Genomic DNA, 54,884 nt, shown 5'->3' on the forward strand with positions numbered 1-54,884 from the left:
TCCCAATGGTCGGAAGCCTGCACCGGACCGGCTTCGTCGATCGGGTTGCCCAGCACGTCCATGATGCGGCCCAGCGTGCCCGCACCGACCGGCACCGAGATGGCCTTGTCGGTGTTCACGGCCACCAGGTTGCGCTTCAGGCCGTCGGTGGAACCGAGGGCGATGGTGCGCACGACGCCGTCGCCGAGCTGCTGTTGCACTTCCAGCGTGATGTCGGTGTTCTGCACCTTCAGCGCGTCGTACACCTTCGGCACTTCGTGGCGCGGGAATTCGACGTCAACCACCGCACCGATGATCTGAACGATCTTGCCCTGACTCATTGCTGCATTCCTCTAGATGAATTCTTGTGACTACGCGCGTCAGACTGCCGCCGCGCCGCCGACGATTTCGGAGATTTCCTGGGTGATCGCCGCCTGGCGGGCCTTGTTGTAGACCAGCTGCAGGGTACCGATGAGCTTGCTGGCGTTGTCGCTGGCGGCCTTCATGGCCACCATGCGCGCCGCATGCTCGGACGCGATGTTCTCCAGCACGGCCTGATACACCAGCGACTCGATGTAACGCGTGATCACGTGGTCGAGCACGGTCGCGGCATCGGGTTCGTAGATGTAGTCCCAGTCGTGGCGGGCGACCTGCGTTTCAGCGGCGGGAAGCGGCAGCAGCTGGTCGAACGCGGCGCGCTGGGTCATGGTGTTGACGAAGTCGTTGTAGACGACGAACACGCGGTCCAGCTTGCCTTCGGTGTAGGCGTCCAGCATCACTTTGATCACGCCGATCAGCTGGTCCAGCTTGGGCGTGTCGCCCAGGTGGGACACGCTGGCCAGCATGTTGACCTTGACCCGGCGGAAGTACACCGAAGCCTTCTGGCCGATGGTGACCACGTCGACCTCGACGCCCTTCTCGTTCCACTGGCGGATCTCGCCCAGCATCTTGCGGAACAGGTTGTTGTTCAGGCCGCCGGCCAGGCCGCGGTCGGACGACACGATGATGAAGCCGACGCGCTTGACGTCCTTGCGATCCACCATGAAGGGATGCTGGTAATCGGTATTGGCCTGGGCCAGGTGGCCGATCACCTGCTTCATCGCGCGCGCGTACGGACGCGAGGTCTTCATGCGGTCCTGCGCCTTGCGGATCTTGGAGGCCGAGACCATCTCGAGCGCGCGCGTCACCTTGCGGGTGTTCTGCACGCTCTTGATCTTGGTTTTGATTTCGCGTCCGCCTGCCATGCTCTGCTCGCTTGATTCGTCTTCGTAGGGCGGGCCTGGCCCGCCGCCTTCACGAATGGTGGGCCGGGGCCCACCCTACGCTTACCAGGTACCGGTCTGCTTGAACTCGGCGATGCCCTTCTTGAAGGCGCCTTCGATCTCGTCGTTCCAGTTGCCGGTGCTGTTGATCGTGTCGACCAGCGCGCCCTGGGTGTTGGTGAAGTGCGCGTGCAGCGCTTCTTCGAACGCCAGGATCTTGCCGACCGGCACGTCGTCCAGGTAGCCCTCGTTGACGGCGTAGATGGACAGCGCCTGCAGGGCGATGGACATCGGCGCGTACTGCTTCTGCTTCATCAGCTCGGTGACGCGTTGGCCGCGCTCCAGCTGCTTGCGGGTGGCTTCGTCCAGGTCCGAGGCGAACTGCGCGAACGCGGCCAGCTCACGGTACTGGGCGAGCGAGATGCGGATGCCGCCCGACAGCTTCTTGATGATCTTGGTCTGGGCGGCGCCACCGACGCGCGACACCGAGATACCGGCGTTCACGGCCGGGCGGATGCCGGCGTTGAACAGGTCGGTTTCCAGGAAGATCTGGCCGTCGGTGATCGAGATCACGTTGGTCGGCACGAACGCGGACACGTCGCCGGCCTGCGTTTCGATGATCGGCAGCGCGGTCAGCGAACCGGTCTTGCCGGTGACCTTGCCTTCGGTGAACTTCTCAACATACTCCTCGGACACGCGGGCGGCGCGCTCGAGCAGGCGGGAGTGCAGGTAGAACACGTCGCCCGGGTAGGCTTCGCGGCCCGGCGGACGCTTCAGCAGCAGCGAGATCTGGCGGTAGGCCACGGCCTGCTTGGACAGGTCGTCGTACACGATCAGGGCGTCCTGGCCGCGGTCCATGAAGTACTCGCCCATGGTGCAGCCGGAGTAGGCACTGATGTACTGCATCGCGGCCGACTCGGAGGCGGTGGCGGCGACGACCACGGTGTGGGCCAGCGCGCCGTTCTCTTCCAGCTTGCGCACGATGTTGGCCACGGTCGAAGCCTTCTGGCCGATCGCGACGTACACGCACTTGATGCCGGTGCCCTTCTGGTTGATCACGGCGTCGATGGCCATCGCGGTCTTGCCGGTCTGGCGGTCGCCGATGATCAGCTCGCGCTGGCCGCGGCCGATCGGGATCATCGCGTCGACCGACTTGTAACCGGTCTGCACCGGCTGGTCGACCGACTTGCGCCAGATCACGCCCGGGGCCACGCGCTCCACCGGCGCGGTCAGCGAGGTGCCCAGCGGGCCCTTGCCGTCGATCGGCTCGCCCAGCGCGTTCACGACGCGGCCGAGCATCTCCGGACCGACCGGCACTTCCAGGATGCGGCCGGTGGTCTTGGCCACGTCGCCTTCGCGCAGGTGCTCGTAGTCGCCCAGGACCACGGCGCCGACCGAGTCGCGCTCCAGGTTCAGCGCCAGCGCGTAGGTGTTGTTCGGCAGCTCGATCATTTCGCCCTGCATGACGTCGGCCAGGCCGAAGATGCGCACGATGCCGTCGGACACGCTGGTGACCGTGCCTTCATTGCGCGACTCCGCGGCCAGCTTGACCTTCTCGATACGGGTCTTGATCAGGTCGCTGATTTCAGAGGGGTTGAGCGTGGTAGCCATGGGTAAGTCCTGTGTGCCGGCTCGCGCGCGGCGGTTCAATGGGAATTCAGTGCGTCAGCGCCGACTGCAGGCGCGCCAGCTTGCCTTTCAGCGAGCCGTCGATCACCACGCTGCCGGCATCGATCACGGCGCCGCCGATCAGCGAGGCGTCGATGGCCGTTTCGACCTCGACCTCGCGACCGAAGCGCTTCTTCAATGCCGCCTTGATCACGTCCAGCTCACCATCCGGCATCGCCGTGGCGGAGGTGACCTTCGCCTTCACGACGTGCTCGGCTTCGGCGCGCAGCTCCTCGAACAGGCCGGCGATTTCCGGCAGCTGCGGCAGGCGGCGCGCATCGGCGAGGATGCCGAGGAAGCGGGTGAACGCCTCGCTGGCGCCTTCCGGCGACAGCAGCGACACCGCATCGGCGGGCAGCAGCTGCGGATTGGGCAGCAGCGCGGCCACGCGCGGGTCCGCCGCGGCGTGCGCGGCGAAACCCAGCGCCTGCGACCAGGCGGCGAAGTTGCCTTCGTCGCGCGCCGTCGCGAAGGCGGCGCGGGCGTAGGGGCGGGCGACGGTCAGGGCCTGGCTCATCGATCAGCTCGTCCGGATCAGATTTCGGCGGCGAGTTCGTCGAGCAGCGCCTTGTGGGCGTTGGCGTCGATCTCGCGCTTGAGCAGCTTCTCGGCACCGCTGACGGCCAGCGCGGACACCTGCTTGCGCAGGTCCTCGCGGGCACGCGTGGCGGCGGCCTCGATCTCGGCCTGGGCCAGTTCCTTCTGGCGGTTGGCTTCGGCGATCGCCTCGTTCTTGGCCGCGTCGACGATCTGGTTGGCGCGCGCGTGGGCCTGGTCGATGATCTCGTTGGCCTTGACGCGGGCTTCCTTCAACGCTTCGTTGACCTTTTCCTGCGCCTGCGCCCGGTCCTTCTGGCTGCGATCGGCCGCGGCCAGGCCTTCGGCGATCTTCTGCTGGCGTTCTTCGATGGCAGCCAGCAGCGGCGGCCAGATTTTGGTCGCAATGATCCAGATCAGGCCGGCGAAGGCCAGCGCCTGGGCGAACAGAGTGAGATTGATATTCATCGTAAACCTGCCGGTGATGAAGGGCCTGCGCACATCGCGCCGGCCCAGCTACGCCTGGTGACTGACCGCGGGCCGGGGCCCGTGGTCAGGCGTGCACGCGACGGATCAGCCCGCCAGCTTGGCCAGCTGCTCGGTGAAGATCGTGATGAACGGGCTGGCGAAGGCGAACAGCAGGCCGACGGCGACCGAGATGATGAACGCGGCGTCGATCAGGCCGGCGGGGATGAACATGCGCACCTGCAGGACCGGGATCAGTTCCGGCTGGCGGGCAGCCGATTCCAGGAACTTGCCGGCCATGATGGCCAGACCCAAACCGGCGCCCAGCGCGGCCAGGCCGATCATGATGCCGATGGCGAGGGCGGTCGAAGCCTGGACCTGGGCGAGGTTGGTGAGGATGCTTTCCATGGTGATCTCCGGAACTAAGTGCTTGAAAGGTGGATGGTACGAAGGGAACGGTGAAGCGGAAACTCAGTGACTGTCTTCCGACAGGCTCAGGTAGACGATCGACAGCATCATGAAGATGAACGCCTGCAGCGGGATGACCAGCAGGTGGAACAGCATCCAGCCCAGGCCGAACGTCGCACCGCCGAGCATGCCGAGGATGCCGGCGCCGCCCAGCACCCAGATCAGCAGGAAGACGATCTCGCCGCCGAACATGTTGCCGAACAGTCGCATCGCCAGGGAGATGGGCTTGCTGACCCACTCGACGATGTTGAGGATCAGGTTGAACGGCATCATCCACTTGCCGAACGGCGCCGTCAGGAACTCGTGGGTGAAGCCGCCCAGGCCCTTGGAGCGCAGCGCGAAGACGATCATCAGGAAGAACACGCTGATCGACATGCCCAGGGTGGCGTTGACGTCGGCGGTGGGCACCGGCTTCCAGTAGTGCACGCCCATCAGTTCGAGCGGCTTGGCGATGAAGTCCGCCGGGATCATCTTCAGCAGGTTCATCATCAGGATCCAGAAGAAGATGGTGATCGCGATGGGCGTCACCAGCTTGCTGGTCCCGTGGTAGGTGTCGCGGGCCTGCTTGTCGACGAATTCCAGCATGATCTCGACGAAGGCCTGCCACTTGCCCGGCACGCCGGCCGTGGCCTTGCGGGTGGCCAGCCAGAACGCGAACACGATCAGCAGCCCCATCAGCACGGCCGTCACGAAGGTGTCGACATTGATCGTCCAGAAGGGACCCTCGCCGCCGACCTGGGCCGTGAGGTTCTTCAGGTGGTGCTGGATGTAGGTGGTGGGAGTAAGCGCCTCGCCCGCCATGTGTCGGAAACCTTTCGTCTAGATTGGGTTTATCGCTGCTTGCCAACCGCAACCAGCATCTGTGCCACCAGTCCGGCGACCACGCCTGCCAGGAGGGACAGCGGGGGCAGCTTGTACAGCCCCGCGCCGATCCCCAGCACGCCGATCACCACGACCCACTTCACCACCACCCGCCGACCAGCCGGAGGACCGCCGAGACGGCCCCCAACACGCCGCCGCCGAAGGCCAGCCAGGCCGCCAGCAGCGCACCGGCCACGATCGCCAGCCCCCCGACGGCCGCCGCCACTGCCTGGGGCACGCCCCGGAGCAGGAACAACAGCGCGACCAGCAGCACCGCTGCCGTCTGCCAGACGGCGGCGCGCAACACCAGCCGCCGGCCCGCAGCGACGGAATTCAGCACACGAAAGCCCTACGGAATTGGCGGGTACAAGGCAGTAAAGCGCCCCGCCGAGCCGCAAAAGTATAGCAGCGGGGCAATTTCAGGGACAACCGCCAAAGGTCGAAGTGCAGGCAGCCGCCCCCGGCCCGCCGGCAAGCCTTGTGCGGCCTGCATGTAACCGTTTCCCCTATTCAGAATTTTCTTCCCGGTTTTCCGGAACTTTGGAAAATCGGGCCTGTCAGTCCCTGTAGGCCTGCTGCTCAACTTCCTCGTCCGATGCTCCGTTGCAGGCCTCTCCGAAGCCCCGGCTGCCCCCGGGGCTTCGCCTTTTCTGCGCCCCCGGGCCGACGCCGGCGTGGTTCAGCCACTTCACCCGCTGTCGACCCGTCTGCCGCCACGGTAACGGCTCCCCCCTGTTTCGCATGGAGCCATGATGACCCCCGCCTTCCCCCGCCGCCGCGCCACCCTCTTCTGCTGCCTGTCGCTGGCGCTCGTCGCCTCCACCGCGCACGCCGCCGACACCGACGACCGCTTCACGCTGCGCCTGGGCGCCATGAATGTCGATGCGCAGGGCGAACTGCGCGGCAGCACGGTCTTCGAGGGCAACGACCTGGCGTTCTCCGAGGATTTCGACTTCGGCAGCAAGGAGTGGGTGCCGCGGGTGGACGGGGTGTTCCGCATGGGCGAGCGCCACCGGCTGATCTTCGATTACTTCCAGTACGACAAGTCGCAGCGCGCCACGCTGAGCGAAGACCTGTCCTACGACAACGTGACCATTCCCGCCGGCAGCTTCGCCAAGGGCGAGGTCGAGTTCCAGCTGGCCAGCCTGATGTACGACTTTGCGGTGGTGGAAACCGAGCGCTCGAGCATCGGCCTGCAACTCGGGGCCGAGTGGGCCAAGCTCAAGGGCAGCGTGTATGCCGAGGCCGGCGAGGACAGCTACCGGGACAGCCGTAGCGAGACCGGTTACGCGCCGGTGGTCGGCGTGCGCTTCACCACCCGCCCGTCGGACAAGTGGCTGCTGAACCTGCAGGGCCAGTACCTGGATGCGGGATGGGGCGATTTCGGCGACTACGACGGCAGCATCACCCGCGCCAACGCCCTGGTGGAATACCGCTTCACCGAGAAGTTCGGCGCGTTCGTGGGCTACGACTGGTTCAAACTGGACGTCGAACAGGCCGGCAGCGACGGCCTGCTGGGCCTGGACCAGCGCTTCAAGGGGCCGGTGGCGGGCGTGACGCTGGCGTTCTGAGCCTCCAATAGACAACAGCTATCGATTCGAACGGATCGTTTCATTGGACGGGGCGCACGCCCACCCCATAATGAGATCAATTCTCATCTGGAGGCCCCGTCGTGAACAAGACCCTGAGCTTCGCGATCCTGCACTTCTCGGTGGCCTTCACCCTGGGCTACCTGTTCACCGGCAGCCTGCTGGTGGGCGGCATGCTGGCGCTGGTCGAACCGGCGACCAATACCGTGGTGTTCCACTTCCACGAGAAGGTGTGGAAGCGGATCGAGGCCAGGCGTGCGGCGCGCGCGACCGCGTTGCCTGCCTGAGCCACGGCCGCGCAAGCAAAAGAAAGGCCACGCATCCGCGTGGCCTTTCGGTTTCCGCCCGTCTGACGGTCGGTTACTTCTTCTTCGGGATGTACAGGTCGGTGATGGTGCCCTCGTACACCTCGGCCGCCATCGCCACCGTTTCGCCGAGCGTCGGGTGCGGGTGGATGGTCGCGCCGATGTCGCCGGCCTCCGCGCCCATCTCGATGGCCAGCGCCAGTTCGCTGATCAGGTCACCGGCATGCACGCCCGCGATGCCTGCACCGATGATGCGGTGGGTGTGCTCGTCGAAGATGAGCTTGGTGAAGCCCTCGCCGCGCCCGATGCCGACGGCGCGCGCCGACGCCACCCACGGGAACTTGCCCACGCCGATCTTCGGACCCTTGGCCTTGGCTTCGGTCTCGGTCACGCCGACCCAGGCGATTTCCGGATCGGTGTAGGCGACGGACGGGATCACCCGCGCCACCCACTCCTTCTTCTCGCCGGCGGCCACTTCCGCCGCCAACTTGCCCTCGTGCGTGGCCTTGTGCGCCAGCATCGGCTGGCCCACCAGGTCGCCGATGGCGAAGATGTGCGGCACGTTGGTGCGCATCTGCGCATCGACCGGGATGAAGCCGCGGTCGGTGACCGTCACGCCGGCCTTGTCGGCATCCAGCTTGCCGCCGTTGGGCGAACGGCCCACCGCGACCAGCACGCGGTCGAACGTGCCCGATTCCAGCTCCGGCTTCTGGCCTTCGGTGGCGCTCTCGAAGTGCACGGTGATGCCCTTCTTCGACGCCTCGACCTTGGCGGCCTTGGTCTTCAGGTGGACGATGACGCCCTGCTTCTTCAGACGGTCGGCCAGCGGCTTCACCAGGTCCTTGTCGGCACCCGGCATCAGCTGGTCCATGAACTCGACAACGGTGACCTCCGCGCCCAGCGCGCGGTACACGGTGGCCATCTCCAGGCCGATGATGCCGCCGCCGACGACGAGCAGCTTCTTGGGCACCTCGGCCAGCTGCAGCGCGTCGGTGGAATCCATCACGCGCGGGTCGTCCCACGGGAAGTTCGGCAGCTTCACCGCCTGTGAACCGGCCGCGATGATGCACTGCTCGAAGCGCAGCAGCTGCGTACTGCCGTCGCTGCCGACGATCTCCAGCTCGTTCGGCGAGACGAACTTCGCCACGCCGGTGACCGTGCGCACCTTGCGCTGCTTGGCCATGCCGGCCAGGCCCTTGGTGAACTGGCCGACCACCTTGTCCTGCTTGAAGCCGCGCAGCTTGTCCAGGTCGATCTTCGGCTTGCCGAAGCTGATGCCGATGTCGTCGGAATGCGCCGCTTCATCGATCAGGGCCGCCGCGTGCAGCAGCGCCTTCGACGGGATGCAGCCCACGTTGAGGCAGACGCCGCCCAGCGTTTCGTAGCGTTCGATGAGGACGGTGTCCAGGCCAAGGTCGGCGGCGCGGAACGCCGCCGTGTAGCCGCCCGGACCGGAGCCGATCACGACGATGCGGCATTCGATATCGGCCGGCTTGCCGGTGCCCAGCGCGGGCTTCGGCGCCGACGTGGCGGGCGCAGCAGGCGCGGCGGGCGAGGGCGTGACCGGTGCGGGCTTGGCGGGCGCGACCGCAGCGCCCTCGCCTTCGATGATCGCCACCAGGCTGCCCTCGGCGAGTTCGTCGCCGAGCTTGACCTTGATCGCCTTGATCACGCCGGCGGCGGGCGACGGGACTTCCATCGTCGCCTTGTCCGATTCCAGCGTGACCAGGCCCTGGTCCTTCTTCACCGTGTCGCCGACCGCGACCAGGATCTCGATGACCGGCACGCCATCGTAGTCGCCGATGTCGGGGACCTTGGCTTCGATCAGGCCACCGCCGCCGACAGCAGCCGGCGCTGCGGCAACAGGCGCGGGTGGAGCGGCGGGCGTCGGCGCAGGCGCGGCGGGAGCAGCAGGCGCGGCCGGTGCCGGCGCGGACACTGCAGCACCTTCGGTTTCCAGCACGGCCACCACACTGCCTTCGGACAGCGTGTCGCCCAGCTTGACCTTGAGTTCCTTCACCACGCCTGCGGCCGAGGACGGCACTTCCAGCGTGGCCTTGTCCGATTCCAGCGTGACCAGGCCCTGGTCTTTCTTCACCGTGTCGCCGACGGCGACCAGGATTTCGATGACCGGCACATCGCTGTAATCGCCGATGTCGGGGACTTTGACTTCGATCGTGTTCGCCATACCACTCTCTTTCGTAGGGTGGGCGTGGGCCCACCGTGGTTTGTTCGGGTCGGTGGGCCGGGGCCCACCCTACGGACTTACAGCAGCACGCGGCGCATGTCGGCCAGCAGCTGGGCGAGATAGGCGGTGAAGCGCGCGGCGGCGGCGCCGTCGATCACGCGGTGGTCGTAGCTCAGCGACAGCGGCAGCATCAGGCGCGGCTGGAACTGCTTGCCGTCCCACACCGGCTGGATCGAGGACTTGGACACGCCGAGGATGGCGACTTCCGGTGCGTTGACGATGGGCGTGAACGCCACGCCGCCGATGCCGCCCAGCGAGGAGATCGAGAAACAGCCGCCGGACATCTCGGCCGGGCCGAGCTTGCCCTCGCGCGCCTTCCTGGCCAGCTCGCCGCTTTCCTGGGCGATCTCGTTGACGCCCTTCTTGTCGACGTCGCGGATCACCGGCACGACCAGACCGTTCGGCGTGTCGGCGGCGAAGCCGATGTGGAAGTACTTCTTCAGCGTGAGGTTCTCGCCGCTGGCGTCGAGCGAGGCGTTGAAGTCGGGGAACTTCTTCAGCGCGGACACGCTAGCCTTCATCAGGAAGGCGAGCATGGTCAGCTTGATGCCGGCCTTTTCGTTTTCCTTGTTCAGCGCCACGCGCAGCGCTTCCAGGTCGGTGATGTCGGCGTGGTCGTGCTGGGTGACGTGCGGGATCATCGCCCAGTTGCGCGCCAGGTTGGCGCCGGAGATCTTCTTGATGCGCGACAGCGCGACGACTTCGGTCTCGCCGAACTTGCTGAAGTCCACCTTCGGCCACGGCAGCAGGTTGAGCCCGCCCCCGGCGGCGACCGGCGCTCCCGCGGCGGCCGGTGCGGCCACGCCACCTGCCAGCGCGCCCTTGACGTACTTCTGCACGTCTTCCTTGCTGATGCGGCCACCGCGCTCGCTGCCGTTGACCTGGTTGAGGTCCACGCCGAGTTCGCGCGCGAACAGGCGCACGGCCGGGCTGGCGTAGGCGACCTTCTCCGGCAGCACGCGATCGGCGTTGAATTCGACCGGCGGCGTGCGCGGCGGCGAAGCTTCGGGATCGATGCCCGGCTTGTCGTCCAGCACGCGCGAGGCCGCGGGCGCGACGGCCGGTGCGGCGCGCTCCTGCGCGATCTCCCGCTGGGCGATCTTGTCGGGGGTCGGCGATACCGCGACCGGTTCGACCTTCGCGCCGGTTTCAGCCGTGGCGGTCGGTGCGGGTGCAGCGGCGGGCTTCGCCTCGGCGGCGCCTTCGCTGACTTCGATCAGCGCCACGACCGCGCCTTCGGCGATCTCGTCGCCCAGCTTGACCTTGATCTCCTTCACCACGCCGGCGAATGCCGACGGGACTTCCATCGTGGCCTTGTCCGATTCCAGCGTGACCAGGCCCTGGTCCTTCTTCACCGTGTCGCCCACGGCCACCAGGATCTCGATCACCGGCACGCCGTCGTAGTCGCCGATATCGGGGACTTTGGCTTCCTTGATGTCGGACATGGCGTTACTCCGGTGCGTGCGTGAAGAGGGAACCCCTATTGTGTCCGCAGCGGCGCCACGCGCCAACCATCCATTGCGGCCGATCGATGTCTCCACCGGGACATCGGGGCCCGCATCGCGCGCAGTGGTATCGCTTTGGTCGGGCCGCCACACGATTCCCATGCGGCAATACGCACCCGCACTGTTCATCCACGACGCCCTGCCGCGCGTATCTGGATGCGGCGTTCACAGGCCCGTGCCTAGGATCGCCCCCCCATCCGCAAGAGGAGATACCCATGCGCTGGCTCGTCCTGCTGTTGTCGCTCGCCATGCCCGTCGTGTCCTGGTTTTCCCAGCAGGGCGTATTCGGGCCGACCAATGGCGCCATCTCGGACCGCTACCCCACGCTCATCGTGGCCGCAGGCTATGCGTTTGCGATCTGGGGCCTGATTTTCCTGTGGGACATGGTGTTCGGTGCGTGGCAGGCGTTCTCGCGACGCGCGGCGACGGACCCACTTGCGGGGATCCGCACCTGGGCGGCGGCGGGGTTCGCGCTGACGGCGATGTGGATGCCGGTGTTCTCGCAGCAGCTGTTCTGGCTGGCGCTGCTCATCATCTGGTCGGCGTTGGCGTGCCTGCTCACCTGCGCGCTCAAGCTGTCGACCGCGCGTATCACCGCACCCGGCCTGACGGCCTGGGCATGGGCACCGCTGTCGCTGCACGCAGGCTGGCTATCGTTGGCCGCCTTCCTCAACACCGCGCAGGTGATCGTGGCATACCGCCTGCTGCCGACCGACGCCATGCTGCCGTGGACGCTGGTGCTGTTCGCCCTGGCGACCGCGCTGCTGCTGTGGGCCAACCACCGCATGCGCGGCAACCTGCCGTTCTTGGCGGCGGCGCTCTGGGCGCTGGCCGCGGTGTACGTGAAGCAGTCCGGTTGGCGCCTCCCCGGCAGCGATACTGCCGCGATCGTGGCGGTCGTGGTAGGGCTCGTGCTGGCGGTGCAGACCGTCTGGCTACGCCTGCGCCCGCAGCCCCGTCCCTGAGCCCTCCCGCCACGGCGCCAGCACGCTCCAGGCCTCCCGCAGCGCCTCCAGCCCCATTGCGGCGTGCGCCGGGCTGGTGGAAGGCAGCGCGATACGCTGCACGGGCTGGCGGAGCTCGGGCAGTTGCGGCTCGACGTAGCGGCGGAACAGCGACGCCGCCGTGGCGCCATTCAACGCGATCACGCGCAGCTGGCCCAACGAGACGATCAAGGGCACGAGCGCATTGGCCCGCTCACTGCCGCGCACGATCGCGCTATCCAGGCTGCCGGCGCGCCGGCATTCGCCGATCACGTCCCACAGGCCGATTCCGGCCCGCTGCAGCGCGACCAGCCGTTCCCCATACGTCGCCTCTTCCGGAACGTCGGCCAGCGCGGCCATCAGCGGCCCGAAGCGGTTGCGCGGATGCGCGTAATAGCGGGCGGCCTGCAACGAGGCCGCACCCGGCATCGACCCCAGTATCAGTACCCGGCAATCGGACGCGACCACCGGCGGGAGACCGGTCAGCACTTCTTCCATGCGTCAGCCGCCCGAGGCCTGCCACGGCTTCACCACCAGCACGGCACCCGCCACCACCAGCAGAAGTCCGACGATGCGGAGCGCATCGACGGGCTGGCGCGTGTGCAGCACGCCGTAATGGTCCAGAACGACCGAGCCCACGAGTTGCCCGGCCACCACCAGGCAGATCAACGAGGCCGCGCCCAGGCGAGGCACCAGCAGGGTGGCCGAGGCGACGAACACCGCGCCGATCACACCCCCCATCCAGGCCCACCACGGCACTTTCGCCAGCGCCGCAGGCACGAACACAGGTCGCGTCAGCAGCCACCACGCCAGCAGCACGCCCGTCCCGACCATGAAGGACGCCAGCGAGGCGAACACGGGACCGAAGGTCTGTTTGCCGAGCGATGCGTTGATCAACGCCTGCAGCGGCAGCAACATGCCGATGAAGAGGGCCAGGGCCACGCCGGTCGCGTTCATGTCGTGTCTCGTGCGGAGGGAGGGCGACACGATACGACAACGCGCAGGCGGGCAACCCTCAGGCAGGGGCCATCGCCCCCTCCCGACGTGACACGGCACGGCGCAGCAAGGCCATCGACACCAGCAGCATCGCCATAGGCGCCAGTAGCAGGTAGAACGCGCGTGATCCGTCGAAATGCGCGAACAGCTGACCGGTCACGTACGAACCGGTCGTGCCACCGAGCGCCGAGAACACCACGATCAGTCCCGTCATCGCGGCATGCCGTGCCTTCGGCAGCGCGCTCAGCACCACCGAATTGATCGCCGGATAGATGGGCGCCATCAGCAGGCCGATCAGCGGGAACACATAGGCGGCCGCGGGCGCATTCCACCAGGTCATGCCCTCGCGCGCCTGCACATTCGCCGCCAGGGGCAGCGCCAGCCGCACCAGCACCGCCATCGCCACCACGCAGGCCGACAGCAACCAGAACCACGGAACGCGCCGCAGCAGCACGCCACCGCCCAGCCGCCCCAGTGCCAGCGAACCGGCGAAGATGCCGGCCGCCTGCACACTGAGCGTGGTGGGCAGGTGCAGGATCTCGCGGTTGAAGGTCGGCAGCCATGTATTGATCGCCTGCTCCATCAGCACGTAGAGGAAGGCGGACACCAGGAACACCGCCACCAGCGGCAGCGCCAGCAGGCGGAACATGTCGGCGAAGGACTCGCCCGCCGCATGGCCATCCTGCGCGGCGCGCTCATCCAGCTCGCAGGTCGCCAGCAGTCCGACCACCGCCACGCACAGCGCCGCCAGCACCCAGTAGACGTCCAGCCAGACCGGATCGCCCGGCGCGTCGGCATTGATGAAGGCGGCGAACAGCCATGCGCTGCCCAGGATGCCGACCATGAACCAGCCCTCGACCGTGCTGGTCAGCGCGGCGTGCGCCTTCGCATCGTCCGTCAACAGGCCGATGCTGGAGTACACCGACACCTTCACCAGCGCGAACGACACGCCGACCGTGGTGAACAGCAGCTTGGTGGCCCAGAACGCTTGCAGCAACGGCATCGCGGCGCAGGCGATGGCGACCAGCGACAGGCCGAGCATCATCGCGCGGCGATAGCCCAGCCGCGGCAGGAACGAGGCCACCAGGAACGACGTGATCGCGATCGGCAGGTCCTTGAACGCTTCCAGCAGGCTCGCATCGGCCTTGCCGATGCCGAAGCCCTGGATGGACTGCAGGATCACCGTGCCCACGGAGTTCAACAGCATGGCGAAGATCATGTAGGTCAGGATCATCGCCAGGATCATGCGGGTGCGCGTCATGGGCGGTACCGGTCGGTGGATGCGCGACGCCGGCGCGGCCCTGCCGCGCGACGCCCAGTGCGAAGAGGATATCCGTCGCCGCGCCGGGGAGAGACGGCGCGACGACGGAAGACGGCCCGCGCGAGCGCAGGCCGCGGTACGTCACCAGCGGTAGGCGACGGATGCCTGGTACGACGTGCCTTCCAGCGGACGGCCCATGAACACGCCGCCACTGGTCGCATTGCCGAGCACGCGGGCATTGCCCTCGGTCAGCGCGATCTCGTCGGTGACGTTGCGGCCCGAGAAGGTGACCTCCCAGTGGTCGCCCACGTGCGCGCTGGCACCGACATCCCACGTGTCGTACTTCGGCAGCACCTGGCCGGTGGCGGGATCCGAGTAGCGATCACCCACGTGGGTGTAGGTGGTGAACACCTTCAGGTCGCCCCACGGCAGCGACCAGTAATAGCTGGGCGTCAAGCGTGCGCGGAACTTCGGCTGGCGCACCACCTGGTTGCCGTCGTAGGTCGCGAAGTCGCCGTACTTGGCCCGCAGCCAGGTCGCGTTCCAGGCCAGCTCGAAACCGCCCATCGGCCGCCACGCCCCCTCGAACTCCAGGCCGCGCGCCTTCGAATCACCGATGATCACGACGTTGTTGCCGTTGTTGTCGAACGCCTGGTACCGCAGGCCGGTGAAGTCGTTGTAGAACGCGGTGAGGTACATCTCGTACGTCTCGCCGCCGGCCTTCAGGCCCAGCTCGTACTGGTCGATCTCGGTCTTGTTGTCGGCGCCGTCGCGCAGGTTGTCGAACTGCGGGAAGGTGAAGCCCGAGTTGACGCGTCCGAACAGGCTGACGCTGTCGTTGAGCGTGTAGTTCAGGCCGGCCGTCCACGACACGTCGCTGTCGTTCTGGTCGATGCTGCGCGGCGTGGTGGAGACCGACGTGGTGTTGTCGTACAACGTATTCGGATCGCCGTCCAGGTCGACCGTGACCGGATCCCACACGGTGCCGTTGACCTCCTGCCGCTCGTAGCGCAGGCCGGCATCCAGGCGGATGCGCTCGTTGACGGTCCATTCGTCGGCGATGAAGAAGGCCGTGTTCTGGCCGTCGTAGTCGCCGCGGATGTTGTAGAACGCCGTGCCGACGAAGCCATCGCGCGTCGCCACGCGACCGTCGGACAGCGCCAGGTTCACCCGGCGCGCGTTGTCCTGCGCGGTGAGCAGCATGTTGTTGCCCAGCCACCAGCGATCCTTGGACGAATAGTCGGCGTAGTACATGCCGAAGGTCAGGGAGTTGCTGTCGGTCAGGTCGACACTGAACCGCAGGTCATTGGTGAACGAGCTGATCTCCTTGTCCACCACCCAGAAGCCTGCCGTCAGTACCTGCTGGTTCGGGTCGACGGCGCCGCCACCGTTGACGAAGGTGCCGGTACCCGTGACGCCCGCGCCATACGTGTCGGTGATGTACGACGACAGCGTCTGCGGGTTGGCGCCGGTGAACAGCGCATAGGTCGGCGCGTCGCCTTTCAGGTAGTTGAACTTGTCGCTGATGGTCCAGTTGCCCACATACCAATCCAGCGAACCGCCGAACACGTCGATGTCCACGCCGCGGCCATCAGCCAGGTCGCGCGTCATCGTCTGATCGCCGGCACCTGTGGGCAACGTCACGCGGCGGAAGTCGTCGCCGACCAGCGTCCCCGTGGTGGCGTCCAGGCCCGGGAAGCTGGAGATGTCCCTGCCGTTGTTGCGCGAGACCAGCGGCACGGCGGTATAGAACGTGTTCTTGTCGTCGGTGTGGCGCGCGTAGACGTTGAATTCGCCCTCGGCCCAGCGCTTGGTCAGCGTCGCGCTGAGCTGGCCGCCCTTCTCCACCGGGAAGCCGGTCTGGCGCACGCCATCCGTCTCGCGGTAGAAGCCACCCACGCTGTAGTACCAGCCGGTGTCGGTGCCCAGCGGGCCACCGCTGTAGAAGTCGACACGGCGCAGACTGTCGGTACCGAGCGTCATGCGCACCAGCCCTTCGGGCGTGTCCTCGCCCTTCTTCTGGATGAAGTTGACGGTGACACCGGGCTGGCCGTTGGAGTAGATCGGGCTGGGGCCGCCGCGCAGGCCTTCGACCCGCGCAATGGTGTCGTCGATGCGGAACAGCGTGGTGTTCTCGAGGAACGACAGCGTCGGCGGCGGGAAGATCGGCGAGCCGTCCAGCTGCAGGGGGAAGAACGGCGCGTCGCCCTCGGAGGGCATGCCGCGCACGAAGACGTTGGCGCCGGTACCGCCGCCGCTGGCCTCGGCCCAGACGCCGGGGACGATCTTCAGCAGGTCGGCCGTGCTGGTCGGCGCAGTTTCCTGGATCTGCTCCGGCGTGGCCGTGCTGATGGAAAAGCTGGCGTCGCGTTTGCGCAGCCCTTTGAATTTGGCGGTGCCGCTGACCACGACGGCATCGAGTGTGGTCGCGTCCTGTTCGGCCGGCGCAGCGGCCGCGGCTTCCTGTGCGCTCGCCAGCGCTGGCGACAGCGCCAGCGCGATGGCGGCCGACAGGGCATAGCGCATCGGGTGCTTGGTGTGTTGCATGGTCTCTCCCTCCACTTGCGTTGTTGTCGTGTTGTTGGCTGGCTGCCCGTCGCGGCTTCTGCGGCCACGTGCGGTCAATTCGAAACGAACGTCCTCAGGTCGAAATCGGCGATGCGGGGAATCACGGCATCGGCATGGCGCAGGGCGCGCGCATCGCCGATGCCGATGGCGGCCATGCCCGCCGCATGAATGGCCTCGATGCCAGCCGCGGCGTCTTCCACGCCGATGCAGCGGTGCGCCGGAACGCCGAGCGCGGCCGCGACATCCAGGAAGATGGCCGGGTCGGGCTTGGCGCGGACGATGCGGCCGGCGTCGGCGATGTAGTCGAAGCAGTCGGCGATGCCGAGCTTCTGCAGCAGCGCCGGCGCGTTGCGGCTGGCGGACGCCAGGCCCAGCTTCAGGCCGGCCGCACGCGCCGCATCGAGCACGTCGCGCACGCCATCGAACAGGTCCTGCGGCCCCACGCTTGCGATCTCCTGCACGTAGTAGCCGTTCTTGGTGTCCGCCAGCGCGCGCTTCTCGTCCGCGGAATAGGAGCGTGATGCACGCTCCAGGATGATCTCCAGCGACGCCATGCGGTCCACGCCCTTCAACCGCTCGTTGACCTGCAGGTCGAACGGCACGCCGATCTCGTCGGCCAGCCGCTTCCAGGCCCGGTAGTGCGTATGCGCGGTGTCGGTCAGTACGCCGTCCAGGTCGAAGATCAGGGCATGACAGGCGCGCGGGAACACCGCTTTCGGTGGCGACGGCACGGCGAGCGGCAGGATGACCTCCCGCCCCGGCCTCAACACCACCTCACTCCCGGCATGCGCAAAGGCGAGCAGCTCGCCCTCGTCCAGTCTGTAGCGCACGCCCCGCGCATCCACGTCCACCCGCAGCGCGCAACCGCGCCAACGCAGGTTGAACCCGTAGCCCTTCCAGGCGTTGGGCAGGGTGGGTGCGAACCGCAGGCGGCCACCGGCGACGCGCAGCCCGCCGAAACCCTGCACCAGCCCCAGCCAGCTGCCGGCCATCGCGGCCATGTGCACGCCATGGTCGGTGTTGCCGTGCAGGTCGTCCAGGTCCACGCGCAGGCTGGCGTCGAAGTAGTGCCACGCCTTCTCGTCCTGACCCACCTCGCTGGCCAGGATGCCGTACACCGGTGCGGACAGCGTGGAATCGTGGGTGGTGACCGCCTCGTAGTAGTCGAAATCGCGGCGCTTGGTGCCCAGGTCGATGCCGTCCCCGGCCAGCACCATCGCCATCACCACGTCGGCCTGCTTGCAGACCTGGTGGCGGTACAGGGTGAGCGGATGGTAGTCGAGCAGCAGCGGGCGGTGCGGCCCTTCGCGTCGGGGGAACGGCCAGCGCGGCTTGGCGAGGAAATCGTCGTCCTGCGGATGGATGCCCAGCGCCTCGCCCACCGGCAGGTACATGGCATCGGCGGCGCGCTCCCACAGCGCGACCTCCTCGTCATCCAGCCCGATGCGTGCCGCCAGCGCGTGCAGGGCGTCGGGGCGATCGGCCGACAACCGCCGCCATGCATCCACCGCACGCTGCAGGTGCCGCTGCGCCATGCGATTGGTGTACCAGTTGTTGTTGACCAGCGTGGTGTATTCGTCGGGCCCGGTCACTTCGTGGATGCAGAACGCGCCGTCGAGCCGCGGATTGAAGTGGCCCGCCTGCGGCCAGATGCGCGCGGTTTCGAAAAGAATCTCGGCGCCAGCCTCGCTGAGGAAGTCGAGATCATCGCTGGCGTCGAGATAAAGCCCGATCCCGTAGGCGATGGCGGCGTTGATGTGGTAAGCCGCCGAGCCGCTGGGATAGTGCGCGGGGCATTCGCGGCCGGCGATGGTGCGCCAGGGGTACAACGCGCCACGCGGGTGGTTCATCGCGCGCGCGGTCTCGCGTGCGCCGTCCAGCGTGCGGTAGCGGTACATCAGCATCGCGCGCGCCACGTCCGGTGCGGTGAACGCCATGACCGGCAATACGAAGGCTTCGGTATCCCAGAAGCAGTGGCCCTCGTAACCTTCGCCGGTGATGCCTTTGGCCGCCGTGCCATTGATGCCGTCGCGACCCGCCGACTGCAGCAGGTGGAACAGGTTGAAGCGCAGCGCCAGTTCCGCCGCCGGATCGCCGTCCACCGACAGGCCGGCGCGTTGCCAGAACGCATGCATCGCGTCGGCATGCGCGTCGGCGATGCCGTCGAATCCGTCACGCAGCGCCCGCGCCAGCACGGCGTCCACGCCATCCGCCGCCTGGCCGTTGCCATCGTCGTAGGCGACGTACTTCTCGATCACGACCGACGCGCCGGGGGTCAGCGTCGCACCGAAGCGTTGCTCCACCCGGCCCTCGCCCGCATGCGCAGCCGTGGGCACCACGCCCGGCGAAAGGCGGTGCCGCTGGGCGCAGATCAGGGCGACGCCGCTGTGATGGGTTCGCTGGGTCAGCCGCGCGCCTTCGGCATCCGCCTGCTCTTCGGCCACCTGCAGTTCCTTGCCGCCATGTACGCCGATGCGCGGGTCGTCGCCCTGCTCCATCGCCTGGCGCCCGGTCTCGATCGACGAGCACAACGTCAGCGGCCCCGTGTAGTCGATGGAGGCGACTTCGAAACGGATCGCCAGCAACGCCCGCTCGGCGAGCGGCACCACGCGGCGCGCACGGATTTCCAGGGTCTGCCCCTGCGCGGTCTTCAGGCGCAGGCGACGCACGAGTGCGCCGGCAGCGAGATCGAGTGTGCGCTCGAAGTCCAGCCATTCGGCCTCGTGCAGGCGCAGCGGCGCATCGCCGAGTCGCAGCCGGATGTGCTTGCCCTCGGCCACCGGCACGCGCGTATCGGTGCTACGGGTGAAGCCGGGAAAGCGCTCGTGATAGTGGATCGGGTTCTGTTCGAACACGCTGGACAGGAAGGTGCCGTCACTTGCGCTGTCGGCTTCTTCCAACGCACCGCGCACGCCCAGGGTGCCGTTGGCGAGGGCGAACAGGGTTTCGTCGCGCGCCGCACGCGCGGGGTCGAACGCCCGCTGGGTCAGCCGCCAGGGATCGGCCAGGCCTGCGCCCGATGCCGCATCCTCGACCGATGTGTCCGTCCGCCTCTGTTCCACCGACATCCTCTCGTCCACCCGTTGCCTGCCGTGGCGACACCACGGCGGGGGCACGCTAGAAGTCGTTGTTATCGATGTCAAGTTATCGATGTCAGCGCCATTGCCGTGCGCCTCCAACGCGCGGCTGACCAGGTTCCTGGGCCAAGAAAAGCCCTTTCAAATCAATTCGTTTAGTTCTTTCTACGCGCGGGGCGATGCACCCGGATGTCCACCGGGTGGACGCTGCAATGCAGCAGCGCGATGCGCTCAGGTCGTGCGAACGACCAGATGGGTCGGCAGGGTCTCCGAGACCGCATCCTCGCCCTCGATCAGGGCACGCACCTTGCGGGCCAGCAGGACGCCGGCATCGATGAAGTTCTGGTGCACCGAGGTCAAGGGCGGCACGTAGGTCGCGCCGAGGGGGGAGTCGTCGTAGCCGATCACCGAGACATCCTCGGGCACCCGTCGGCCGCGCTCGATCAGCGCACGGATCGCGCCGATGGCCAGCAGGTCGCTGGCGGCGAACAATGCATCGACCTGCGGGTGCGCCTGCAGCAGGGCATGCACCGCATCCGCCCCCGCACCGACGGTGAAACTGGAAACGGTCGGCGCGATCGGCGTGATGCCTTGCCGCGCGAGCGCGGTACTGAAGCCCTCCAGGCGCTCGGCGAATTCGCCGTGCGCGGGATCGCCGAGGAAAGCCGGACGGCTCCGGCCCAGCGCGATGAAACGCTCGGCGGCCAGCGCGCCGCCGCGCCGGTTGTCGCTGCCCACCACGATCTGCGATTCATGCCGGCTCACCGCACCCCACACCACCATCGGCCGCCCCCAACGCTGCACTTCGTGCATGGCATCCTCGTGCGCGCCCTGGCCGAGCAGGATCACGCCGTCGGCGGCCCGCACGTTCGGCAACGCACCGCCCTGCAGCGAGGTCAGCAGCACGCTGTAGCCGGTGGAGGTGAGCTCCTGGGTGATGCCACCCAGCAGGTCCAACGGGTATGGCCCGGACATCTGCCGCTCGACGGTGGGCTTCATTTCCACCACTACCGCCACGGTCATGCTGCGGCGGAGCTTGAGGTTGCGCGCACTCACGTTGAAGGCGTAGCCGTACTGCTGCGCCACATCGCGCACGCGGGCGCGGGTTTCCGCGTTTACCAGCGGACTGTCGCGCAGCGCACGGGAGACGGTGATCGCCGATACGCCGGCCACCTTGGCCAGGTCCGCCATCGTCAGGTGGTCGCCCGGCGTGGGCAGGTCGGTCCGGACACGCCCGGTGCGCGACTTTCGTTTTGCGGGGGGCATGCGGGTCACTTCCGTGCGCGGCTGGCTTCGTATTGTGCAATATGCGCGTCCACCGGCGTGGAGGCGATCACGCCGCCGACCACCTCGGGCAGCAGGTCGTCCAGCGCCTTGAAGCGCAGGCAGCTCTTGCCCATGTCCAGCACCTTGCCGGCGTCCGCGTACGCGTTGCGCAGCGCCACGTCCTGGGTGGAGTTGGCGTAGCACGCCATCAGGTACAGCGCGTAGTACTGCTTCTGCGCTGCGAGCGCGACGTACGCCAGGGGCTGCCTGTTGTAGGTGTCCGGATAGCGCGACAGCGGGACTTCCCAGCTGATCATGCCCCAGCTCATCGCCTCGACGTAGCCTGGGGGAAGATGCCGGTTGACCAGGTCGCGTACCGCCGACACCACGGCCCGGCGTTGCTCTGGCAGTTCCGTCAGGTAGTCGTCGACCGTCTTCGCCTTGCTGCTCGCCATGCTGGCCACTCCGTTTGTACGAACAGTAGCGCAGCTGCGGGCCCCGCGTCATGCCGTGCATCGCCGCCTCGGTGCGCTGCGATATCGCATGGATCACTGAACGGACATGCCGCGTGCGCTAAGCGACATGCACGCACCGTGAAATGCAGTCGCAGTAGCAGGATATTTCCGCCGTGTTTGCGAACGGTTCACGTCGCGCAGCAGGAGATGTTCATGCAGCGCTGGTTACGGTGCGCTCGCCCTGACGGCGACGACGCATCACGCATCGCACCGCACGGAAGGGACATAAGAAAACAGAACAGGAGATTCCTGCATGAAATCCATTCGTACCCTCACGATTGCCCTTGCTTCCCTCATTGCCATGCCTGCCCTGGCGCAGGATGCAACCACCGACACGACATCCGATGCCGCCGGCAAGCGCTTCGCCGTGGTCGGCGGCGCCGCCGTCCTCAAGCCCGATCGCGATCCCGCACCCGGCCTCAAGATCGACGGCGACGTCGCGCCGGTGATCAGCGCCAGCTGGTATGCGACCCCGAACATCGCCGTCGAGCTGTGGGGCGCCGCCGACAAGTTCAACCACCGTGTGCGCGCCGATGGCGCGGGCAAGATCGGTACCGTGGACCAGCAGCCCATCGCGCTGAGCGGCCAGTACCACTTCGGCACCGCTGACCAGGTGATGCGCCCGTTCGTGGGCCTGGGCTACTACGAGTCCAACTTCAGCAACGAGACCATCGGCGCCAACGGCGCGCATGTCGGCCTGGAGACCGCCAAGGGCGCCATCGCCACCGCGGGTGTGGACTTCAACATCAACCAGACCTGGTTTGCGCGTGCGGATGCCCGCTACATGAAGGGCGACGCCGGCGTGCGCGTGGCCGGCCAGGGCACCGGCGAAGAACTGACGATCGACCCGTGGGTCGTGGGTGTGGGTATCGGCGCCCGCTTCTGATCCATCGCCCCATCGCGTCGATACGGCGGGGGGCCCCCGGGCCCGCCGCCTTTTCCTGGGGGCGGATGGATCCCCGCATGCCGTGCCCGCGCAGGCGTTGCAGGCGCGCGACCCGCCATTTCACGCCCCAGGCATAGACCAGGTAGTAGCCGAGCAGCAGGCCCGCCACCGCCAGCAGGCTGCCGTGCCCGCTCAGCAGCGCATGGGTCGCCGGCACGCCACCGCTCTGCCAGTACTGCGCCATCTGCACGAACCCCAGTACGATGCGGCCGGCCACGATGGCGACCAGCAACAGGGCCAGCCAGGCATTGGGCTGGTAGAAGACACCTTGCGGCGCGACCTCCCAGCGCGTGAGCCACACGCCCAGCAGGCCCAGCAGGCTTCCTGCAGCCAATCCCAGCCCCGCGCCGGCCAGGCTGTCCGGCCACCAGAACAGGCCGAACGCACTGACCGCCATGAAGATCGCCACCGACACCAGCAGGCTCCATGCGTTGAACGCGAGCAGCCAGCTGCGGGCCATGCGGCGCGCCCGCCCGTAGCGATAGCGCTGCCACAACGAGAGCGGGAGAAGCAGCACCCACAAGGCGAGCAGCAGGAATACGAACAGCAGGACGAGGACGATGGGCATGCGCGCATCATGCCGCATCGCGCGTCAAGGATGTTCGGCCTCCACGTGGACCTTTTCGCGCCGCAACAGATAGAGTCCGCTGGCCACGATGATGCCCGCGCCGATCCAGGTCACGCCATCCGGCAGCACCGACCACAAGGCCACGTCCAGCAGCACGCCCCATACCAGCGCGGTGTATTCCAGTGGCGCGATCAGCGAGGCCTCGCCACGACGGAAGGCCTCGGTCAGCGCCACCTGCGCCAGCGAACCGGAGATGCCGACGCCGGCGATGATCCAGCCGTGCGCGGGCTGCAGCGGCTTCCATGCAGGCAACGCCAGCAGCCACGCGCCCAGCGACAGCAGCACGACGAACCAGAACACCATCGCCTGCGTACTGTCGCGCTGCGCCAGCATGCGCACGGTGACCGCACCCAGCGCATAGCAGATCGCCGCGATGGGGATCGCCAGCCCGCCGCCGGTCAGCATGCCTTCGCCGGTCGGGCGCAGGATCACCAACACACCGACCAGACCGATGACGATCGCGATCCAGCGCCCCGCCCCCACCCGCTCCTTGAGCAATGGGCCCGCCATCGCCGTGACCCGCAGCGGCGCGACGAAGGTAATAGCGTAGGCCGTCGACAAGGGCATCGTGCGCAAGCCGTACACGAACCCGGCCATCATCGCGATGCCCAGCGCGCCGCGCAGCAGGTGCAACGGCCAATGCACGCGCAGCAGCGAGTGGGCCGGCACCGTGGCCAGCACCCACAGCGTCACCAGCGGCAGCGAGGACAACCCGCGCAATGCCGCGACCTGCAGCGGCGGGTACTGCGATGAAAGCAGCTTCAATCCCGCGTCCATCAACGCGAACAGCAGCACGGCGGCCAGCATGAGCAGGACGGCGGACGTGAGCGAGGAACGGGGCGTGGCCATGCGCCATTATCGCCTCCGCTGGACACGTTCCCTCACGCCTGCGCTACCCTGCGCGCAACCACCCGCGCAGGCAGGCCGATGACAGGGATCGCTCCACGCACCAGCGCGTCGCCCCGCTCCCGCATGGCCCTGCACCTGGCCTGGGCCGCGCTGTGGCTGCTGCTCGGCATCGCCAGCCTCGAGTTCCTGCTGGCCGCCTACGGCAAGTACTGGCACCTGGATTCGGCTGCCTACGGCATGTTCATGATGCGGCGCGGCTGGCTGTGGATGCATCTGGCCGGCGGGCTCACCACCGTGCTGCTGGGGCCCGTGCAGTTCTTCACCCAATGGCGCCACCGCTATCCGCGCCCGCACCGCCTGGTGGGCCGCCTTTATCTGTCCGGCCTGCTGGTGGCCGCCACCGGCGCCGTCGGACTGATCGCCAGCTCGCCCGCACCGTTCGCCATCCGCCTGGCGTTCTCCGCGACCGCCCTTGCCTGGTTGACCTCGGCGCTGACCGGCCTGGTGGCGATCAGGCGCGGGGCCGTGGAGCGGCATCGTCGCTGGATGGTCCGCCATTACGCCGTGACGCTGGCGCCGATCCTCTTCCGCCTGTCGTTGCCGCTCGCCATCGCGGGCGGGCTCGCGCCCTCGCCTGCGCTGATCGCCACCCTGTTGTGGTGCAGTTGGGTGGTGCCCCTGCTCGCATGCGAGACCGTCCGCCGGCTGGCCGGGCTGTGGCGCGCCACGCGCGTGCCGCCACCCGGAGCGGTGCCGCTTCCCGGCGCACGGTAGAATTCCGCGTCCGGTACCAGGAATTCCCCCATGCCCTCCTTCGACGTCGTTTCCGAAGTCAACGTCCACGAACTGACCAACGCCGTGGACCAGGCCAACCGCGAACTCTCCACCCGCTTCGACTTCAAGGGCGTGGAAGCGAAATTCGTGCTGGAAGACAAGCTGATCACCCAGTCCGCGCCCAGCGATTTCCAGCTCAAGCAGATGACCGACATCCTGCGCGCGCGCCTGATCGCCCGCCAGATCGACGCCCGCTGCCTGGAGTTCGGCGACGTGGAAACCAACCTGGCCGGCGCCCGCCAGAAAATCACGGTCAAGCAGGGCATCGAGCAGAAGCTGGCGAAGAAGATCGTCGCCACCATCAAGGACGCCAAGCTGAAGGGGGAAGCCCAGATCAACGGCGACAAGCTGCGCGTGACCGGCAAGAAGCGCGACGACCTGCAGGACGTCATCGCGCTGCTGAAGAAGACGGAATTCGAGCTGCCGCTGCAGTTCGACAACTTCCGTGACTGATTCGCCCGCCGCCACCGACGGCGTGCACGATCCCATCGGCGCCACCCGTCGCTGGGTGGAACGTGCCGTCATCGGGCTGAACCTGTGCCCGTTCGCCAAGGCGGTGTACGTGAAGCAGCAGGTGCGCTTCGTGTTGAGCGATGCCAGCACGCCGGAAGCCCTGCTGGAGGAACTGGCCGAGGAACTGGTGCTGCTGCGCGACACCGACCCCGAGCAGGTCGACACCACGCTGATCGTGCACCCGGACGTGCTGACCGACTTCCTCGACTACAACGACTTTCTCGACAACGCCGACGCCGCCGTCGAGGCGCTGGACCTGCAGGGCGTGATCCAGGTTGCCAGCTTCCACCCCGACTACCAGTTCGCCGGCACGATGCCCGACGACATCAGCAACTACACCAACCGCTCGCCCTACCCCACCCTGCATCTACTGCGCGAAGCCAGCATCGACCGCGCGGTGGAGGCCTTCCCCGATGCCGATGTCATCGTCGAGCGCAACGTGAAGACGCTGGATGCACTGGGGCATGCGGGGTGGGCGAAGCTGTTTGCGGACTGATGACGCTTTGTGCTTTCTGTAGGAGCGACGTCAGTCGCGACCGGACGCCATCAGCGCTCAGGATCGGTCTGCAAGGCACTCGTTCCCAAGCCACACGGCATCCCAGTACGGATACTTTCCAATCTCATCGACCAGTCCTGCGCGCAGAGGATTTGCGATCACATAGCGCGCCGCGACCCTGAGGTCGTCGCTGGACCGCAGCGCACGATCATGGAAGCCTGGAGCCCAGACACCGTCATGCTGCCGCCCGACCCGGAAAGATCGGGAGGTATTGGCTTTCAACCGCTGGACACAAACAGGAAGGGTCTCCGTCGCTCCCAGTTCGATCAGTCCATGCCAATGGTCCGGCATCAGCACCCAGGCCATCAGGCGCGAGCGATACCACAGTCGCTTGTCCGTGATCGCACGCGCCATGTCGTGAGCGATGACCGGATCCGAGAACAACGGTCGTCGATCACGGGTGACGAAGGTCACCAGGTAGACGTGCCCGGCAATCGACCTGCGCCCACGACGGAGACCTGCATGACCCTGCGCAGGACGATGGTGTGCGGATTGATCCATGCCTGCGAGCATGGTTTCCTACATCGCCGGCGCGACATCGGGAGATGGCGGGAAAACGGGTCGGATTTTGCCGTGCGGTCGCGACTGACGTCGCTCCTACATCCGCTCACCGGCAAACCGCCGCTCCAGCAGCCGACGCGCATCGTCCAGCGACGGCAGGATGGTGTGGCCGAGCGAACGCACGGCATCGTCCGGCTCCAGCAGGTCGGGAATCTGGATGGGATGCATGCCGGCGGCCAGCGCGGCACGCACGCCGGTAGGCGAATCTTCCAGTACCAGGCACTGCGCCGGGGCGACGCCCAGCGACGCTGCGGCAAGCAGGTAGATGTCCGGCGCGGGCTTGGGATGCTCGACGTCGCTGCTGGTGCATATCGCATCGAACCGGGGGAGCAGGCCCGCGGCCTCCAGCTTCTGCAGGGCCAGCGGGCGGCGCGTCGATGTCGCCACCGCGCGTGGAATCCCGCGCGCCGGCAGGAAATCCAGCATCTCGATGATGCCGGGACGATGCGGCACGCCTGCCGCGGCGACCGCGTCGTACAGCGCATGCGAACGCTGCAGCACCTGCGCGCGTTCCAGCTCGCCCACCGCCTCGTCCAGCAGGTGGCGGCAGACGGCTTCGCTGTGGCCCACCATCGACAGCCACAGCATCTCGGGCAGGTCGTGCCCTCGTTCGCGTGCGGCCTCCGCCAGGCACGCGATGATGGCGCGTTCGCTGTCCAGCATCAGCCCGTCCATGTCGAAGACCACCGCCATGGGCGGGAACGGCAATGCCGCCCGACTCATGCCTCGGCTCCGAACAGCTGGCGGAGATCCCCCTGATCGAGAAGGCGCCCCTGCCCCGGCGCAAGGTCGCCCAGCGTCAGCCCGCCGATGCGGCTGCGATGCAACGCCTGGACATGGTTGCCGACCGCGGCGAACATGCGCCGCACCTGATGGTAGCGACCCTCGGTGAGCGTCAGCTGCGCATGGCGCGCATCGATGACGTGCAGGTGTGCCGGCGCGAGCGGCGTCTGCTCCGACTCCAGCATCAGCGTGCCGCTGGCGAAGATCGTGGCCTCGTCGCCGCGCAGGTCCTGCGCTAACGTCGCGTCGTAGACCTTGGGCAGGTTGGCCTTGGGCGAGATGATCCGGTGCAGCAGGCCACCGTCGTCGGTGAGCAGCAGCAGGCCACTGGTCTCGCGATCCAGCCGGCCCACGGTGGACAGCACCGGCGAACGCTCACGAAATCGCGACGGGAACAGGTCGTAGACAATGCGGCCGGTATCCTTGGTCGAGCAGGTGTAGCCCACCGGTTTGTGCAGCAGGATCGCTACGCCCGGCGCGGGATCCAGCGGCTCGCCATCCACGCGGATGTTGTCGTGGTCGACCGGGTCGTCGGCATACAGCACCTCACCCGCGGCGTCGGTGATCCGCCCCTCGCGGAACATCCACTGCACGTCCTTGCGGCTGCCATAGCCGAGGTTGGCGATGTGCTTGACGATCTTCATGGATTCAACGCCTCGCCTTCACCGCGGCGATGACCTTGAAGCCATCGCGCTCGCCCGCCACGCGCACCTCTCCGAAGCGCTCATTCAAAGTCTGCTCGTACGGCAGATGGCGGTTGGCGACCAGCCACAGGCGGCCGCCCGGCTTCAACGCTTCCGCCGCTGCCGCGATGAAGCGCTGGCCGATGTCGGGGCGATCCGCGCGGCTCTGCGTATGGAAGGGCGGATTGCTGACGATGAAGTCGTAGCGCTGCGGCAATCCGGCGGTGACGTCGTGCCAGTGGAAATCGAGCGTTGCGCTCGCGCCCGCTTCCGTGAGGTTCGCCCTGGCCAGCGACAACGCGCGTGCCTCGGCCTCGTACAGATCAAGCGCGGTGATGCCGGGATTGCGCGCCAGCAGGGACAGCGACAGGAATCCCCATCCCGCGCCCAGGTCGGCGCCGTGCCCGGTGATGTCCGTCGGCAGGCACTCGACCAGCAGCGCGGACGCCGGATCGATCCGGTTCCAGGCGAAGACCCCCGGACGGCTGAGGTAGCGGCCGTTCTCGATCCGGCGCGGCGCATCCAGCGCCGACCATTGCGCGAGCCGCGCGTCGTCGACGCCGTCCGCGCGCTTGCGCGCCCAGAAGGTGCGGCAATGGAACTTGGTCAGCGTGCCCGCCAGGCCCGCGAGTTGCTTCAGGTCGGCTTCGCCCGACTTGGCGCCCTCGTTGTTGGTCATCGCAGCGACGACGACGCCGTCGGGCGCCGCCAGTTGCACGGCGCGCGCGAGCAGTGCGCGCGCCTCTTCGCGCTGGCGCGGCGGCAACAACAGCACCAGGGCATGGCGCGTCTCTTCGGCTGCCGCATCAGCGACGACGCGCAGGCCGGCGCGTTCCAGCAGCTCGGCGTCGGGACGGAAACTCTGTTCGCATACCAGCTGCGACAGCGGGAACGGGCGCAACGCGGCGCCATCGCGCGCGCGCAGGAACAGCACCGGCCCGGACGGCCAGGCGAGCACGCCCTGGGCGAAGGGAAGCATCAGGGCATCGAGAGCGGAATCGGAGAAGGGAGAGGCCACGATGCGGCGCGCAGGCAGGGAATGAGGCGTCATTCTAACGGCAGCCACTCGCGACCGATTCCACCACCGTCGGTCGGGCTTCGAAAATAAAATGAAAAAAGTGTTGCGCATCGCAAACAAGCGGCGTATCGTGCGCGCCCGTCGGCCACGTGGCCGTTTTTTCAGCAACCGAGTTCTTCCCATGAAGCCCGCCTATTCCTTCGACAGCAAGCCCGCCCTGCAGTCCTCGCGCTGCGGCCTGGCGCTGCGTGCGAACGGCAGTGACCTGCGCGGTACCGAACGCGCACGGCACCTGGACTTCTGACATCCGGCTGACTCCCTGGGAGATCGGCCACCCCGATCTCCCGAGGAACGCGAACGCCCTCGGGTCGCCATACCCGGGGGCGTTTTGTTTTCAGCGTTCGCGGAGGATGCGCATGCATCGAGGTTCGCTTCTTTCCACCACGGAAGTTCCTTTCCGCCCTGGGGCATCCGGGTAGCGCGCGTGCGCGCCCCGAGGCAGGGGCGCGGCTGCGACTGGCGCATGTGCGCTGCGTCGTGATGCCCCGACGCGGGCTGCACGTGGAGAGAACACCCACAAGGGCGCGTCGCGCCCGAACGGATTGCCGGTTGACGACAGCCGGCAATGCGGAGCATCGATCGAACACGCAACAGCGGTACGGGTTTGTGTCCCGTCCGGTGCGCGCGGCGCTGCCGTGGCGTATGCCGAAGCGTGGGAGACGGTGTTCCTCGAGGGCGTTAGCTCGAGTTGGATAGAGCAGCGGGCGCCAGCCCGAAGTCGCCGGTTCGATTCCGGCACGCCACCACTGGATAGCTCAGATGGTTAGAGCATCGGACGGTTAATCCGAGTGTCGCGGGTTCGACTCCCGCTCCAACGCCCGCAAGGGCACATGACCTTTCACGTCATGACACCGGGACGCAAGTCCCACCCAGGAAACGCCCCGTGTGGCGTGTCGTCTTTCCGCGATGGAATGCGGGACGACGGCGCAACGCAGCGGGGACGGTGCCGGCACCGCGCCCTCGACGTGGAAGCGCGCAGCGTTCGACGCAGTCCACGGACCGCGCCGTCGCTGCGATGCCTCCGCCGACAGCGCCGGTCGCCCGCATCGCCTCCGTCCAGGGGCGTTTCCACCTTCTTCCGCCGATCGCCCATCGCGATGGGCACCTTTCGTCGCGGGATTCGATCCACCGCGGCGATCCGTTGAATCCGGATCGAACCACCAGAGCCAACAAGGAGAACAACGCCATGTTCTGGACCAAGAGGGTCGTGATCGGTGACGGCGAGCGCGGCCTGGTGTATCGCAACCGTCGGTTCGAGCAGCTGCTCGCGCCCGGCGTGTACCGCTGGCTCGACCCGATGGGTCGGATCGAGGTACGCACCTTCAACATCGCCGCGCCGGAATACGCCGGCCACGACGTCGACGCGCTGATCGCGCGCCTCGGCGAGCGCCTGGGCGAGACCTTCGTCCTCGCCGACATCGGCGTGGACGAGGTGGGCCTGGTGCTGAAGAACGGCAAGCTGGAAGACGTGCTGCCGCCCGGCACGCGGCACCTGTACTGGATCGGCCTGGTAAAGGTCGAGGTGCAGGCGGTGTCGCTCGCCACGCCGGACGTGGAGGTCGCCGTTGCGCGGCGCCTGCGCCAGCTGGGCGTGTTGTCGAAGCTGGCCGTGGTGGCCGATGTGCCGGCGGAATTCGCCGGTCTGGTGTTCATCGACGGCAAGCTCGAGCGCACGCTCGCCACGGGCAGCTACGCCTTCTGGAATTTCCAGAAGAACGTGGTGGTGGACATCGTCGACCTGCGCGTGCAGGCGATCGAGGTCTCGGGCCAGGAGCTCCTGACCCGCGACAAGGTCAGCCTGCGCGTGAACCTGGCCGCCAGCACCCGCGTCACCGACGTGGTGGCGGCGCGCACCAAGGTCGCGAAGGTCGGCGACTTCGTCTACCGCGAGCTGCAGTACGGCCTGCGCAAGGCGGTCTCCGCCAAGACGCTGGACGAGCTGCTGGGCGACAAGGCTTCGCTGGACGCCGACATCTTCGCCTACGTGCGCGGCCAGATGGCCGGGCTCGGCGTCGAGGTGCTGGGCGTGGGCGTGAAGGACGTGATCCTGCCGGGCGAGATGAAGGAGATCCTCAACGGTGTGGTGCAGGCGGAGAAGACGGCGCAAGCCAACGTGATCCGCCGCCGCGAGGAGGCGAACGCCACGCGTTCCCTGCTCAACACCGCGAAGCTGATCGACGAGTCGCCGGTGCTGATGCGCCTGAAGGAGCTCGAGGCCCTGGAGAAGGTCACCGAGAAGATCGACAAGCTCACCGTGTTCGGCGGCCTGGATGGCGTGCTGAAGCAGCTGGTGACATTGAAGTAGTACGGCCCGCGCGGTGGACGGACTCGCCGCGACGGGCTTTCTGTAGGAGCGCCCCATGGGCGCGATGCTTTTCAGGGAAGAAGCGAAAGCAGGAGCATCGCGCCCATGGGGCGCTCCTACAAAGATTAGGACAAGGACATCACATGAACACACAAACACACTTCGAACTACTGCACGCCGAGGGCAGCACCACCCCGATCAAGGGCTGGGTGCGCGGCGTGCCCCTGGACCAGGGCGCCCACGAGCAGCTGCGGAACATCGCGGCGATCCCCTTCGTCGGCCCGTGGGTCGCGGTGATGCCCGACGTGCACCTAGGCAAGGGCGCGACCGTGGGCTCGGTCATCCCGACGCACGGCGCCGTCATTCCGGCGGCGGTCGGCGTGGACATCGGCTGCGGCATGGCCGCGGTGCGGACCACGCTGCGCGCGAAGGATCTGCCGGACAACCTGGCGCAACTGCGTTCGAGCATCGAACGCAGCGTGCCGGTCGGCAACGGGCGCGGCGGGGAGCACTGGAAGCTGCCGGACAGCATCCGCACGCGCATCACCCAGTCGGGACTGGAGCCACGCCTGGAGGCGATCAAGCAGAAGCACCGCAAGATCCGTACCGACAAGCTGGATCGCCAGATCGGCACGCTGGGCGGCGGCAACCACTTCATCGAGATCTGCCTGGACGAGGCCGATGCGGTATGGGTGATGCTGCACAGCGGTTCGCGCGGAACCGGCAACCTGATCGGCAACTACTTCATCGAGCGGGCGCGCGAACAACTGGCTCACCGTGTGCTGGGCTTCCACCTGCCGGACAAGGACCTCGCGTTCTTCATGGAAGGCGAGCCCTTGTTCGACGATTACGTGGAAGCGGTCTCGTGGGCACAGGACTACGCCCGCGAGAACCGCGAGGCGATGATGTCGCGCGTACTGGCGGAGATGCACCACCGCCTGCCGAAGTTCCAGCTGGAGAAGATGGCGGTGAACTGCCACCACAACTACGTGCAGAAGGAAACGCACGGCGGCGTGGACCTGCTGGTGACCCGCAAGGGCGCGGTGAGCGCGCGCGCAGGCGAGCTGGGGATCATCCCCGGCAGCATGGGCGCGAAGAGCTTCATCGTGCGCGGCAAGGGCAACGCGGACAGCTTCCACAGCTGCAGCCACGGGGCCGGCCGCGTGCTGAGCCGTACCGCGGCGCGCCAGCAGATCACCCTGTCGCAGCACCGCGAGGCGACGGCGCACGTCGAATGCCGCAAGGACGCCGGCGTGATCGACGAATCACCGGCGGCGTACAAGGACATCGACGCGGTGATGGCGGCGCAGAGCGACCTGGTGGAGGTCGTCCACACGCTGCGCCAGGTGGTGTGCATCAAGGGGTGAGCTTCGGCTCGCCCCTTTTTTGCTTTTTTTGTGGGAGCGACGTAAGTCGCGATGGGTTAACGGCGGCGCTCCATCGCGACTTACGTCGCTCCCACACCAGCCAGATGCTTCAGCCCTGCAACTCGCGCAGCGTCACCGACGGCGGCGCATCCAGCACCTTGCGCGTGGCGAACAGCCCCGCGCCCAACGCAGCCAGCATGCCCAGCCCGCCGCCGATGGCGGCCAGCTGCCAGTTGGCCTTCCACGGCAGGTCGAACACCTGGGTGGCGACCACGCCGGACAAGACCGAGGCTGCGATGGCGGCGACCAACCCTGCCAACAGCCCGATGGCGGCGAACTCCGAGGCCTGCGCAAGGCGCAGCTGGCGGCGGCTGCCGCCGAGCACGCGCATCACGCCGCCTTCCAGCAGCCGTTCGTCCTGGCTGGCGCTCACTGCGGCCATCAGCACCAGCAGACCGGCCGCCAGCGAGAACCAGAACACCACCTGCACCACCTGCGAGACCTGCTCGGCCGTGCTGCGTACCTGCTTGAGCACCGCCTCCACGTCGATCACCGACAGGTTGGGGAACCGGTTGACCAGTTCGCGGGTGAAGGCGGCGTCGCCAGACGGTACGCTGACGGCGGTGATGTAGCTGGCGGAATATCCATCGAGCGCGCCCGGCGAGGCGACGACGAAGAAGTTGGGGCGGAAGCTCTCCCAGTCCACGCTGCGCAGGCTGGTGATGCGGCCCTCGAACCGCTGGCCGGCGATGTCGAACGCAACGCGGTCGCCGAGCTTCCAGCCCAGATCCCCGGCGAACCCCTCTTCCACCGACAGCTCCGGCGACGACGGGACGCGTCCGGCCCAGAACTCGCCAGCGGTGACCTTGTTGTCGTCGCGCAGGGTCGCGGCCATCGACAGGTTGAACTCGCGGTCCGCGCGACGTTGCGTGCGTTCGTCGGCTTCTTCGTAGTCGGCGCCACGGCTCGGCTTGCCGTTCAGTTCGACCAGGCGGCCGCGGATCCTCGGATACAGGTCCACCGCCGACAGGCCGCGCGCCTGCATGAAGGTCTTCACCGGATCGACCTGGTCCGGCTGCACGTTGATGATGAAGCGGTTGGGCGCATTGGCTGACAACGCGAGCTGCCAGCGATCGAGCAGGTCGGTGCGCACGAAGGTCAGCAGCAACAGCGCCATCAGACCGAGGCCGAGCGCGGATACCTGCGCGATCGACGTGCCCGCGCGGCGACTGACGTTGGCCAGCCCGTAGCGCAGGCTGCCGCGCAGCCGCGAGCGCAGGCGGCGCACCAGCAGGATCAGCAGCCACGCCAGCAGGGCCAGCACGGCGAGCGTGCCGACGATGCCGACCAGCATCGCGGTGCCGAGCGTGGGCGAACCCGCCTTCCACCACAGCAGCGCGCCCAGGCCGACGAAGCCGGTCAGCGCGACCAGCCATGCGCTGGGTTCGGTCCGGTCCAGGTCACGACGCAGCACGCGCAGGGCGGGCACCCGGCGCAGCGCCAGCACCGGCGGCGCACCGAAAGCGAGCAGCACGATCATGCCCACGCCATAGCCCTGCAGCGCCGGCATGAAGCCCGCCGGGGGAATGTCGATCTGAAGCGACTGCTGCAGCCAGCGGCCGATACCCCATTGCAGGCCGAACGCGATGAGAACGCCGACCGTGCAGGCGGCCAATCCCAGCAGCACCAGTTCGCCGACGTGGATGCCCACCAGCGTGCGCTGCTGCGCACCCAGGCAGCGCATGACGGCGGTACCGGACAGATGGCGCTCGCTGTGACGCCGTGCGGCCATCGCCACGGCGACGGCGGCGAGCACGACGGACACCAGCGCCGCCAGGCCGAGGAAGCGACTGGCGCGATCCAGCGCGGAGCGCACTTCCGGCCGCGCATCCTGGATGGTTTCCATGCGCTGACCGCGCGCGAGTTGCGGCTTGACCGCCGCGGTGAAGGTTTCGACCGCGGCCGCATCGCCGGCCACGACCAGGCGGTAGCGCAGGCGGCTGCCTTCCTGCACCAATCCGGTGGATGGCAGGTCGGCGAGGTTGAGGAAGACCTTTGGCGCGACATTGAAGTAGTCGAGGGCCGCATCCGGTTCCTGCGTCACCAGCGCGGTCAGCGTCAACGTGCGCGTGCCGATGCCGATGGCGTCACCCGGCTTCGCGCCCAGCGTCTCCGCGCCCGCCTGGCTGATCCACAGCGTGCCCGGCGCGGGGATGCCACGGGCATCTCGCTCGGCCGCACCCGCGCGATCGACGATGCGGAAGCTGCCGCGCAGCGGAAACCCTTCGCCCAGCGCGCGCAGGTCGCCCAGCGACAGCGACTCGCCGGCGCGGATCATGCTCTGCAGCTCCTGCGTTTCGGTCACGCGCAGGCTCGGTGCCGCGGCCAGCGCACGCAGCGCCTCGGTAGGCGGCGCATCGCCGCGCACCACCACGTCGCCGCCCAGCAGGCGGTTCGCCTCGATCGCCAGCGCGCGCTCGGCGCGATCGGTGACGAAACCCACCGAGGTCACCGCCACTACCGCCAGCACCAGCGCAGCGAACAGGATGCGGATGTCGCCCGCGGCCAGGTCGCGCCGCAACTGGCGCCAGGCCAGCGCCAGCGTCCTCATGCGGCCCCACCCTGCAGGCGTCCGGCATCCAGCCGGAGCAGGCGCTGGCAGCGTGCCGCCAGGTGGTCGTCGTGCGTCACCAGCACCAGCGTGGTGCCGGCATCGGCGTTCAGCGCGAACAGCAGCTCGATGATCGCCTGCCCGGTGTGGGTGTCGAGATTGCCGGTGGGCTCGTCCGCGAACAGCAGCGACGGCCGGGTGACGAACGCACGGGCCAGTGCCACGCGCTGCTGTTCGCCACCGGACAGCTGGCGCGGGTAATGGGCCAGGCGCTCGCCCAGGCCCACCTTCTGCAGGATCTGCCGCGCCGGCCCTTCCACGTCGGCATCGCCGCGCAATTCCAGCGGCAGCATGACGTTCTCCAGCGCCGTCAGCGAGGGCAGCAGCTGGAAGCTCTGGAAGACGAAGCCGACCTTCTCGCCGCGCACGCGTGCCCGGCCGTCCTCGTCCATGGCGGAGATGCGCTCGCCGTCGAGCGTCACCGAACCCGTGCTGGGCACGTCCAGCCCGGCCAGCAGGGACAGCAGGGTGCTCTTGCCCGACCCCGATGCCCCGACGATCGCCACGGTATCGCCATGGCCGATGCGGAAGCCCACCTCCTCGAGTATCGTCAGTTCGCCGCCGGGCAGCGTCACGTGCTTGCCCAGCCCCTGCACGTCGAGGACGGCGCGGGCGGAGGCGTGGGCTTCAGTGTGCAGTCTGCTGGCGTCGGCCATGATCGTCTCGTCGGTCATTTCGTGGATCATCGGGAGCACGGTTCGCATGTTTCGTTATTCAGGCAGGTATGGGGCCGGGCGCGCACGCATGCAATGGGCGTCGGGCCTGGTCGTGCTTCTGTTCGTCGCATTATTCGCACGTCCCGTCGTGGCGCAGACCGCACAGGCCGCACCCGCAAAGGCCGCCCGCACCCTTCTGGTGATGGGCGATTCGCTGTCGGCCGCCTATGGCCTGTCACCCGCACAGGGCTGGGTGGCCCTGACCGCTGACCGTATCGGCAAGACCCGGCCGGGATGGCGGGTGGTCAACGCCAGCATCAGCGGCGAGACGACCGCCGGCGGCGCGGCGCGCATCGAGGCGGAACTGCAACGCCACAAGCCCGCCGTCGTGGTCATCGCGCTGGGGGCGAACGATGGGTTGCGCGGCCTGCCGCTGGCGCAGACGCGCGCCAATCTGGAAAAGATGATCAAGGCCGCGCAGGCACGCAAGGCGAAGGTGCTGCTGGTGGGCATGCGCATGCCGCCCAACTACGGACCGGACTACACGCGCGGGTTCGAGCAGAACTACAGCGTGCTGGCGAAGCAGTACGACACCGCCCTGCTGCCGTTCCTGCTGGAACCCATCGCGCTGGATCGCAACGCCTACCAGGCCGACAACCTGCACCCGGTCGCGAGCGCGCAACCCAAGCTCCGGGACCATGTCTGGAAGACCCTGGAGCCCCTGCTGCGCTGAGGCCGGGCGTCCTACCTACAGCCGTGTAGGACTTTTCCTACGCGGATCCGGGACTTCCGCCGAATGTGATAACTGGCACATTCGCGCACAGTCTGCACGCCGGTTCCCTGCCCGGCGTGTTGACCGGAGTCCGTCATGCCCCGCCTGCTGTTCACCATCGCCGCCAACGACAAAGGCTGGCAACTCTACGAAGGCCAGTACGGCCGCAACTGGTTCGACAACCTGGGCGATGCGCGCGAAAGCGCCAAGCTGCTCGCCGCCACCCTGCACCAGCACCATGGCATCCCGACCGCGGTGGTCGTGGAAATGCCCAGCAACGAGTCCGTCCTGCTGGCCCGCCACGGCTGATCCTCTTACGCCGCCATCCCCGACAGCTGTCGCAGTGCCTGTTCGAACACGTCCGCAGGCTGGCCGCCCTGTATCAGGTGGCGGTCGTTGAAGATCACTGCCGGCACCGCGCGGATGCCCTGCTGCTGGTAGAAGCGTTCGCGCTCGCGGACCTCCGCGGCGAAACGGCCCGTAGCCAGGACCTGGCGGGCCTCGGCCGCATCCAGTCCCGTCGCTTCGACGATCGCGACCAGCGTGTCGTGGTCGGACACGTTGCGTCCTTCGCCGTGATACGCCTGCAGCAGGGCCCGCTTGAGCCCGAGCTGCGGTGCGGCGCCGCGTTCGCCCGCCCAGTGCAGCAGGCGGTGCGCATCGAAGGTGTTGTAGATGCGGTCGCGCTTCTGCAGGTCGAAGCGGAACCCGAGTACCTCGCCACGCTGACGCAGCGCCTCGCCGTTCTGGGCCAGCTGTTCCGCACTCAGGCCGTATTTCTTCCCGAGATGTTCGGCGATCGACTCGCCCTGCGGGCCCATGTCGGGATTGAGCTCGAACGGTTGGAAGCGCAACTCGACCTGCAGATCGTTGCCGATTTCCGCCATGGCGCGTTCCAGCGCGGCCAGGCCGATCGCACACCATGGGCAGGCGACATCGGAGACGAAATCGATCTTCACGGGTTCACTCACAAGCAGCACTCCAGCACTCGTATCAGCAGAACCACAGGATGGCGCCATCGCCGCGCGCAGCGGCGTTACGGTAGAAGTCGACCAGGCCGCGGTAGTTATCCACGATGTAGTCCAACGCATCGTCACCATCGCGGACACACATCTCGTGCAGATAGATGTTGGCCTGCGCCAGGCTCGTCGGATCGAAGCGGCGCCTGAAAGCCTCCTCGTCAATGAGGGCGGAAGAGACCTTCGATACCTGTTCGGGAGACAGAACGCGTGCAGGTCCGTTGCCAGTATCCTCTCCCACCTCTTCGTCGCCCACCACAGCCCATCCGAGCGGCGGCTCGGCGTCCTCGGCCTGGCCGGTCAGCATGAAATGGATGCAGTGCCACGATTTATCCAGATCGACGCAGTTCGGCGGCTCGCTTTCGCCATCGTCCGGGTAGAGGTAGCCCTCCACGAGGTCGGGATCCTCCTTGAGGCGATCGATCGTCGCCCGATCGATGCCTGCCAAGCACGCCACTATGCCCATGAGCGATATCCTTGTGTCCGAATGATGGAATAGCGACGCAAGACTGACACGGCGTCAGTCGCGCTTGTACACACGACCCTGCTTCATCACGAAGCCGACGTTCTCCAGCACGGCCACGTCCTGCAGCGGGTCGCCGTCCACGGCGATCAGGTCGGCGAAGTAGCCGGGTTTCAGCACGCCGACCTCCTTGTCGATGCCGAACAGCCGCGCATTGACCAGCGTGGCCGAGCGGATCGCCTGCAGCGGGGTCATGCCGAACTGCACCATGCGCGAGAACTGGCGCGCATTGAGGCCGTGCGGATACACGCCGCCATCGGTACCGAAGCCCATGATGGCGCCGGCTTGGTGGGCCTTGCGGAAGTTCTCGCGCTGGGTGGCGCCCACGCGGCGCTCCTTTTCCAGCGATTCGGGCAGGAACCCGGCCTTCTCGCCTTCGCCGAGGATGTACTCGGTGTTGTAGATGTCCATCACCAGCACGGTGCCGTTCTTCTTGGCCAGCGCGATGCCTTCGTCGTCGATGAAGCTGGCGTGCTCGATGGAGTCCACGCCGGCGAGCAATGCATTACGGATGCCGGTAGCGCCGTGCGCGTGCGAGGCGACCTTGCGCCCCAGCGTGTGCGCTTCGTCGACCAGCGCCTTCAGTTCCTCCAGCGAGTACTGCGGCGCACCGACCTCGGTGCCCTTGGACAGCACGCCGCCGGTGGAACAGGTCTTGATGAAATCGGCGCCGAACTTCACGTCCTGCCTCACCTTCTGCCGCACGGCCCAGGGACCGTCGGCCACGCCGTCGCCCACCGCCTTGTACTCGGCCGGCAGCAGGTTGTTGTCGCTGCAGTGGCCGCCGGTGATGCCGATGGCGACGCCGCCGGCGAGGATGCGCGGACCCTCAACCTCGCCGTTCGCGATGGCATCGCGCAGCGCCACGTCGGCGTAACCGGGCGAGCCCGGTACCCGAACCGTGGTGAAGCCGGCCAGCAGCGTGGTACGCGCATTCTTCGCGCCCTTGATCGCCGCCGCCGGCAGCGAGATCGCCAGGCGCCGGTAGCCCTGCAGGTCGGCGTCGCCGTGCAGGTGCACGTGGGCATCCATCAGGCCGGGCAGCACGGTTTTTCCCGACAGGTCGTGCACCGTCGCGCCGGCCGGCACGGGCGTGCTGGCGGCCGGACCGATGGCGGTGATGCGCGTGTCCTCGATCACGATGGCCTGGTCGGTCAGCATGCGCCCGGATTCGACATCGAGCAGGCGGCCGGCCTTGACGTAGGTGGTGGCAGCGAACGCAGGCGCGCAGGCGACGGACAGGACGGCGGCAAGGACACACAGGCGCATGGAGTATCCGGAAGTCGAATGAAGAGAAGGCGAATGTAGCAGGCCCACCCTGTAGGAGCGACGTAAGTCGCGACCGCGCACCTGGCCGTCCACGGAAAGCCGATGGTTTCTCATCAGGGCGCGCTGCTGCGCGTTCTTGTTTCTGTACGGGGTATTGGCGCGGTCGCGACTTACGTCGCTCCTACAAGGGGGGCCACCGTGCGGTGCACACAGACCGGCGTGGGATTGCGGTAGGCGAAGCCGGCCTGGTGCCAGTACGGGTACGGCTTCGGCCGCTGGCTGGCCTTGTCCAGCTTCGCCACCTGCTCCGGGGTGAGGTTCCAGCCGACCGCGCCGAGATTCTGCTTCAGCTGCTCTTCGTTGCGCGCCCCGATCACCACGGTGCTCACGGTCGGACGCTGCAGCAGCCAGTTCAGCGCGACCTGCGGGATGGACCTGCCGGTTTCCTGCGCGACCTCGTCCAGTGCATCGACCACGTCGTACAGGTACTCCAGGTCGACCTGCGGGCCGGCATCCTGGGCGGTCTGCGACTGCAGGCGGCTGTTCTCGGGCAGCGGCTGGCCGCGGCGGATCTTGCCGGTCAGGCGGCCCCAGCCCAGCGGGCTCCACACCACCGCGCCCACGCCCTGGTCGGCGGCCAGCGGCATCAGCTCCCATTCGTAGTCGCGACCGACCAGCGAGTAGTACGCTTGGTGCGCCACGTAGCGTGTCCAGCCATGCCGGTCGGCGGCGGCCAGCGACTTCATCAGATGCCAGCCGGAGAAGTTGGACACGCCGAGGTAGCGGATCTTGCCCGCCTTCACCAGCGTGTCGAGCGTGGACAGCACTTCTTCCACCGGCGGGCGCGCGTCGAAACCATGCAGCTGGAACAGGTCGATGTAGTCGGTGCCGAGCCGTTTGAGCGCCGCGTCGACGGCGTTGATGAGGTGGTGGCGGGAAGAGCCGACCTGGTTCTCGCCATCGCCGAAGCGGAAGGTGGCCTTGGTGGAAATGATCAGCGCATCGCGCGGCCTGCCCTTGATCGCTTCACCGAGGATCTCTTCGGCAGCGCCCTTGGAGTAGACGTCGGCGCTATCGAACATGGTCAGGCCGGCGTCGAGGCAGATGTCGACCAGGCGGCGCGCTTCGGCCACGTCGGTGCTGCCCCAGGCACTGAACAGCGCACCCTGGCCCCCGAAGGTACCGGTGCCGAAAGAGAGGACGGGCACGCGGAAGCCGGACGCGCCGAGGTAGCGGTATTCCATGGGGAGAGTTCCAGAAGCGGGGGAGTGCGCCATTGCACTCCCCCGTTCCGCGGGCGGCAACCCCTGGGCGTGAAATACTTTGTTGCCTGCCGACGAAACGTCAGTTCGGGCTGGCGGCCGGCCGCACGATGACCTCACTGACGTCCACATCGTCGGGCTGCTCCACCGCATAGGCGATCGCGCGCGCCACGGCGTCAGCGGGAATCGCGACCTGGCGGAAATCCTCCAGCCACGCCTTGATGCCGGCATCGCTGGTGGTCTCGGCCAGCTCGCTGGTGGTGACGCCGGGCGACACCACGGTGACGCGCAGCCGGTCGTGCTCCTGGCGCAGGCCTTCGGACAGCGCGATCACCGCGTGCTTGGTGGCACAGTAGACCGCGGCGCTCGGCCACACCCGATGGCCCGCGGTGGAGGCCACGTTGATGACCTGCCCCCTGCCCTGTTCCTGCATGATCGGCAGAGCCGCCGCGATGCCGTGCAGCACGCCGCGGAGGTTGACGTCGATCATCCGGTTCCATTCGTCGATCTTCAGCGCGGTCAGCGGCGACAGCGGCATGACGCCGGCGTTGTTGACGATCACGTCGAGCCGGCCGTATTCGGCCTGGGCGAACGCCACGAACGCCTGCACGCCTTCCAGGCGGGTGACGTCGAGCGCACGGCAGCGCGCGCTGCCGCCGGCAGCGGTGATCTCGGCGACCAGCCGCTCCAGCCGGTCGGTGCGTCGCGCGCCGAGGACGACGTGGGCACCGCGGCGGGCGAGTTCGCGCGCGGCCGCTTCGCCGATGCCGCTGCTGGCACCGGTGATGGCGATGACTTTTCCTTGGATTCCGGACATGGGACACCTCTTGGGGGAAGCCCGGCGCGGGCTGCGTCGGGAAGGGGCGCAGTCTGGGCGCCGATGGCGCTTGCCCGATATCGGATTCCTCCACGATCCTTGCCCGATCCTGCCCCGGCGCCTTCCGCGCCATGTCATCCACCCCGGCGCTGCGTAGACTCGTTTCCCTCCCCCGCGTTCGCACCACAGGGACAATCCATGCCCGACAACACGCCCGCCCATGAAGCCTGCCTGCGCGAACTGGCCGGCCTGATTGAACGATCCACCGGCGAAGACGGCCTGCACCCCACCACGATTCCCGCGCTGCATTTCTCCCGGCTGAGTGCCCCCATGCCGCTGCCGGCGCGCGGCGTGCAGGAAGCCGCCCTGTGCCTGATCGTGCAGGGCGCCAAGCGCGCGATCCTGGCCGACGAGGTCTACGACTACGACGCCAGCCGCTTCGTGGTGGCGTCGGTCGACCTGCCGGTGACCGCCCAGGTCACCCAAGCGGCCCCCGACGCACCCTACCTGTGCCTGGTGCTGAAGCTTTCCCCGTCCACCATCGCCGAGCTCGTGACCGAGGCCGAATCAGCGAGGGCGCCGCTGCCGCCGCCGTCGCGCGGCCTGTGCCTGGCCCCCAGCAGCGTGGAACTGCTGGAGGCCGCGATCCGCCTGGTGAAGCTGCTCGATGCGCCGCAGGACATCCCCTTGCTGGCGCCGCTGGTGGAGCGCGAGATCCTTTACCGCGTGCTGTGCAGCCCGCAGGGCGCGATGCTGCGCCACATCGGCATCGCCGACAGCCAGGGCCAGCGTGTGGCCAAGGCGATCCATTGGTTGCGCCAGCACTACACGCAGCCACTCCGGATCGACCACATCGCCCGCGAAGTGCACATGAGCCCCTCGGCCCTGCACCATCACTTCAAGGCGGTCACTGCGATGAGCCCGCTGCAGTACCAGAAGCAGCTGCGCCTGCAGGAAGCGCGTCGCCTGATGCTCAGCGAGGTGATGGACGCCGCCAGCGCCGGCCATCGCGTGGGCTATGAAAGCCCCTCCCAGTTCAGCCGTGAGTACAGCCGCATGTTCGGTGCGCCGCCGCTGCGCGACGTGGAGCGCATGCGCAACCCCCGGACAGCATGAGTCCCGCCCTGAACCTTCCGTAAGCCGGCCCGTTGGCGACATGGCCGCCGGTTTGCGGCCGGGCGCACAATCGCCCTGGTTACCTGCCGAGGAACGCTCATGAAAGCCCCCGCCCTGCTGCTCACCGCCTTCATCGCGCTGGCCGCCGCGCTGCCCGGTCAGGCGAGGCCGAAGAACGTCACCGACCCGGACATCCCACGCAGCCTGCCCACCGACGGTGGCGCGGTCAGCGTCCAGTGGACCGATCCCGCACAGTTCAGCGAGATCAAGTTCAGTGGCAACCGCTGGGAATCCGAACAGGGCACGTGGGTCGTCGACCTGGCGCGGTACCTGCGGGATGAAGCCGGCCAGCGCCTTGCGCGCGGCCAGACGATGGAGGTCACCATCACCGACATCGACCGCGCGGGCCGGTACGAACCCGTCGTGCGCCCGGCAATGCAGGACATCCGCATCGTCAAGGACATCTACCCGCCGCGGATGACGCTTCGTTTCGTCGTGAAGGGCCCTGACGGGCAGGTGCTGGCCGAAGGCGAGCGCAAGCTGGTCGACCATGGTTTCCTGACGGGCACCAGCGTCAACAGCAACGACAGCCTGCGCTACGAGAAGCGCCTGATCGACGACTGGCTGCGCCGCGAGTTCAAGGACAATGCCGCACTGACGGCCACGCCCTGATCGCACGCCCATACCGGCGCCACATTACGTGGCGCCGGCGACGGCCACGTCGCAGACGGGGGCGGCGATGCCGCTGCAGGTTGTGATGGGTACGGACCGGCACCATATCGAGGGTACCCCCTCCTGCGGAGCACCTCCATGACGGCCTTCGACCTCACCCCGCCGACCGATGCGCAGCGCACGGCGCTGATCGCCGGCCTGAGCGAAGACGAGCGCCGGGTGCTGCTGCAGCACGGCACCGAGGCGCCGTTCTGCGGCGTGTTCCTGGACAACAAGCAGGACGGCGTCTACACCTGCCGCCTGTGCGGCCTGCCACTGTTCCGGTCCAGCGCCAAGTTCGACTCCGGCACCGGTTGGCCGAGCTTCTTCCAGCCGGTGGACGAGGCGCACATCGGCCGCATCCGCGACACGAGCTACGGCATGGTCCGCACCGAGATCGTGTGCGCGCGCTGCCACAGCCACCTGGGCCATGTGTTCCCGGACGGGCCGCCCCCGACCGGCGAACGCCACTGCCTGAACTCGGTATCGCTGGCCTTCACGCCGAACGGTGAGCCGCTGCCCGATCCGCTGCAGCGCGGCGGGGCGGAGTCGCGCGCGGCGGGGTGACGATAGCCGCCTGTCACGAGACCGGCACATGCCGACGGTAGCCTGATCGTCACCCCATCGTCGCCAGGCTGTCATGCATGGCCACCCCGCACGATCACCCAGCCTCCTTGCCGGCGTCCGCCGGATGGTCCGCCGCGCTCTGGCTGTACCGGTTCGATGGCGACGGACGCGCCCATCCGTGCGATGCGGCCACCTACGATGCGGGCGCGTTGCGGCAGCCTCCCGGCGATGACTGGCACTGGCTGCACCTGGACCTGAGCGATGTCCGCAGTGCGCAGATCGTCGCGCTGCTGGCGCTCCCCGAGGAGGCGCAGGCGACGCTCCTGTCGCCCGACACGCACGTCAATCTGCAGCTCGAAGACACGGTGGCGCACGGCGTGTTCGTCGACTGGGTGCACCAGCGCGGCGTCGATCCGGCGGCCGAAGGCCAGCTGCGCGGCGACGACGGCATCGGCTGGCTGCATTTCGCCATGGCCGGACGCCTGTTGGTCACCGCGCGACGGCAGGCGCTGCGCTCGCTGGAAGCGGCGCGCCGCGCGGTGGTCGCCGGCGCAGCGGCCGATTCTCCGGTGCGTCTGCTGGAGATGGTGGCCGCACGCTTCGCCGACACGGTGGAACGCAGCAGCGACGGACTGTCCGTGCGGCTGGACCGCATCGAGGACCGCGTGCTGGCGGACAGCATCGGCGAGGAGCGCCGCGACCTGGCGCAGCTGCGCCACCAGACCGTGCGCCTGCACCGCCCGCTCACCGCCATGCGGCGCGTACTGAAACCGTTCGAGCAGCGCCATGCGGGCGATGCCGACGACGCGCTGCTCGCCGCCATCGCCCGCCTCAACCAGCGGTTCGACGACCTGGACGGCGATGTCGGCACGCTGCAGGAACGCGCGCGCCTGCTGCAGGACGAAGTGGCCGCCAAGCTCGCCGAGCGCACCAACCGCCACCTGTACGTGCTGTCCATGATCACCGCCCTGCTGCTGCCGCCCAGCCTGGTCGCCGGCCTATTCGGCATGAACCTGCCCGGCCTGCCGTTCGCGCACAGCGCCCATGGGCTGGCGTTCGCGCTGCTGCTGGGCGCCGCCTCGAGCGTCGGGGTCTACCTGCTGTTGCGGCGCATGGGTGTGGCGCGTTCCACCTGAGCCCGATGCGCCGGCGCGCTATCCTAGCGGCCTGATGACGCTCCCCCTCCGTACCGCCGCCCGCTACGTCACCCCACTGCGCGAAGGCGGCTCCATGCCCGCCGTCGTGGAAGCCGACGACGAAGGCCTCTACGTGCTCAAGTTCCGCGGCGCCGGCCAGGGCCCGAAGGCGCTGGTGGCCGAAGTGATCGCCGGCGGACTCGCCAAGGCGCTGCAACTGCCGATGCCGGACCTGGCGCTGATGGACCTGGACGCCGAACTCGCGCGCACCGAAGGCGATCCGGAGATCCAGGACCTGATCAAGGCCAGCGCCGGACTCAACCTGGCGATGGACTACCTGCCGGGCGCGGTGAACTTCGACCCCGTTGCCGAACAGCCCGATGCGGACCTGGCGTCGCGCATCGTCTGGTTCGACGCCTTCATCAGCAACGTCGACCGCACGGCGCGCAACACCAACCTGCTGATGTGGCACCGCAGGCTCTATCTGATCGACCACGGCGCCGCGCTGTACTTCCACCATGGGTGGGACGGCGATGCGTCCGGCGCCGGCAAGCCGTTCCCCCTGATCCGCGACCACGTGCTGCTGCGCTGGGCCTCGCAGCTGGCGGAGATCGACGGCGGCATGGCGGCCGCGCTGACCGAAGCCACGATCGCCGGCATCGTCGCCGAGGTGCCCGATGCGTGGCTGCAGGGCCCCGATGGTTTTGGCGATCCGGCGGCGCAGCGCGCCGCGTACGTCCAGTACCTGGTCCGCCGCGTGGCGCAGCGCGATGCGTTCGTGCAGGAGGCGATCCGTGCGCGCGCATGACACCTACGACTACGCCGTGATCCGCGTCGTCCCGCGCGTGGAGCGCGAGGAGTTCGTCAACGTCGGCATCATCCTGTCGTGCGAGCGTGCGAAGTTCCTCGAAGCACGCATCGAGCTGGACGAAGCGCGACTGCTCGCACTCGATCCCACGCTGGACCTGGAATCGCTGCGTCGGCCCCTGGATACCATCCCGGCGATCTGCCACGGTGGCGAAGCGGCCGCACCGATCGGCCTGCTGCCGCCGCGTGCGCGCTTCCATTGGCTCACGGCCAAACGCAGTTCGATCATCCAGACCTCGCCGGTGCACATGGGCCGCTGCGGCGACCTGACGGCCACGCTGGAGCACCTGATGGACCGCATGGTGCGACCGCCGAAGGCCACCGTGCCGCGATGAGCGTCTACGTGGACGACGCGGTCACGCTGTGGCGGGGCCGACGCTGGGCCCATCTCATGGCCGACACGCTGGACGAACTGCATGCGATGGCCGCACGCCTGGGCGTGCCGCGGCGCGCGTTCCAGGACAAGCGCAGCGGCGCGCATTACGACCTGACCGAGGAACTGCGCGAACAGGCGTTGCGGCTCGGCGCCGTTGCCATTTCCCGCCATCGCGACCGCGATCAGGTCCGCGCCATCATCCGCCTCGCGCGCTCGCAGTGGAGCGGGTTGCGCACGGACGACTGACGCGCCGTCAGAGACGCTGCGCCTTGCCGCTGCGGATGGCCTCGCCGACCAGGCGATCCACATCGCGCTGCATGCGCACCACGGCGGCCGCCTGCTGTCGGGCCAGCGCTTCCTGCTGGCGCGCGAGCGGTTCCTGCTGGCGCGCCAACGCCTCCTGCCGCTTCGCCAGCGCCTCCTGTTCCCGCGCCAGCGCTTCCATCTTGCGGTCGAGTTCCACCTGGCGACCCTCGCCGCCGCGCATCGCGGCCGCGGCCTGTTCGGTGGCGATGGCGGACATCTTCACGCCGAGCTCGCCCTGCTTGACGCCCAGGTCGCCCTGGCGTTCGCCGAGCGCGCCCTGCGCTTCGCCGAGCTTGCCCTGCTGCGCACCCAGCGCTTCCATCGGCGCGTGCGCCGCCTTGATCCGCTTCAGCGTATCCGGGTCGCGCACCACGTACTGCTGGCCATCCTGGCGCACCCACAGCACCGGCGCGTTGCCTTGCTGCTGCTTGCGCGCGGTGACGATGTCGTCGCTGCGGCCGGCCATAGTGACTTCGTTGCCATCGATCAGGACGTAGGCATCGCCACTGCCCTCGCGATCGATGTTGATCACGTGCGTGCCGGCGTGGCCGGGAGGCTTCGGGGGTGCGGGAGGCGCGGGCGGGGCCACCTTGGGTACGGCCGGGACTGCCGGTGCAGGCGGCGGAGGCGACGCAGGCACGGCGTACGGACTGGCGGCGGCGACGCCGCGTGGGGCGACAGCGGGACGCGCCTGCGGCGTCGCGGTGGCGGTCGCGACGGCGACAGGCGCGATGGTCGCGATGGTCGCGGTGGGGGCAACGGCGGGCGTCGGGGCGACGGGGGCACGGGCCGTGACCTGGTACGGCACGGCGCCCAGCAGGACCAGGCCGATGGTCAGGGCCAGCGCGCCGGCGCGCAGGGGGGAAGCGGTGTGCTGCAGCATCAGCAGTCTCCTCTTGAGGATGCGGAACGTGGGGGAAGCGCCGGCGAGTGCCGGCGACGGTGCGGTGGAAACGCCCAGCTTCACCAGCAGGCGTCCGTAGTCGTGGGGGGCGTGCTGCTCGTCCTGCAGCACGGCGGCATCGCAGGCGACTTCGCGGGCGAAGGCGTATTCGCGGGCGGCCAGGTGCGCGACCGGATGGAAGAAGAACAGGTGCTGCGCGAGCGCCGGCATCCACGCCCACCAGAGGTCGCGGCGCTGCAGGTGCGCCAGTTCGTGGTGCAGGGCCATGCGCAGGTCGTCGTCGCCCATCGTGGCGAGGGAGGAGGCCGGCAGCATCAGCACCGGACGCCAGGGCCGGGCCAGCATAGGCGAGTCGATCGCGTCGCTGACCCGCAGCTCTGGTGCCGCGACGACGCCGAGCCGCTGCGCCAGCGCGCGGGACAGCGCCTGCACGCGGCGGTCGCGACAGGGACGTGCGTGCCGCACCAGTCCATGCAGGCGCCAGGCGTGGCGCAGCGTGTTCGCCAGCATCACCGCGACGCCCGCCAGCCAGGCGGCGAGCAGCAGGACGCCGGTGTCGAGCCGCGATGCCTGCGTCGCCGGCACCGGTCCGGCCGCCATCTCGGGCACTGCGTATGTCGCTGGCTCGGCAGCCATCGCCACCACGACCGGCGCGGCGACGGGCTCGGCCGGCAACAGGGGCAGCGCCACCGGTGCGTACCAGACCAGGCCGACCACCATCTGCGAGGCGACCAGCCACCACAGCCAGGCCCGGGTGCGCGCATCCAGTCGCGGCAGGTAGCGACACAGCGCCCACACCAGGGCGGCGAGCAACAACGACTGCAGCCCGACGGCGAGCAGCCGCGACAGCAAACCATCGGCCAGTGCGACGAGATCCATGTCAGCTCTCCTTCCGCTTGGACTGCAGGTTGGCGACCAGCGCTTCCAGTTCGGCCAGTTCGTCGTCGCTGACCTCGGTACGTTGCGACATCCACGCCACGAACGGCGACAGCGAGCCCTGCAGGGTCTTCTCCACGAAGCTGCCGACCGCGCTACGCATGACGTCGTCGGACTGGGCCACCGCCGCGTAACGGTACACGCCGTCGACCTGGCGTCGCCGCAGGTACGCCTTGGCCCGCAGCCGCTCCATCATGGTCAGCACGGTGGAGCGGGCCAGCCCGCGCGGTTCGCCGAAGGCAGCGGCGACTTCACCGACGCTGGCCTCGCCGTGTTCGGACAGATGCTGCAGCAGCGCCAGTTCCTGGTCGCCGATGGACTTGCGGGCCTTGCCGGGCATGGGATCGCCTCGTGACTACAGTTGTCGTCAACTTGCCCGTGACGACAGCTGTAGTCAACCCTGCCGAAGGTCATTGCCCGGGCAGGTGCCGACGAACGGTCGTCCCTCAAGAAACGGATGACCGGGCCGATCCTGAGGAAACCCTACCCTGCGCCCATGTCGCCATGCTCATCATCGTCGGCTTCATCACCGTCCCCCTGAGCGTGATCGGCGGCTACCTGGGCTCGCACGGCAAGCTCGGCGCCCTGTGGCAGCCGTTCGAACTGGTCATCATCGGCGGCGCCGCGCTGGGCGCGTTCATGGCCAGCAACCCCACCAAGGTGGTCAAGGGCACGCTGACCGCCACGCTGTCGGTGTTCAAGGGCGCCAAGTACAAGCCGTCCGACTACCTGGACGTGCTGACGCTGATCCACGAGATGCTCAACAAGGCGCGCCGCGACGGCTTCATGTCGCTGGAAGAGCACATCGAGAACCCGACCAACAGCCCGCTATTCCAGAAGTACCCCAAGATCCTCGGCGACCACCACCTGCTCGACTTCCTGACCGAATGCCTGCGCCTGATGGTGGGCAGCAACATCGAGCCGCACGAACTGGAGCCGCTGCTCGAGCTGGAGCTGGAAAAGCACCACCACGAGGCGATGGCGCCGGCGCACGCACTGCAGAAGGTGTCCGACGGCCTGCCCGGCTTCGGCATCGTGGCCGCGGTGCTCGGCATCATCGTGACGATGGGCTCGATCGGCGGCGACATCGCCGCGGTCGGTGCGCACGTCGCCGCCGCGCTGGTCGGCACCTTCCTCGGCATCCTGCTGGCCTACGGCTTCGTCTCGCCGCTGGCCGCGGCCATCGAGGCGCAGGTGGAGCAGGACAGCCGCATGTACGAATCGGTGAAGACCGCGCTGCTGGCCTGTCTGCGCGGCTACAACCCGGCGGTGGCGCTGGAGTTCGCGCGCAAGACGCTGCCCTCGGACGTGCGTCCGCCGTTCGCCGAGTTCGAAGCGCACCTGAAGGCCAACAAGTAAGCCACGGCGATGAGCGAACAGCGCCCCACCATCATCGTCCGCCGGGTCAAGAAGGTCGCCGGCGGCGGCCATCACGGCGGCTCGTGGAAGGTCGCCTACGCGGACTTCGTCCCCGCGATGATGGCGTTCTTCCTGGTGATGTGGCTGATGGGCGCCACCACCAACAAGGAGCGCGCGGCGATCTCGGAGGATTTCCGCAATCCCAGCCCGCTGAGCGGCAAGAGCTTCTCGCCCGCGCCCGGTCCCGCCGGCCCCGGCGGCGCCAGCACGGCGATGATCAAGCTCGGCGGCACCATGGACATGCCCAAGGGCGAGAGCGACAACCCCTTCGCCAAGCCGCCCGGCGATGCGCAGCAGGCGTCCGAGGCGCAGCGCAAGGCGGAGGAAAAGCAGCGCCTGGAATCGCTGATGCAGGCGCTGGAGGAAGCCATCGGCAAGAGCCAGGCGCTGGAACCGTTCAAGGACCAGCTGTTGCTGGATCTGACGCCGGAAGGCCTGCGCATCCAGATCGTCGACAAACAGAACCGGCCGATGTTCGACCTGGGCGGGACCGTGCTGAAGCCGTACACGCAGGCGATCCTCGCGGAGCTGGCGACCTTCATCAACAAGGTGCCGAACCACATCAGCATCACTGGCCATACCGACACCACGCAGTACGCCTCCAGCCGCGACTACACCAACTGGGAACTCAGCGCCGGACGCGCCAACGCCGCGCGCCGCGCGCTGGTGGCCGGTGGCATGCACGAGGACAAGGTGTCGCGCGTCGTCGGCCTGTCGTCGTCGGTGCTGTTCGACAAACAGAACCCGCAGAATCCGATCAACCGCCGCATCAGCATCGTGGTGATGACCAAGGCGGCCGAGGATGCATTGCAGGGCGAAGGCCGACTGCTGTCGCCGGGTGCGCCTTTGCCGGATGCCGACACCGCGATGCCGCAGGCACCCGTGCAGGCGGTCGCCTCATCCGCCCCGGTCGCCAGCGCGCCCGACCCCGGCCATCCGTGAGGCAGGCCCTTTCAGCTCGATGGTGTTGCCGTCGGGATCCTGGAAGTACAGCGACAATCCATCGCCTTCCGCGCCGAAGTTGATCTCCGCCGGCCCCATCGGTGCGATGCCGAAACGCGCCAGATGCGCCCTGAGCGCCGTTTCATCGAAAGGATCGATGCGCAGGCACAGATGGTCGACGTTGCGCCCTTCCACGCCCGCCGGCGCCCCGCCCCGCGCGCCCAGTTTTCCCGCCACGTCGACGAGATCGATCATGGAAGCGCCTGCACGCAGGTGCACCAGGCCCAGGTGTTCGCGCCGGCGCTCCACATGGCAACCCAGCACCTCGCCGTAGAAGCGGACGCTGCGTGCCAGGTCGCGCACGCGCAGGACAAGGTGGTCGATGCGCTGCACGTCGAAAGGGGGCTCCATCGGCTCGCTCCTGGAAAGTTGCAGATGCGACGATCCGTGCGACGCGATTTCGACATGCAATGCGCGATCACAGCGTTGACGCAGCTGAACGGAGCGCGCACAATCCGCGCCGATCAGCCAGCACCGAGTCGCTTCATCGAAGTCTTCTCCGCCAGCGGAACGCGCCCTTCGGGCACCCACCCGCTCCGAGAACTCGATGAAACTCCTGACCCTGGCGATCCTGTCGGCGTTGTCCGCCGGCGCGCACGCAACCGATCCCGCATCCTCCGATACTCCCGCCCCGACGTCCACGACGCCGCTGGCGAGTTCGCCGGAATACCTCAAGCCCACCACCCTGGACACGTTGAAAGTCGTGGGCCAGCGCCTGTTTCCGTACCAGGAAGGCATGGTGCTCAACGAGCGCTACATCCAGGACCAGGCGAAGGGCAACAGCGACATCGGCACGCTGCTGCGGATCAACCCGAACGTGCAGTTCGACGATTCCGCCTTCGCTTCGTCCAACCGCATGGGCGAGATCCGCCCCGCGAACATCAGCATCAACGGCGGGCAGTACTACCAGAACCTGCTGCAGCTGGACGGCACCAGCTTCAACAACGACATCGATCCGCAAGCAACCAATCCACACGACCTGGCCGACGTGCCCAGCGCCACCCAGGGCATCGCGCTGGACACCGAGTTGATCGGGCAGCTGACCGTCTACGACAGCAACGTGCCCGCCGCGTTCGGCGGTTTCAGCGGCGGCGTCGTGGATGCCGAGAGCCGCAAGGCCCGCGACACGCTGGGCGGCAAGGTATCTTTCCGCATGTCGCGCTCGGTGTGGAATGAGATGATCCTCCCGGAAGGCGATGACATCTCGCAGTCCTCGACGTACGCGAACCAGCCGGTGTACGACAAATACCGGGTGTCGGCGATGCTTGAAGGGCGCACCGGCGGCGGACTGGGCTGGATCGCCAATGTCATCCGTACCCGATCCGACATTCCGCTCCGCGGCTACTCGGCCGGCCAGGTCAGCACGAGCGATGAGCTGATCAAGGAGCAGCGCCGGGAGAACACCAGCGCCAGCGTGAGGATGGATTGGGCGGGCAACGGCATCACCTTGTCGGGGAGCTTCACCCATGCCCCGACGGACGAGCGCTACTTCACCCAGAACGCCAGGAATTCATACTTCGACCTCAAGCAGGGCGGGCCCGTGGGCAGTCTTCGCGTGGGACTGGATGTCGGCGCGTGGGGCCTGGATCAGGTAGTGAGCTACAGCGACCTGGACAGTTCGCGCCGCGTACCCGACGACGTGGACTATTGGAAGGCCTGGGCGCGTTCACCCGACTACGACTGGGGCGTCAACAACAGCAGTTTCGAAGGCAACTGGGGCAACATCGACCAGCGCAACCGGACCGTCGGGTACGCGCTCACCGCGCGTCGGGGTGCGCTCGCGTGGGGCGAGAGCCGTCACGCGCTTCAGTTCGGTCTGCAGTACCGCGACCGCCTGGGCACCTATCACCGCCTGAACGACCACTACAGCTTCCTCAGTCCCGGCCGGACGACCTCCTGCACCGATGCCAATGGTGCCGTCGACACCGACTCCTGCTCGCTGTCGCCGGTCTACACCAGCGTCAGCGGTACCGGAGGGGTGGTTGCAGGCCAAGGGCAGTTCTTCCGCACCCGCAACATCTACAGCGCGGGCTACTTCGAAGTGAAGCTCAGGGAGTGGGGCCTGTTCGCCGAAGACGACATCCGGCTGGGGCGCTGGAGCTTCCGACCCGGCATCCGAGTGGATGGCGACAACCTGATGGACAAGACCACGGTGGCACCCCGCTTCGCGATGTCGTGGGACGTACTAGGCAACCAGGATACCTTGCTGACCGCCGGCGCCAACCGCTACTACGGCCGTAGCTTCTTCACCTACAAGCTGCGTGAGGGACGCGACAACCTGCAGACCACCTATACCCGTACGGCGCCGTCGCTGCTGTGGTCCCGCAGTCGCACCTACACGGCCAACAACCGCTTCGAGACTCTCGACATTCCGTACAGCGACGAACTGAATCTCGGCATCAACCAGCGTTTGGCAGGTCTGGACTTCAACCTGAAGCACGTCCGCCGGGACGGGCGCGACGAGGTCCTCCGACGCCGCGTCGCGAGCGACGACACCAGCGGTTACTACTCGACGAACGTGTACGAATACGTAAACGCCGGTCGAAGCCGCAGCGACACCAGTACGCTGAGTGTGGGCCTGCAGCGCCCCTTCACCTGGCGGGGCAGCGAAACGCACGCGCAGTTCGCGTTCGACCACACCGAGGTGCTCCGCAACTACGTGGACTACGAAAGCGGCTACACGGATAACGCCTACAACCGCCTGGTGCGCTACGAAGGCAGCGTGATACACGCCTATGACCTGCCGCAGGCAAGCTACAACCGCCCGTGGACGGCGCGACTTTCCACGCAGACGCGGCTGCCGGCATGGGGTCTGATGTGGAGCAACTTCCTGCGCTATCGCGCCGGCTTCACTGGCTTCACCGTCACGGGCGCGGAGCAGTACCAGGACGAGACGATCGACGTGATCGAGCGATACGACGCGCCGCGCACCTTCACTTGGGACACCACGCTGGAGTACAGCCTGACCCTGCCGCACGAGCAGGAAGCGTACGTGCGGGTGGAGGCCATGAACGTCTTCAACCGCCGGAACCCGCTGAGCGGGAGCATCGGCACGACGTCCTACTACGAACCCGGCCGCAGCTACTGGCTGGAACTGGGTTATCGCTTCTAGTCAACAACAGGTACCCATGATGGCGAATACATCCTTCTTACCACACTGGCTGCTGTGGTGCCTGCCCGCCGTCGTGTCCGCGCAGGTCGTGCTGATGCTGGCCGCGTCCGGACCTCAGGAGGCCTGGCGAGGCAGCGGCTATACGCTCGCCATGGCCGCATGCGCCATCGCATCGGGCTGCGCCGGCCTGTGGGCGCTTTGGCGCCTGCGCGAATGGCCGCTCACGTTGCGCGCCTTCATCGCCTTCGTGCAGATGCCGTTGCTGGCAGGCGCCCTTCTGATGGCGGGGGCCTGAGCATGCGTCGCGGATTGTCTGCGCTGATGTTCTTGCTGCCGGGATTGTGGCTGGTCGCGGCGACGGCGGCGCAGTCGCGGTCGGAAAGCGCTGCTCCGGAAAGGTCTATCGCGGAATGCCGGCAGCGCATCGCCGTCAGCGCACCATCGATGGACGCGGACTGCCTGCGCCGCGTATATGCATTGCCCATCGACCAATGGCCGGCACCCACGGTCGATGCGGGCGCGGTGTGGCAGGAACTCGCGCCACTGCCCGACATGCCGCCGGTACCCGCCGACAACCCCCAGACGCCGGAGAAGATCGCACTGGGCAAGCGACTGTTCGAGGACCCCCGCCTCTCGCGCAGCGGGCAGATCGCCTGCGCGAGCTGCCATGACCGGCAACTGGGTTGGGGCGATGGCCGCAGCGTGTCGTTCGGGCACGACCGGCAGGCGGGCAAGCGCAACGCGATGAACGTGTCGATGGCGGCGTTCTCCGGTCCGCTGTTCTGGG

The 54,884-nt window shown here is 67.8% G+C and carries 57 protein-coding genes and 2 tRNA genes (2 of these 59 cut by a window edge); 26 read left to right on the plus strand and 33 right to left on the minus strand.

The window, feature by feature from the left end; all coding sequences use genetic code 11:
- From atpD to CSC76_RS19370, 9 genes are all read right to left on the minus strand, one after another.
- Nucleotides 1-320: the beginning of a F0F1 ATP synthase subunit beta gene (atpD, locus tag CSC76_RS01445; RefSeq protein WP_162108278.1), read on the minus strand. Its footprint begins 1,087 nt before the window's first position; the window shows 320 of its 1,407 coding nt (coding positions 1-320); it begins with the start codon at nt 318-320; the stop codon falls past the left edge of the window.
- Between the two features lie 39 nt (nt 321-359).
- A complete protein-coding gene (atpG, locus tag CSC76_RS01450; RefSeq protein ID WP_162108279.1) occupies nt 360-1,223 on the minus strand; it encodes a F0F1 ATP synthase subunit gamma in 864 nt (287 codons plus the stop codon).
- Nucleotides 1,224-1,304: 81 nt separating this feature from the next.
- Nucleotides 1,305-2,852 carry a F0F1 ATP synthase subunit alpha gene (gene atpA, locus CSC76_RS01455; protein ID WP_162108280.1) on the minus strand — a complete coding sequence of 516 codons (1,548 nt, stop codon included), beginning with the start codon at nt 2,850-2,852 and terminating at the stop codon, nt 1,305-1,307.
- A gap of 46 nt (nt 2,853-2,898) precedes the next feature.
- Nucleotides 2,899-3,426, minus strand: coding sequence for a F0F1 ATP synthase subunit delta (locus CSC76_RS01460; RefSeq protein WP_162108281.1), 528 nt, complete (start codon nt 3,424-3,426; stop codon nt 2,899-2,901).
- 17 nt (nt 3,427-3,443) lie between these two features.
- A complete protein-coding gene (locus CSC76_RS01465; RefSeq protein WP_162108282.1) occupies nt 3,444-3,914 on the minus strand; it encodes a F0F1 ATP synthase subunit B in 471 nt (156 codons plus the stop codon).
- Between the two features lie 105 nt (nt 3,915-4,019).
- Nucleotides 4,020-4,319 (minus strand): F0F1 ATP synthase subunit C, encoded by a 300-nt coding sequence (gene atpE, locus CSC76_RS01470; protein WP_162108283.1) that lies wholly within the window; start codon nt 4,317-4,319, stop codon nt 4,020-4,022.
- A 63-nt stretch (nt 4,320-4,382) separates the two neighbouring features.
- Nucleotides 4,383-5,180 carry a F0F1 ATP synthase subunit A gene (gene atpB, locus CSC76_RS01475; protein ID WP_162108284.1) on the minus strand — a complete coding sequence of 266 codons (798 nt, stop codon included), beginning with the start codon at nt 5,178-5,180 and terminating at the stop codon, nt 4,383-4,385.
- 29 nt (nt 5,181-5,209) lie between these two features.
- The gene (locus CSC76_RS19365; RefSeq protein ID WP_274382078.1) at nt 5,210-5,344 is read right to left on the minus strand and encodes a hypothetical protein; all 135 of its coding nucleotides are present in this window, start codon (nt 5,342-5,344) and stop codon (nt 5,210-5,212) included.
- Complete coding sequence (locus CSC76_RS19370; RefSeq protein WP_238394835.1) at nt 5,341-5,580, minus strand: hypothetical protein; 240 nt, start codon at nt 5,578-5,580, stop codon at nt 5,341-5,343. The genes CSC76_RS19365 and CSC76_RS19370 overlap by 4 nt, the downstream gene beginning before the upstream one ends.
- 412 nt (nt 5,581-5,992) lie before the next feature.
- On the opposite strand from CSC76_RS19370, the gene CSC76_RS01485 reads away from it, so the two are divergent.
- Together CSC76_RS01485 and CSC76_RS01490 are read left to right on the plus strand one after the other, a co-directional pair.
- On the plus strand, nt 5,993-6,811 hold the full coding sequence (locus CSC76_RS01485; protein ID WP_202923457.1) for a hypothetical protein: 819 nt from the start codon (nt 5,993-5,995) through the stop codon (nt 6,809-6,811).
- A gap of 101 nt (nt 6,812-6,912) precedes the next feature.
- Nucleotides 6,913-7,116 (plus strand): DUF2061 domain-containing protein, encoded by a 204-nt coding sequence (locus tag CSC76_RS01490; protein ID WP_162108285.1) that lies wholly within the window; start codon nt 6,913-6,915, stop codon nt 7,114-7,116.
- Nucleotides 7,117-7,189: 73 nt separating this feature from the next.
- Here the strand turns inward: CSC76_RS01490 and lpdA are convergent, their stop codons facing one another.
- On the minus strand, nt 7,190-9,322 hold the full coding sequence (gene lpdA, locus CSC76_RS01495; protein ID WP_162108286.1) for a dihydrolipoyl dehydrogenase: 2,133 nt from the start codon (nt 9,320-9,322) through the stop codon (nt 7,190-7,192).
- 77 nt (nt 9,323-9,399) lie between these two features.
- On the minus strand, nt 9,400-10,827 hold the full coding sequence (locus CSC76_RS01500; protein WP_162108287.1) for a dihydrolipoyllysine-residue acetyltransferase: 1,428 nt from the start codon (nt 10,825-10,827) through the stop codon (nt 9,400-9,402).
- A 275-nt stretch (nt 10,828-11,102) separates the two neighbouring features.
- Here CSC76_RS01500 and CSC76_RS01505 point away from each other — a divergent pair, with 275 nt between their 5' ends.
- Nucleotides 11,103-11,852, plus strand: a complete 750-nt coding sequence (locus CSC76_RS01505) for a hypothetical protein (protein WP_162108288.1) — start codon at nt 11,103-11,105, stop codon at nt 11,850-11,852.
- Here CSC76_RS01505 and CSC76_RS01510 read toward each other — a convergent pair.
- The 7 genes from CSC76_RS01510 to CSC76_RS01540 all read right to left on the minus strand — a co-directional run bounded on the left by CSC76_RS01510 (nt 11,823) and on the right by CSC76_RS01540 (nt 21,493).
- Nucleotides 11,823-12,368 carry a DNA-deoxyinosine glycosylase gene (locus CSC76_RS01510; protein ID WP_162108289.1) on the minus strand — a complete coding sequence of 182 codons (546 nt, stop codon included), beginning with the start codon at nt 12,366-12,368 and terminating at the stop codon, nt 11,823-11,825. The two genes, CSC76_RS01505 and CSC76_RS01510, sit on opposite strands and share 30 nt — an antisense overlap.
- 3 nt (nt 12,369-12,371) lie before the next feature.
- Entirely contained in the window at nt 12,372-12,827 is a 456-nt protein-coding gene (locus CSC76_RS01515) for a DMT family transporter (protein ID WP_162108290.1), read from the minus strand.
- A 58-nt stretch (nt 12,828-12,885) separates the two neighbouring features.
- Entirely contained in the window at nt 12,886-14,127 is a 1,242-nt protein-coding gene (locus CSC76_RS01520; RefSeq protein WP_238394836.1) for an MFS transporter, read from the minus strand.
- Nucleotides 14,128-14,268: 141 nt separating this feature from the next.
- On the minus strand, nt 14,269-16,674 hold the full coding sequence (locus CSC76_RS01525; RefSeq protein ID WP_162108291.1) for a TonB-dependent receptor: 2,406 nt from the start codon (nt 16,672-16,674) through the stop codon (nt 14,269-14,271).
- Nucleotides 16,675-16,748: 74 nt separating this feature from the next.
- Nucleotides 16,749-19,763, minus strand: a complete 3,015-nt coding sequence (gene pgmB / locus CSC76_RS01530) for a beta-phosphoglucomutase (RefSeq protein ID WP_162108292.1) — start codon at nt 19,761-19,763, stop codon at nt 16,749-16,751.
- 240 nt (nt 19,764-20,003) lie between these two features.
- Entirely contained in the window at nt 20,004-21,038 is a 1,035-nt protein-coding gene (locus tag CSC76_RS01535; RefSeq protein ID WP_338014919.1) for a LacI family DNA-binding transcriptional regulator, read from the minus strand.
- A gap of 5 nt (nt 21,039-21,043) precedes the next feature.
- Nucleotides 21,044-21,493, minus strand: a complete 450-nt coding sequence (locus CSC76_RS01540; RefSeq protein ID WP_162108293.1) for a DUF1801 domain-containing protein — start codon at nt 21,491-21,493, stop codon at nt 21,044-21,046.
- A 313-nt stretch (nt 21,494-21,806) separates the two neighbouring features.
- Here CSC76_RS01540 and CSC76_RS01545 point away from each other — a divergent pair, with 313 nt between their 5' ends.
- A complete protein-coding gene (locus tag CSC76_RS01545; RefSeq protein WP_162108294.1) occupies nt 21,807-22,439 on the plus strand; it encodes an OmpW/AlkL family protein in 633 nt (210 codons plus the stop codon).
- 652 nt (nt 22,440-23,091) lie between these two features.
- Here CSC76_RS01545 and CSC76_RS01550 read toward each other — a convergent pair.
- On the minus strand, nt 23,092-23,976 hold the full coding sequence (locus CSC76_RS01550) for a DMT family transporter (protein WP_162108295.1): 885 nt from the start codon (nt 23,974-23,976) through the stop codon (nt 23,092-23,094).
- A gap of 123 nt (nt 23,977-24,099) precedes the next feature.
- On the opposite strand from CSC76_RS01550, the gene CSC76_RS01555 reads away from it, so the two are divergent.
- Genes CSC76_RS01555 through CSC76_RS01565 form a run of 3 tightly spaced genes read left to right on the plus strand, consistent with a single transcriptional unit; the run spans nt 24,100 to nt 25,819 of the window.
- Nucleotides 24,100-24,750 carry a DUF2306 domain-containing protein gene (locus tag CSC76_RS01555; RefSeq protein ID WP_238394837.1) on the plus strand — a complete coding sequence of 217 codons (651 nt, stop codon included), beginning with the start codon at nt 24,100-24,102 and terminating at the stop codon, nt 24,748-24,750.
- 30 nt (nt 24,751-24,780) lie between these two features.
- Nucleotides 24,781-25,263, plus strand: a complete 483-nt coding sequence (locus tag CSC76_RS01560) for a YajQ family cyclic di-GMP-binding protein (RefSeq protein WP_162108296.1) — start codon at nt 24,781-24,783, stop codon at nt 25,261-25,263.
- Entirely contained in the window at nt 25,256-25,819 is a 564-nt protein-coding gene (locus CSC76_RS01565; protein ID WP_162108297.1) for a DUF1415 domain-containing protein, read from the plus strand. Before CSC76_RS01560 ends, CSC76_RS01565 begins: the two co-directional genes overlap by 8 nt.
- Before the next feature lie 57 nt (nt 25,820-25,876).
- On the opposite strand, the gene CSC76_RS01570 is transcribed toward CSC76_RS01565, so the two are convergent.
- The 4 genes from CSC76_RS01570 to CSC76_RS01585 all read right to left on the minus strand — a co-directional run bounded on the left by CSC76_RS01570 (nt 25,877) and on the right by CSC76_RS01585 (nt 28,924).
- Nucleotides 25,877-26,392 carry an REP-associated tyrosine transposase gene (locus CSC76_RS01570; RefSeq protein ID WP_162108298.1) on the minus strand — a complete coding sequence of 172 codons (516 nt, stop codon included), beginning with the start codon at nt 26,390-26,392 and terminating at the stop codon, nt 25,877-25,879.
- Nucleotides 26,393-26,476: 84 nt separating this feature from the next.
- Nucleotides 26,477-27,163: an HAD family hydrolase gene (locus CSC76_RS01575; RefSeq protein WP_162108299.1), complete on the minus strand. Its 687-nt coding sequence runs from the start codon at nt 27,161-27,163 to the stop codon at nt 26,477-26,479.
- On the minus strand, nt 27,160-27,867 hold the full coding sequence (locus CSC76_RS01580; RefSeq protein ID WP_162108300.1) for a pseudouridine synthase: 708 nt from the start codon (nt 27,865-27,867) through the stop codon (nt 27,160-27,162). The genes CSC76_RS01575 and CSC76_RS01580 overlap by 4 nt, the downstream gene beginning before the upstream one ends.
- 4 nt (nt 27,868-27,871) lie before the next feature.
- Nucleotides 27,872-28,924: a class I SAM-dependent methyltransferase gene (locus CSC76_RS01585; RefSeq protein ID WP_162108348.1), complete on the minus strand. Its 1,053-nt coding sequence runs from the start codon at nt 28,922-28,924 to the stop codon at nt 27,872-27,874.
- 181 nt (nt 28,925-29,105) lie between these two features.
- Between CSC76_RS01585 and CSC76_RS19220 the strand changes: the two genes are divergently transcribed.
- The 5 genes from CSC76_RS19220 to CSC76_RS01605 all read left to right on the plus strand — a co-directional run bounded on the left by CSC76_RS19220 (nt 29,106) and on the right by CSC76_RS01605 (nt 32,656).
- Complete coding sequence (locus tag CSC76_RS19220; RefSeq protein ID WP_274382079.1) at nt 29,106-29,228, plus strand: hypothetical protein; 123 nt, start codon at nt 29,106-29,108, stop codon at nt 29,226-29,228.
- Nucleotides 29,229-29,658: 430 nt separating this feature from the next.
- A tRNA-OTHER gene (locus tag CSC76_RS01590) sits at nt 29,659-29,730 on the plus strand.
- Nucleotides 29,731-29,732: 2 nt separating this feature from the next.
- Nucleotides 29,733-29,798, plus strand: a tRNA-Asn gene (locus tag CSC76_RS01595).
- Between the two features lie 372 nt (nt 29,799-30,170).
- Complete coding sequence (locus CSC76_RS01600) at nt 30,171-31,289, plus strand: slipin family protein (RefSeq protein WP_162108301.1); 1,119 nt, start codon at nt 30,171-30,173, stop codon at nt 31,287-31,289.
- A 143-nt stretch (nt 31,290-31,432) separates the two neighbouring features.
- Nucleotides 31,433-32,656, plus strand: coding sequence for an RtcB family protein (locus tag CSC76_RS01605; RefSeq protein ID WP_162108302.1), 1,224 nt, complete (start codon nt 31,433-31,435; stop codon nt 32,654-32,656).
- A gap of 109 nt (nt 32,657-32,765) precedes the next feature.
- Here CSC76_RS01605 and CSC76_RS01610 read toward each other — a convergent pair whose 3' ends face one another.
- Nucleotides 32,766-35,267, minus strand: coding sequence for an ABC transporter permease (locus CSC76_RS01610; protein WP_162108303.1), 2,502 nt, complete (start codon nt 35,265-35,267; stop codon nt 32,766-32,768).
- Nucleotides 35,264-36,031 (minus strand): ABC transporter ATP-binding protein, encoded by a 768-nt coding sequence (locus CSC76_RS01615; protein WP_425500828.1) that lies wholly within the window; start codon nt 36,029-36,031, stop codon nt 35,264-35,266. Before CSC76_RS01615 ends, CSC76_RS01610 begins: the two co-directional genes overlap by 4 nt.
- Nucleotides 36,032-36,071: 40 nt before the next feature.
- On the opposite strand from CSC76_RS01615, the gene CSC76_RS01620 reads away from it, so the two are divergent.
- Both CSC76_RS01620 and CSC76_RS01625 read left to right on the plus strand, forming a co-directional pair.
- Entirely contained in the window at nt 36,072-36,716 is a 645-nt protein-coding gene (locus CSC76_RS01620; protein WP_162108304.1) for an arylesterase, read from the plus strand.
- Nucleotides 36,717-36,851: 135 nt separating this feature from the next.
- Complete coding sequence (locus CSC76_RS01625) at nt 36,852-37,064, plus strand: hypothetical protein (protein ID WP_162108305.1); 213 nt, start codon at nt 36,852-36,854, stop codon at nt 37,062-37,064.
- Between the two features lie 5 nt (nt 37,065-37,069).
- Here the strand turns inward: CSC76_RS01625 and CSC76_RS01630 are convergent, their stop codons facing one another.
- The 5 genes from CSC76_RS01630 to CSC76_RS01650 all read right to left on the minus strand — a co-directional run bounded on the left by CSC76_RS01630 (nt 37,070) and on the right by CSC76_RS01650 (nt 41,645).
- Complete coding sequence (locus CSC76_RS01630) at nt 37,070-37,726, minus strand: DsbA family oxidoreductase (RefSeq protein WP_162108306.1); 657 nt, start codon at nt 37,724-37,726, stop codon at nt 37,070-37,072.
- Between the two features lie 22 nt (nt 37,727-37,748).
- Complete coding sequence (locus CSC76_RS01635) at nt 37,749-38,240, minus strand: YfbM family protein (RefSeq protein WP_162108307.1); 492 nt, start codon at nt 38,238-38,240, stop codon at nt 37,749-37,751.
- Nucleotides 38,241-38,294: 54 nt separating this feature from the next.
- Nucleotides 38,295-39,566 carry a Xaa-Pro dipeptidase gene (locus CSC76_RS01640; protein WP_162108308.1) on the minus strand — a complete coding sequence of 424 codons (1,272 nt, stop codon included), beginning with the start codon at nt 39,564-39,566 and terminating at the stop codon, nt 38,295-38,297.
- A 170-nt stretch (nt 39,567-39,736) separates the two neighbouring features.
- Nucleotides 39,737-40,810, minus strand: coding sequence for an aldo/keto reductase (locus CSC76_RS01645; protein WP_162108309.1), 1,074 nt, complete (start codon nt 40,808-40,810; stop codon nt 39,737-39,739).
- 100 nt (nt 40,811-40,910) lie between these two features.
- Entirely contained in the window at nt 40,911-41,645 is a 735-nt protein-coding gene (locus tag CSC76_RS01650) for an SDR family oxidoreductase (RefSeq protein WP_162108310.1), read from the minus strand.
- Nucleotides 41,646-41,843: 198 nt separating this feature from the next.
- Between CSC76_RS01650 and CSC76_RS01655 the strand changes: the two genes are divergently transcribed.
- From CSC76_RS01655 to CSC76_RS01685, 7 genes are all read left to right on the plus strand, one after another.
- Entirely contained in the window at nt 41,844-42,761 is a 918-nt protein-coding gene (locus CSC76_RS01655) for an AraC family transcriptional regulator (protein WP_202923459.1), read from the plus strand.
- A gap of 99 nt (nt 42,762-42,860) precedes the next feature.
- The gene (locus CSC76_RS01660) at nt 42,861-43,433 is read left to right on the plus strand and encodes a DUF3016 domain-containing protein (protein ID WP_162108311.1); all 573 of its coding nucleotides are present in this window, start codon (nt 42,861-42,863) and stop codon (nt 43,431-43,433) included.
- Nucleotides 43,434-43,571: 138 nt separating this feature from the next.
- Entirely contained in the window at nt 43,572-44,039 is a 468-nt protein-coding gene (gene msrB / locus CSC76_RS01665) for a peptide-methionine (R)-S-oxide reductase MsrB (protein WP_162108312.1), read from the plus strand.
- A gap of 77 nt (nt 44,040-44,116) precedes the next feature.
- Entirely contained in the window at nt 44,117-45,175 is a 1,059-nt protein-coding gene (locus CSC76_RS01670) for a CorA family divalent cation transporter (protein ID WP_162108313.1), read from the plus strand.
- Between the two features lie 34 nt (nt 45,176-45,209).
- Nucleotides 45,210-45,983: a HipA family kinase gene (locus CSC76_RS01675; protein ID WP_162108314.1), complete on the plus strand. Its 774-nt coding sequence runs from the start codon at nt 45,210-45,212 to the stop codon at nt 45,981-45,983.
- The gene (locus tag CSC76_RS01680; RefSeq protein ID WP_162108315.1) at nt 45,970-46,377 is read left to right on the plus strand and encodes a DUF3037 domain-containing protein; all 408 of its coding nucleotides are present in this window, start codon (nt 45,970-45,972) and stop codon (nt 46,375-46,377) included. Before CSC76_RS01675 ends, CSC76_RS01680 begins: the two co-directional genes overlap by 14 nt.
- The gene (locus tag CSC76_RS01685; RefSeq protein ID WP_162108316.1) at nt 46,374-46,664 is read left to right on the plus strand and encodes a DUF4031 domain-containing protein; all 291 of its coding nucleotides are present in this window, start codon (nt 46,374-46,376) and stop codon (nt 46,662-46,664) included. Before CSC76_RS01680 ends, CSC76_RS01685 begins: the two co-directional genes overlap by 4 nt.
- Nucleotides 46,665-46,671: 7 nt before the next feature.
- Here the strand turns inward: CSC76_RS01685 and CSC76_RS01690 are convergent, their stop codons facing one another.
- Entirely contained in the window at nt 46,672-48,507 is a 1,836-nt protein-coding gene (locus CSC76_RS01690; RefSeq protein ID WP_162108317.1) for a M56 family metallopeptidase, read from the minus strand.
- A 1-nt stretch (nt 48,508) separates the two neighbouring features.
- Entirely contained in the window at nt 48,509-48,904 is a 396-nt protein-coding gene (locus CSC76_RS01695; protein ID WP_162108318.1) for a BlaI/MecI/CopY family transcriptional regulator, read from the minus strand.
- A 164-nt stretch (nt 48,905-49,068) separates the two neighbouring features.
- On the opposite strand from CSC76_RS01695, the gene motA reads away from it, so the two are divergent.
- Nucleotides 49,069-49,923 carry a flagellar motor stator protein MotA gene (gene motA, locus CSC76_RS01700; protein WP_162108319.1) on the plus strand — a complete coding sequence of 285 codons (855 nt, stop codon included), beginning with the start codon at nt 49,069-49,071 and terminating at the stop codon, nt 49,921-49,923.
- Between the two features lie 9 nt (nt 49,924-49,932).
- A complete protein-coding gene (motB, locus tag CSC76_RS01705; protein ID WP_162108320.1) occupies nt 49,933-50,925 on the plus strand; it encodes a flagellar motor protein MotB in 993 nt (330 codons plus the stop codon).
- On the opposite strand, the gene CSC76_RS18955 is transcribed toward motB, so the two are convergent.
- The gene (locus CSC76_RS18955) at nt 50,881-51,336 is read right to left on the minus strand and encodes a VOC family protein (protein ID WP_162108321.1); all 456 of its coding nucleotides are present in this window, start codon (nt 51,334-51,336) and stop codon (nt 50,881-50,883) included. The two genes, motB and CSC76_RS18955, sit on opposite strands and share 45 nt — an antisense overlap.
- Nucleotides 51,337-51,532: 196 nt before the next feature.
- Between CSC76_RS18955 and CSC76_RS01715 the strand changes: the two genes are divergently transcribed.
- The 3 genes in view from CSC76_RS01715 to CSC76_RS01725 are tightly spaced (at most 26 nt apart) and all read left to right on the plus strand, a layout consistent with a single transcriptional unit that may run on beyond the window.
- Entirely contained in the window at nt 51,533-54,097 is a 2,565-nt protein-coding gene (locus CSC76_RS01715) for a TonB-dependent receptor (protein WP_162108322.1), read from the plus strand.
- Nucleotides 54,098-54,116: 19 nt separating this feature from the next.
- Complete coding sequence (locus CSC76_RS01720; protein ID WP_162108323.1) at nt 54,117-54,392, plus strand: hypothetical protein; 276 nt, start codon at nt 54,117-54,119, stop codon at nt 54,390-54,392.
- Nucleotides 54,393-54,418: 26 nt separating this feature from the next.
- Nucleotides 54,419-54,884, plus strand: the 5' end (the start) of a protein-coding gene (locus tag CSC76_RS01725; RefSeq protein ID WP_238394838.1) for a cytochrome-c peroxidase. The gene runs 668 nt beyond the window's last position; the window shows 466 of its 1,134 coding nt (coding positions 1-466); the start codon lies at nt 54,419-54,421; its stop codon lies off the right edge, out of view.

Origin of the sequence: Pseudoxanthomonas mexicana, assembly GCF_010093385.1 — a bacterium.
GTDB lineage: Bacteria > Pseudomonadota > Gammaproteobacteria > Xanthomonadales > Xanthomonadaceae > Pseudoxanthomonas_A > Pseudoxanthomonas_A mexicana.

Coding starts and splice junctions, on each gene's coding strand:
- CSC76_RS01555 (WP_238394837.1), top strand. CDS start 24,100: ATGGCCCTGCACCTGGCCTGGGCCGCGCTGTGGCTGCTGCTCGGCATC.
- CSC76_RS01640 (WP_162108308.1), bottom strand. CDS start 39,566: ATGCGCCTGTGTGTCCTTGCCGCCGTCCTGTCCGTCGCCTGCGCGCCT.
- CSC76_RS01620 (WP_162108304.1), top strand. CDS start 36,072: ATGCAATGGGCGTCGGGCCTGGTCGTGCTTCTGTTCGTCGCATTATTC.
- CSC76_RS01500 (WP_162108287.1), bottom strand. CDS start 10,827: ATGTCCGACATCAAGGAAGCCAAAGTCCCCGATATCGGCGACTACGAC.
- CSC76_RS18955 (WP_162108321.1), bottom strand. CDS start 51,336: ATGGAGCCCCCTTTCGACGTGCAGCGCATCGACCACCTTGTCCTGCGC.
- CSC76_RS01525 (WP_162108291.1), bottom strand. CDS start 16,674: ATGCAACACACCAAGCACCCGATGCGCTATGCCCTGTCGGCCGCCATC.
- CSC76_RS01715 (WP_162108322.1), top strand. CDS start 51,533: ATGAAACTCCTGACCCTGGCGATCCTGTCGGCGTTGTCCGCCGGCGCG.
- CSC76_RS01540 (WP_162108293.1), bottom strand. CDS start 21,493: ATGGCGAGCAGCAAGGCGAAGACGGTCGACGACTACCTGACGGAACTG.
- CSC76_RS01505 (WP_162108288.1), top strand. CDS start 11,103: ATGCGCTGGCTCGTCCTGCTGTTGTCGCTCGCCATGCCCGTCGTGTCC.
- CSC76_RS01520 (WP_238394836.1), bottom strand. CDS start 14,127: ATGACGCGCACCCGCATGATCCTGGCGATGATCCTGACCTACATGATC.
- motB (WP_162108320.1), top strand. CDS start 49,933: ATGAGCGAACAGCGCCCCACCATCATCGTCCGCCGGGTCAAGAAGGTC.
- motA (WP_162108319.1), top strand. CDS start 49,069: ATGCTCATCATCGTCGGCTTCATCACCGTCCCCCTGAGCGTGATCGGC.
- CSC76_RS01570 (WP_162108298.1), bottom strand. CDS start 26,392: ATGCTCGCAGGCATGGATCAATCCGCACACCATCGTCCTGCGCAGGGT.
- CSC76_RS01625 (WP_162108305.1), top strand. CDS start 36,852: ATGCCCCGCCTGCTGTTCACCATCGCCGCCAACGACAAAGGCTGGCAA.
- CSC76_RS01560 (WP_162108296.1), top strand. CDS start 24,781: ATGCCCTCCTTCGACGTCGTTTCCGAAGTCAACGTCCACGAACTGACC.
- CSC76_RS01675 (WP_162108314.1), top strand. CDS start 45,210: ATGACGCTCCCCCTCCGTACCGCCGCCCGCTACGTCACCCCACTGCGC.
- CSC76_RS01695 (WP_162108318.1), bottom strand. CDS start 48,904: ATGCCCGGCAAGGCCCGCAAGTCCATCGGCGACCAGGAACTGGCGCTG.
- CSC76_RS01645 (WP_162108309.1), bottom strand. CDS start 40,810: ATGGAATACCGCTACCTCGGCGCGTCCGGCTTCCGCGTGCCCGTCCTC.
- atpA (WP_162108280.1), bottom strand. CDS start 2,852: ATGGCTACCACGCTCAACCCCTCTGAAATCAGCGACCTGATCAAGACC.
- CSC76_RS01515 (WP_162108290.1), bottom strand. CDS start 12,827: ATGAACGCGACCGGCGTGGCCCTGGCCCTCTTCATCGGCATGTTGCTG.
- atpE (WP_162108283.1), bottom strand. CDS start 4,319: ATGGAAAGCATCCTCACCAACCTCGCCCAGGTCCAGGCTTCGACCGCC.
- lpdA (WP_162108286.1), bottom strand. CDS start 9,322: ATGGCGAACACGATCGAAGTCAAAGTCCCCGACATCGGCGATTACAGC.
- CSC76_RS01670 (WP_162108313.1), top strand. CDS start 44,117: ATGGCCACCCCGCACGATCACCCAGCCTCCTTGCCGGCGTCCGCCGGA.
- CSC76_RS01535 (WP_338014919.1), bottom strand. CDS start 21,038: ATGCCCCCCGCAAAACGAAAGTCGCGCACCGGGCGTGTCCGGACCGAC.
- CSC76_RS01655 (WP_202923459.1), top strand. CDS start 41,844: ATGCCCGACAACACGCCCGCCCATGAAGCCTGCCTGCGCGAACTGGCC.
- CSC76_RS01650 (WP_162108310.1), bottom strand. CDS start 41,645: ATGTCCGGAATCCAAGGAAAAGTCATCGCCATCACCGGTGCCAGCAGC.
- pgmB (WP_162108292.1), bottom strand. CDS start 19,763: ATGTCGGTGGAACAGAGGCGGACGGACACATCGGTCGAGGATGCGGCA.
- CSC76_RS01600 (WP_162108301.1), top strand. CDS start 30,171: ATGTTCTGGACCAAGAGGGTCGTGATCGGTGACGGCGAGCGCGGCCTG.
- CSC76_RS01660 (WP_162108311.1), top strand. CDS start 42,861: ATGAAAGCCCCCGCCCTGCTGCTCACCGCCTTCATCGCGCTGGCCGCC.
- CSC76_RS01690 (WP_162108317.1), bottom strand. CDS start 48,507: ATGGATCTCGTCGCACTGGCCGATGGTTTGCTGTCGCGGCTGCTCGCC.
- msrB (WP_162108312.1), top strand. CDS start 43,572: ATGACGGCCTTCGACCTCACCCCGCCGACCGATGCGCAGCGCACGGCG.
- CSC76_RS01720 (WP_162108323.1), top strand. CDS start 54,117: ATGGCGAATACATCCTTCTTACCACACTGGCTGCTGTGGTGCCTGCCC.
- CSC76_RS01605 (WP_162108302.1), top strand. CDS start 31,433: ATGAACACACAAACACACTTCGAACTACTGCACGCCGAGGGCAGCACC.
- CSC76_RS01485 (WP_202923457.1), top strand. CDS start 5,993: ATGACCCCCGCCTTCCCCCGCCGCCGCGCCACCCTCTTCTGCTGCCTG.
- CSC76_RS01610 (WP_162108303.1), bottom strand. CDS start 35,267: ATGAGGACGCTGGCGCTGGCCTGGCGCCAGTTGCGGCGCGACCTGGCC.
- CSC76_RS01510 (WP_162108289.1), bottom strand. CDS start 12,368: ATGGAAGAAGTGCTGACCGGTCTCCCGCCGGTGGTCGCGTCCGATTGC.
- CSC76_RS01615 (WP_425500828.1), bottom strand. CDS start 36,031: ATGCGAACCGTGCTCCCGATGATCCACGAAATGACCGACGAGACGATC.
- atpB (WP_162108284.1), bottom strand. CDS start 5,180: ATGGCGGGCGAGGCGCTTACTCCCACCACCTACATCCAGCACCACCTG.
- atpG (WP_162108279.1), bottom strand. CDS start 1,223: ATGGCAGGCGGACGCGAAATCAAAACCAAGATCAAGAGCGTGCAGAAC.
- CSC76_RS01575 (WP_162108299.1), bottom strand. CDS start 27,163: ATGAGTCGGGCGGCATTGCCGTTCCCGCCCATGGCGGTGGTCTTCGAC.
- CSC76_RS01685 (WP_162108316.1), top strand. CDS start 46,374: ATGAGCGTCTACGTGGACGACGCGGTCACGCTGTGGCGGGGCCGACGC.
- CSC76_RS01465 (WP_162108282.1), bottom strand. CDS start 3,914: ATGAATATCAATCTCACTCTGTTCGCCCAGGCGCTGGCCTTCGCCGGC.
- CSC76_RS01550 (WP_162108295.1), bottom strand. CDS start 23,976: ATGGCCACGCCCCGTTCCTCGCTCACGTCCGCCGTCCTGCTCATGCTG.
- CSC76_RS01635 (WP_162108307.1), bottom strand. CDS start 38,240: ATGGGCATAGTGGCGTGCTTGGCAGGCATCGATCGGGCGACGATCGAT.
- CSC76_RS01545 (WP_162108294.1), top strand. CDS start 21,807: ATGAAATCCATTCGTACCCTCACGATTGCCCTTGCTTCCCTCATTGCC.
- CSC76_RS01580 (WP_162108300.1), bottom strand. CDS start 27,867: ATGAAGATCGTCAAGCACATCGCCAACCTCGGCTATGGCAGCCGCAAG.
- CSC76_RS19220 (WP_274382079.1), top strand. CDS start 29,106: ATGAAGCCCGCCTATTCCTTCGACAGCAAGCCCGCCCTGCAGTCCTCG.
- CSC76_RS01460 (WP_162108281.1), bottom strand. CDS start 3,426: ATGAGCCAGGCCCTGACCGTCGCCCGCCCCTACGCCCGCGCCGCCTTC.